Source organism: Acinetobacter sp. CE-15 (assembly GCF_051059255.1).
GTDB classification, from domain to species: domain Bacteria; phylum Pseudomonadota; class Gammaproteobacteria; order Pseudomonadales; family Moraxellaceae; genus Acinetobacter; species Acinetobacter guillouiae.
Map to the genome: position 1 here is coordinate 4382416 of NZ_CP192737.1, position 56854 is coordinate 4439269.

Sequence of the window (56854 nt, forward strand, 5' to 3'; positions counted from 1 at the left end):
AAAATTGACAACACCCACACCACTACTTAGATCACCCATTGCCCATTGCACACCGAGTTGATCAGTATCATTACCCTCAACCTCAATAATCGTCGCTTCAATCAATACTTGTTGACGACGGACATCGAGCTGTTGGATGGCAGCCTCTATTTCTCGCATCAGTTGTGGCTCAGCTTTAACCACCAACGCATTTTGAGCACCATCTGCAATAATGCTCACACCATTGGCATTAAAACTGGTGATATTATTTTGATTATTGTTATTTGAATTGCTGTTTAAATTAATTGCTGGTGTTGAAATACTGCTTCCAGTGCTTGAGCCGGTATTCGATGATGAATTGTTATTATTAAAACTGTTGCTATTGCTGTTGTTAGAACTACTATTAGAAGAATTATTTGAACTAGAATTGACTGCCTGACCAGTAACCAAACCTTGTAAAATTTCAGATAAATTCTTTGCACTGGCATATTTTAATTTAAAGACTTTAAGACCGCCTAAACGATCTGCAGAAGGCACATCCAACATTTCAATCATATTGCGGATACGTTTACGTGTACCTGTATCCCCTTTAATCAAAATACGGTTGGTCCGTGCATCAGCAATAATACGAACCCTTGCCCCAGCAAAGTCTTTCGATGCGCCTGTCGAACTCATGGCATCCAACTGCTTAATGATCTCTTCAGCTTGACTCTGTTGTAAAGGAACAGCTTCAATATCATTTTGCCCAGTACCATCCAAGTTGCGAATAATGGTTTCAAGTTGATAAATATTCGCTGCACGATCAGACACAATTAACGCATTGGTGCCTTGTATGGCCGCCAAATGCGCAAATTGTGGCATTAAAGGACGTAATGCGGGGATCAAATCATTGGGGTTGGTATTTTCCAACCAAATCACCCGTGTTACAACCTGATCACCACGTGCATTATTGCGTGGGTCATAAGGTACACCCGAGTTTTTTACATTACTGTCCGGTACCAAGCGAATGGTATTCCCCGATGGAATAGCCACCACACCATTGACATTCAGCACCCCTAAAAATAGGTCATAAACTTCATTTTTATTTAGAGGTTTATTTGAAATAACCGTGACATTGCCACGTACACGGGGATCGACCGCAAAATTTTTGCCCGTAATATCTGCAACTTCGTTGATAAAAGCCGTGAGATCAGCATCGCGTAAGTTAATTTTCCACGTCTGTGCATGTGCTGCTGTACTGACCGCAACCATCATTGGTGCCGCTGCAACTAAAGCCCAAAGTGGTCGATTGTGATTCAAAAAAGCCATAACTATTATCTATCCTAATTTTATTTGTAGTCCTAGCCACTTACAAACTTTGCTGAATGGTCATCACCTGATCACCACGCTTAATTTCAATTTTTACTTTGCCATCACGCTTTGCTTGTTCTAGCAGCTGAACATCACTCTGTCCTTGACCTACTGATTGTCCATTGAGTGAAAGAATACGATCTCCAGATCTTAATCCCAGTTTATTTCGGAGCGCTGCGGGGGTCTGATCTGTCACTTCATAGCCTTGACCGCCACTTGCGTTAACCCCCATGTTCTTTAGGTATTCGTCCCGATTTTCATTCATCTTCTCAATCGCCTGCCCTAAAGCATTTTGGCTTGAATTTTGTTGTGGCGATGGCGCAGGATTACTTACTGGCGGGCTGGTATTTTGATCTGTAGATTGCCCTGGCATAGGCTGATACAAACTATCCAGCCCGGTAAAACGTAACTCTTTACTGTTATTTCCATTTTGACTTAAAACAATATGATCCCAATATACTTCGGATAACTGATAACTGGTACCCTCAATTGGATCACCCACCGCATAACGATCTGCTGTTTCTTTGACTTTAATCACCGCTGAAGAGAAACGCGCAGGATAACTCACGACCACACCTTGCAAGACCATCGGAATACTATCATCTGCAGTCGCACTAGAACCCACTTCCTCAAACAATGAAAAGCTTGAAATATTGGGCACTTGGATTTGTTGTGAACCTAGACTCACTTGCTCTGGTTGCATGACTTGTGGCGGTGCAACCACCCACCAAAAAATCGAAGCCAGTTTCCAGCACAATGCTAAAATTAAAAGAAATAAAACAACAGGCGCAAGGTGCTCTGTTTTTTTCCAAGAAATATTTTCAAAGCGTTCTTTTATATTCATTAGAAACCACCTTGAATGAGTGGTTGTCTAGAACTAATCACAAAAGTATCTAAACCAGCCTTTCCATCATAGGAAGGCACATTGAGTAACATGCGTTGGGTTAATTGCACATCTAACATCATGGTTGGATCTAAGCTGATATTGGCCATTTTCTGGCTACGTTGATCTTGTATATCCAAAATCAGTTTACCCGCCTCATCTTTAAGTTGTGCATTTAAAGACGGGATATTCATTTGATCTTGACGCTGTCCAAAAATATAACGAAGCTCACCACCACCCCAATGCAATTGACCATCTACATCACTAAATCCAGTGTCTTTTTTAAAACGTAGGGTCATATCTGAAATTTGAATTGCATTCGCTGGCCACTGCCAATTTGCAATATTCTTTAAAGTTTCTGGTGCAATCTGACCTTGCATCTGATTAATAATTATTTTTTTACCAATACCATAGCCGACAACCCCATTGAGCTGAGTTTGCCCACTATGCACTTCAACATTTGCACCCACACGTAATAAAATCAGATCCCACGGGCGTGTTCTCCACGAAACGGAACCACGTAAATTACCCTTGCGCCAATCTGCTTGCCCTTGCCAAATATTTCCACTGACATTTTGTAAGGTTTGATTGTTCTTATAAAATTTAGAAATCAGCCATGTTGCAGGGACTTGCAAAAGTACAAAAATTAAAAAAGCGACAACTCCAGTAATCCACCACGTGATCTGTTTTGATTTTTTATTCATTCATCTTTACCATCATTCATTTATTCTTCCATGCAAGATGATGCCCTCTTGTTTATACATTATGCATAATTTTTGCATAACGCCAATTCACTCGTATAAAAAAACCAAGCAGATTTGCTTGGTTTTTTGATTTTAAGGTCTTTGAATGACACTTAGATGAAGATTAGATCAAGAAATCTTCTAATTTTGCACCTTTTTCGATTTCTGCAACCAACCAGCGTGGTTGTTTACCGCGTCCAGTCCAAGTTTCAGAAGTATCTTTTTTATTGCGGTAACGCGGCTCAACAGCTTTACGCGTTGTCTTTTTACGCTTTTGCGCGCCGTATTCAATAAACTGTTCTAAAGTTAAACCAGCAGATTGCGCAATTTCAATAATTTTATTATAGGCATCTTCAACTGCTTGGTCTTTTTTACTTTCAATTAAAGCTTCTGCTTCAGCTGTTAACTTTCTTAACTCTTCAACCGATAAATTACTAATATCAGGCATCATTAACTCTCCACGTAAATTTCTTAATACTTATTTAAAATAACTTCATAGCAATAGTATTTTCATTTATTCCAATAAGCAATACATATATTCCCCAATAAACACATAAAACAACAAAAAGATTATTATAATTACCTCAAAGCGCTTATTTTTAACATCAAAATAAAGCGAATGCAAAAGAATATGCTGTCTTATGTTTTAAATATAATGATGATAATTGAGAGATTTTTATGTATTTTTCAAATCATTATGCACTGTAGCTTCTAAATCAATTATAATTTTTCGCAACTGTTGAGGAATTAATGCTTTTTTCATCGCTACTTTATCGACAAAAACAATAACTGCTTCTCCGTCCGCCACAATCTGCTGTTGTTGCTGACTGAATAATACATAATGCATGCGTATAGCACTATTTCTCATTTCTTCTACCCGCGCACCAATATGTAGCACATCAGGATAAAATACAGGTTTTAAATATTTGCATTGACTTGAGGCAACCACAGTTAAAACATCTTGGTCAAATACATTTAAACGATCAAAATATTCAATACGTGCACTCTCAATATAACGATAATACATCACATTATTTACATGACCAAAAGCGTCCATATCGCCCCATGCAACCTTTTGCTCATAAACGATCGGGAATTGTGTCAATGAATTCATGCTGGGTTCTCAAATTTTAAATTGAATATAATTGCTATCTTTTTCAAAAATTGAATTCAATTGTTGAATTAATTCATCATTTCCATTTAAAGTGGACTTGATCCTTAAATAATTCATTAGAATATCATTTGGATATAATGACAGAAGTTGACCTGCTTCATATTCCCGCTGTGTTGCAATATATATATGCCATTTAGCAAAGCAAAAAACAGGAATGTTCATATATTTAGATTCAAGATTTATAATCTGTTGCTCTAAATACTCATAATCTGGATTCTGTCTAAGCAACTGTTGCTGGAACCATAAGTGGAACACATCTTGGTCAAATTTTTCATTAAGTATTTGAATCACCAGCTGCTGTTGTTGCTGAGCAAGTTCGGGTAAGCGGGTAATAATTTTTAGCCAAAGCACTTTTGTCTCATAAGGCATTTGATCGAGTTGCGGTTCTATCTCTAAAAATTTTTGCTGTAATAGTTCAGTATCTTCAAAACTTGCTTGGTCATAACAACCCAAAAGCTGTATTAACCACTGCTGTTTAGTCGCAGTTTCTAATTGTCCAAATTGAGTTGAGTGTAAATATTGCCACGGATATTGCAGGGCAAATTGTCCCCATAATTTTTGCACGGACAATTTATAACTTTCTGAAAGCTGATTCAGCCACGGCGAAAGTTCATGTCCATTTAAAAACTCTAAATGGGTCAGCGCTTGTTGACTGTCCTGTTGGGTCAAATAAATTTCGATACGTAAGATTTCCGCCAATTCAAATGCGGATGGAGAGCTGTGTTCTAAAGCCTTTAATGCTTCTGAATAATGCAGTTGTTTGAGTAATAATCGGGATTGCACAATCGGCTTTAATAAACCAGATTGATCAAAAATCGTTTGAATCACCTGCTCTTGTTCATCTTCACCATCTAATAACCACAACACACCAAACTGTTCAAATGGGTGCAACGTGCTAAAACTCAGTACTTGTTCTAATTTTCTTTTTTCTCTACGAATATAACGATTGAGGAAATACCATGCCACATGCATCAAAAAACTGATGCCAATACCAGCAAATGTTAAGAACCATAAATTGGTTTGAACTTGAATATTGTGCCAGAGCACATAGACATAACCTGACCCTGCGGTATAACTCAATACACTCAGTACAGCCAGAATAATCAGGCTAATAAAGGCATAGATCAGAAAAATATGTTTCATCGATCTACCCCAAAACAGCCAAGCTATTCAGCTTAGGAATCGGTGGCTGCGATGTTTGCTTCATTTTTAATATTTTTTGCTTAATCTTCTGACTAGCAGCATCGGGTAATATATCCAATTGTTGAATCATTTGATTCAGCATCTCTTGGTATTCAGCAGTTTGCCCTTTGACTAATAATTGTTGCGCCAGTAATAATCTTAATTGGACTTCTTTTAAAATAAATTTACGGTTTGCCAATGCAGGCGTGTTTGTTTCAACAATATCGACTTGAAACCATTTTTCCCAAAAGTATTGCGACTGATCTTGATCTGGTTTTAGTTGATTATTTTTCAATTCAGTGATGAGTGCTTGATCAACTTGTTTAAGTAAAGCCTCTAGTTGATCTCGCTGGGCATTTCGTTCAATCACAAAGTGTTGAATACTCTGTATATCTTGCGCAATGGTTTGATGTAAGCTTTGTTTTACTGCATCTGCCAACGCATAATGATCTAAAGATTGATTTAACTGAGTAAGATGCTCAAGTGCATACACAAACTGTTGTTGTTGCATAGCAAATTGCACCAACTCTAGTTGCTGTTTAACCACTACACTGGGATGAATACCAGCAATAGGCGTTTGAATCGAAGCGGTTTTCTTTGCCACCTCTTGAGTCGGTTCATCTGTTTGTCGTTTTACTGCCACCAATTGATCATTCAAACTGGCATTCTTTTGTTCACTTTTATGCAGCGTTTGTTGAATATCATTGAGCTGTTGTGAAACATGATAGAAGTTATAACTCAACTTAATAAGCCATCCTAAAGCGATCAACAATAAGACATAAATAAACTTCTTCATAACTTCCTTTGCAACTGCACTATGGTTTGTAGAATGGTTTCTGGCGCTAAATTTGAAATTTGAGTGCTATTCAAACAGGCCTGAGCTGCATTTTTACCATGTCTTAATAATTGATACAAACGCTCACCCAAAACTAAATAATGACAAGCACTCACGATCTCTTGATGATCTCGGGTCAAAGCCAGCCAATTGTGCCAACTGGCTTCACTGCTGATACAACTCCAATAGGGCTTTTCAAATTGCTCAATTTTGCTTACAAAATCTAAAAATTGTGCCTGAGTTTGTTGAGGAAATGCGCGGTCATATAAAATAAAGTTTAAAACATCAATATGACGCGCTTGGCATTGTTGCATCATAAATTGACGCCCACCTTCACCACGCCAAAACGCAATTCTCTTGAGCTCTTTTACCTGATTAAACAGCGCTAAGCTTAGCATGCCTTCGGATGTTTCCACCGCAGGAACATGGCTTTCCACCCCATAATCTAAGAGTCGTTGCGCAGTTTTTTTACCTACAGCAATCCACTGAATATGTTGGATCTGTGCAAGCGATAGACCCGATTGCTGAAGATATTGCATACCAATCTGCACAGCTGTAGGACTGACCACAACAATAATTTGAGTCGATAACAGCTGTAAATAAAGTTGTTGTAATGTGTTGTTATATGGACGTGGTGTTAATGCCAATAATGGCAGATCAACCACGTCAAAACCTGACTGGCGCAGACATTGGGTTAATGGCTGAGCCCGATCAATGGGACGCGTATTAATAAATAGCATTGAAGCCTAAAAACTAAGCTTGATAAAGTGCTTTGAGTATTTCTCCAGCACCTTGTTTAAGTAGGTTTTGTGCAAGTTGCACACCTAACTGCTCTGCTTGATCTGGCGTACCACTGACTTGGCTACATAATAGCGTTTGGCCGTCCGCACTCCCTACACGCCCTTCCAAAGACAATGTTTGATCCTTCAATGTGGCAAAACCTGCGATAGGCACTTGGCAGCCACCTTCTAGATAAGCATTAAAAGCACGTTCAGCACGGACACAGGCATTGGTTTCAACATGCATTAAAGGCATGATTAAATCCAAAATCTCTTGATCACCTGAGCGGCATTCTAAACCCAATGCGCCTTGACCTACCGCAGGTAAGCTTATTTCTGCTGGCAGTGTATGACGAATACGATCTGAGAGTTCTAAGCGTTTTAAGCCTGCACTGGCAAGGATAATGGCATCATATTGACCTGCATCTAGCTTGGATAAGCGTGTTCCAACATTGCCACGTAAATCAATCACATTTAAATCAGGGCGCTGTTTTAAAATCTGACATTTACGGCGTAAGCTCGATGTTCCAAGTGTTGCGCCTTGTGGTAAATCTTCAAACTTTGCGTAATGTTTAGAAACAAAAGCATCAAAAGGATCTTCACGCTCGCAAATGACCGCAAGCTCCAAACCTTCTGGTAATTGCATCGGCACATCTTTCATGGAATGAACGGCTAGATCTGCACGACCATCCATTAAAGCAGCCTCTAATTCTTTGACAAATAAGCCTTTACCACCAATTTTGGCCAAAGGTGTATCTAAAATTTTGTCACCTTGGGTTACAAAGGTAACCAATTCTACTTTTACATGCGCGTGTAATTGCTCTAAACGATCACGAATATGCTCAGCCTGCCACATTGCGAGCGGGCTCTGGCGAGTTGCTATTTTCAAGGTTTTCATCATTTCAGCTTTGCCAAACTTTTAAACACTCTAAACTTACTCTGCAATCGTAAAAATGCAAGTAAATTATCAAAATGATTTAAGCTTCCCATCAAACTATAAATTCTGCATCCGTTCGCGCAGTAACGGTAAGTGACGACGACTGACTGCCAAACGCTCGTCTAATTCGCGGCATCGTACCTGATACTGCCCAGAGGACACCATTTCCAACCCATCTAAATAATCTAGAGAAATTAAAGCATTACGATGAATACGAATAAATCGATCTGCGAACTCTGTTTCTAAATCTTTGAGCGTTTCATCAATAAGCACACTGCCATTTTTATGGCGTACAGTGACATATTTTTGATCTGCTAAAAAATAGTAAATATTTTCAACAGGAATTAGCTCCAAACCTCGATAGGTTTTTGCAGCAATTTGCTGTCTTTGCACTTTTTCTTCCATGAGTTCTTTTTTTTCTAGGTGAGTTAATTGAGCTTGAGTCAGTTTAGTGACACTCTCCAAAACCGTTTCCAAATCATCCTTGGCAATTGGTTTTAATAAATATCCTTTTGCTTGAGATTGAATGGCTTGCAAAGCATGTTCATCAAATGCCGTACAAAATACGATGGCTGGCGTCGGATTAAAATGTGCTAAATGCTGCGCACAGCTTAAACCATCCATTTCTGGCATTTGAATATCAAGCAACACCACATCTGGCTCGAACTGCTGAACCATTTCCAATGCCTGTTGACCATGTTGCGCTGTTGCAATAACCTGATGCCCAAGTTGCGACACCAATCGTGATAAGCGTTCCACTGCAAGCGGTTCATCATCACAAATCAGGATGTCCATTGCTCCTCCTTACCCAAATATATCGTCTTTATTTTAATGAATTTCCCAATCATCTATTTTTATACTGATATTGGATTACCATTGTAAATAATCCATTCCCTGCATAATTCCGAAAATAAACAGAATCGCCAAAATGTGCTTTTAGACGCTGTTTTACATTTTCTAAAGCAATTCCATGCCCTTCTCGTACTTTTATTCTATCTTGTAAAAATGGGTTGGTAATGACTATGTTGACTTGATTTTGCAATATTTCAACCAGTATGCCGATCTTGGCATCGATAATCTTTTGCTCAACCCCATGAAAAATACTGTTTTCAATTAAAGGTTGTAAGGTTAATAAGGGAATTTTGACCTGATCTAATAACAGCGGTTGTTGAATATTCCATTCCACATTTAAACGATCTCCCAAACGAATTTGCTCTATTGCAATATATTGTTGAGATAACTGTATTTCTTCTTTTAAGGTCACGAGCTTTAATTCTTGAAAACTGGCTCTAAACAATTTGGATAAATCTATCAGCATTTGTTCAGCTTTATCAGGATCAATCGCAATTAAACTCACCACGCTATTTAAACTATTAAATAAAAAATGTGGATGAATACGTGCTTGCATGGCCTGAATACGCGCATTCAATTCACTGTTTTGCTGCAATACGGCTTGTTCACGGATATACAAGTAGCGTAAACAAAATGCGCCCAGTAATACCCCATAGCTGACATGCAAAATAAGATTATGCGAAATGTCTTGCATGGAAATATTTTGTAAAGAAAAATGCGTCCCCCAATAATGAATAATATTTAAAACCAGTGTTGTACACAGCACAATCGCCTGTAAAAGGATAAAACTGAATATTGAAATAGATAAATAGGTATATTGCGATAGCCTCTTTTCAAATACATCCTGAAAAGCGGCAAAGGCCAATAATATCCAATTAATATATAAAATATATTCTAAAACATGCCAAAGATTTAAATTGCCCCATGATTGTGCTTCGGCCAATGCCAATAAAAAAGCCAATACATTACTAGAGATAAATAATTCGAATAAATACTTGCGATGCCCCATTTTGCTAAAAAAATAAGACTGATAAAAACCGCGCCCAGATTTTATTGATGAATGATTGCGCTTTACTTCGGCAAGTGAGGCTGAATTTGTTATACTGCGTTTAGTTCTACTGCTTTTTTTCCTACTGAGCCGATATGACCACATCTTCTAATTCCTCTAATCCGTCACAAGCCCAAACTTCAGGCATGTGGGGCGGTCGTTTCTCTGAAGCTACTGATGCCTTTGTTGCTGAATTTACTGCATCAGTTCAATTTGACCAACGCTTTTATAAACAAGATATTGCTGGCTCGATCGCACATGCGACTATGTTAGCAAAAGTTGGTGTCCTTACAGAACAAGAACGTGATGACATTATCAATGGTTTAAACACAATTAAAGCTGAAATTGAAGCAGGTCAATTTGAATGGCGCATTGATTTAGAAGATGTGCACATGAATATCGAATCTCGTTTAACTCAGCGTATCGGAATTGCAGGTAAAAAATTGCATACCGGTCGTAGCCGTAATGACCAAGTTGCCACAGACATCCGTTTATATGTGCGTGACGAAATTGATGCGATTTTGACTTTACTGGAAAAATTACAAAAAGGCATCTTGGGCTTAGCAGCGAACAATACTGACACCATCATGCCAGGCTTTACCCATTTACAGACTGCGCAACCTGTGACTTTTGGTCATCATTTGATGGCGTGGTTTGAAATGTTGGTGCGTGACTCTGAGCGTTTAATCGACTGCCGTAAACGTGTCAACCGTATGCCTTTAGGTTCAGCTGCGCTTGCTGGAACAACGTATCCTATTGATCGTGCTTATACTGCAGAATTGTTAAACTTTGAAGCCGTTGCTGAAAATTCTTTAGATGCGGTATCTGATCGTGACTTTGCAATTGAATTCAATGCTGCTGCATCTTTAATCATGATGCATTTATCACGTATGTCAGAAGAAATGATTCTTTGGACTTCTGCACAATTTAAGTTTGTGAATATTCCTGACCGTTTCTGTACTGGCTCATCGATCATGCCACAAAAGAAAAACCCAGATGTTCCTGAACTGATTCGTGGTAAAACTGGCCGTGTCTATGGCGACTTAATGAGTCTGCTAACCCTCATGAAGGGTCAACCTTTGGCTTATAACAAAGACAACCAAGAAGACAAAGAGCCTTTGTTTGATGCAATTGATACAGTGCGTGGTTCATTGATGGCTTTTGCAGATATGATTCCTGCACTTGTACCAAATATTGAAATCATGCGTGAAGCGGCTTTACGTGGTTTCTCTACTGCAACAGACTTGGCTGATTACCTTGTAAAAAATGGCGTTGCTTTCCGCGATGCACATGAAATCGTAGGTAAAGCCGTGGCTTTAGGTGTGCAAGAATCGAAAGATCTTTCTGAATTAAGCCTTGAGCAATTACAACAATTCTCAGATTTAATTCAAGCAGATGTGTTTGAAAAAGCATTAACCCTTGAAGCATCTGTCAATGCGCGTAATCATATTGGTGGTACTGCGCCTGCACAGGTTGCTGCTGCAATTGAACGCGCTTATATCCGTTTAGAAAAACTTTATGCATAAGGAGTTTTGATATGACTCGACAAGTATTTTGCCGTAAATATCAAAAAGAGTTAGAAGGTTTAGACTTTGCACCCTTTCCAGGTCCAAAGGGTCAAGTGTTATTTGACACAGTGTCTAAACAAGCTTGGCAAGAATGGTTAAAACACCAAACCACGTTAATCAATGAAAAACGTTTAAACGTGTTTGAACCAGATGCAAAAAAGTTTTTAGAAGAACAGCGTGAAAAATTTTTGGATAATGATCAATCATTGGAAATGGCGGAAGGCTTAAAGCCTGAGTAATGTCCACAGCCTCCTAAGGCAAAAATCCAAAAGTGATGTGCATCTTATGCACATCTAAAAAATCCCCGTCAGGGGATTTTTTTATTGCTTCATCGTACAAGATGACGCAATCACATGAGCTTATAAATTTAATCTTATATATATTTACTTTTCCCACGCATAAAAAAAGGAGTCTTGGAGACTCCTATAAAACTTAAAAAACACGGCAGTGGGTACATGCTGTGCAATCAATATACATTTATGGCATGACTTAATATTGACCAAAGATACCGAAAACGCTGACCAATCACGACAAATTATAGATTTTACACTACGCAACCAATTTATTTCACAGCAGTTTTAAACAGATCAGAACAAGCAACAACGTTCAAAAAGCCAAATTAAGTCAAATTAAGCCACAGAATCATTGAGCTTTTGGGTATTGTCCTCAACCAATAGCGGTTTTTTCTCTACCCATTTGGCTGGAAAATATTTTTCTATGCTGGATGATAACCAGTTTGCGATTGGCTGAGGCAATTTCACACCTAAAGGATTCTGCTCTTGCAGATCCGCAGAAGAAATCACCCGTGTTCCCATCAGATAGTCAAACCAAGGCTTAGTGACACACCAGTTGGCATCTTGGTTCGAGTTCATATGGTGATCATAATGCCAAGGAATTTTCTTCATCGCCCAATCTGGCTCTAAATGTGCACGGCGATGGATATAATAATAATTACACGCACTATAAAGCGATGCCGCAACCATTCCTTTCGAAATCGGGTAGAAAATCAAACTTGCCGCACCAGCAACCACCGCCAAAGAAACGATTTCATTTTTGGTTCGCCAATTTGAAATCCCTTCTACATAGCCATCATCATGAAAATCTTGTTTACGCACTTCACGATGGTGTTCCCAATGCGATTTCATACTGCGTGGCACTGGACTGAAACGTGGTTTCCCTGGGCGATGTTGACCATGTAAAATATAGTTATGCGCAACCCATTCAAAGCCATTTGCGACGACCAATCCGACTAAAAAACCTTTTAACATAATCAATCCCTCTTGCTTATTGTGAATATAAAACATGCTGGGAAATAGGTATTGACATCAAAAAGTATTTTCATTGACAAATTACGACAAATTAAAATAGTATAATGTTTAAACTACAGCTGACGTAGATCATACAATAACAAGATGTGTAAATGATGCAATTAAAGGACTATGCAGGCTCGATATATGGCGGGCTTGGGCAATTACTCTATACTTTTAGTGAAGCTAAAGGTCTAAAGATCTCATCCAAATTACAACAGATTCAAAATGTTGAACGCTTTGACTATACCGTTTGGCGTGAAATTTTGGATGACATTCAATCACAAGTACAAAGCCCAGCTTTGGGTCTAGACATCTCTAAATATGTACAACCCAAACATATTGGTATCATTGCCTATATTGCACAATCTTGTGACACGCTTGGAGAGGCACTCACCCGCTACCATGATTTTCATCGATTGATTTATGATGGAAGCCCGCTCAAGGTTGAATATTATGATGAACAGCACATCTCGGTACGCTGGGAAAATCTACCCACCCATTTAACCACTCAAATTACTGATGAAATTGCGATAGCCGTGGTGATTCAGTTTTTAAGACAATTTATATCTGATGATATAGCGCTGTATCAGGTTAATTTTATTCATCCTCAACCTAAAAACAGCATGCTGTATCAAGCATTCTTTAAATGTCCTGTGCTCTTTCAGCAAGAAAAAGTCGAACTGATCTTTCCCATCAGCGCACTTGCGATTTCCTTTAAACGCAGTGATCAAACCCTACAAAAACTACTGATGCAACAAGCCCAAGCCTTGCTTGAAAGCTTACCCAATGCCACCCAGTTAGATGAACGCTTACAACAAAGTATTTTATTGGGATTACAAAAAAACAATTATCAAATCGAAGCGATTGCCAAACAGTTGAATATGTCGATACGCCAGTTACAACGTCATCTACAAAGTCAGAACACCACCTACCAACAACGTGTTCAGGATGTCCGCCAATTATTGGCCTTTCAATATCTGCAAGATCCTCATTTAGGCTTGCATGAAATTGCCCTGCTTCTTAGCTACTCAGAACAAAGCGCTTTCCAACGTGCGTTTAAACAATGGACCGGCTTAACACCGCAACAATGGCGTATTCAGCATCGAGAATTTAAGTAATTGTGAATTAAATTTATCGATAAAAACAGCATGTTTTACCATTCTCACCACTCATTTGTTTAGCAACAAATATCTGTAAAATATAATTTTTTAAAATAAAATCAGAACATTAGCCGATATTGATATGAATATTTTTTATTTGTGATTTTATTTTCATATTTTTAGACTATTATCTTTATACAGAAAATAAAAGTTGTACCCACCCCACGGTTATCAACTATCTAAAAATAGTCATATAACCCCATTCCGTTCAAAAAAATAATTTAGGAATCAATATGAATAAATATCTCGCAGAATTTATCGGAACCTTTTGGCTGGTATTTGGAGGATGTGGTAGCGCAATATTTGCCGCTGCTTTTCCAGAACTGGGCATCGGTTTTGCTGGTGTCGCACTGGCATTCGGTTTAACCGTACTCACAGGCGCTTTTGCTTTAGGGCATATCTCAGGCGGGCATTTTAACCCTGCGGTCAGTGTGGGTTTATGGGTAGGTGGCCGTTTTAATGCCAAAGACTTAGCGCCTTATATTATCGCTCAAGTCATCGGTGGTATTTTGGCCGCATTTGTTTTGTATTTAATCGTACAGGGTCAGGCGGGATTCACAGGAACTGGCGGATTCGCCAGCAATGGCTTTGGTGATTTATCCCCTGGAAAATATTCTTTAGTCTCAGCATTGTTAATTGAAATCGTATTAACCGCCTTTTTCTTAATTGTTATTCTCGGTTCAACAGATAAACGTGCACCTGCTGGCTTTGCCCCGATTGCCATCGGTTTAGCACTTACTTTGATTCACTTAATTAGTATCCCCGTCACCAATACCTCAGTTAATCCAGCACGAAGTACCGCTGTGGCTTTATTCGCCGAAACAGCAGCATTGAGTCAATTATGGTTATTCTGGGTGGCGCCAATTGTCGGTGCAATCATTGGGGCACTGATTTATAAGGTTGTGGGTAACGAGCCTCAATCCTAAATAAATTTTCAATGTAAAAAAACCTGCCACAGCAGGTTTTTTTACATATACCAATGAATTAGAAAGTAACTGATTCAAAAAATGACTGAAAAATAAATATGCTCTTTAAAGAAATGGATTCTCTATTTCGCCTTCACTTTGACGCGCAAGCTGTTCTGGTAGGTCACTTTGCTTCTCTAAACTTGCCACTACATCATTGAGATAGCTTTGTAAAAGCTTAGCCGCTTTTAAGCCAGCTTGATCTTTGGTGATCTGTAAGTTGCCATAAATACTGACACAGTCAGTTTGATTTTCTAAGGTTAAATCATGAATTGAATGTGATTCAGTGCCATTCTCAAACGGTTTAAACATTTTTAATTTTCTCAATTTTTTTCGATCTTATTCACAGTATAAATAGATTCTCAAAAGATACTGCACCATCAACGCTAAATTATTTCAAAATTTGTAAAATATATTGCAACAACGCTTCAACCAATTGTTTCACCAAGGCATCTTTGGTTTCTGGGTCTACTTTTGGCAATTGCACATCCGATGTAGTTGTTGAACCACTTTTGGGTTGGAACTGCTTTTGCAGTGCGCTGATTTTATCCTGACTGACCTCTTCTGCACATTGGCTTTCCGCATCCCAATGTGAGTACTCTATTTCTTTATTGACCTTGACCTGCTTTGCATTCAAAGGCAATTTATAGGTATTGCGCTTTTGTTCTTCGGTCAGTTGTGGAAATAAATTCATTCCCAACTGTTCTTCTAAATAACATACGCTGACCACCTTAACCTGAAGTGAATCATTATTTGGTGCATAGTACGCACCAATGATTCCATGTTTAGGCAAGTAAATCGCTTTATAGATTGCGGTTGGAACAATCACACCCTTTCCAATGGTTTTTAATTTTTTGCCAGAAAACACTGGGCCAGTGACCACATACACATCTTTCTTTTGCTTGGTGACAATTGCACGAGTTGCTTCTTCTAACTCACGCCAAACTTGTTGGTTATTTTTAGCAGCTTGCGGCACCATATTGGCCAAAGAAAAGCTGTCGAACTGTGATTCCTTATTGGGCATATCGGCATTGGGTGACATATGACCACGGTCATAGCCTGAACCACGATAATCCGATAATAATGCACGATGTGTAGCGTTTACACGTGGCTCTTCGTGGAAATTATCTTCACGTTTAATCTTTTGACTTAAGCGCTGTGGCGATAAATATTCTGCTGTCCATAACGGTGTTTTAGAAACACCCGAATACATCACATTAAACCCATTAAAACATAAGGGATAACTGTTTTTCTTTAAACTTTCTTTGATTAAAACAGGTGGTTGCTCTCGATAGAACTGATTTAAACACGCAGAGTTATTGGTACTACTTTGGGTAAATGGCAGTAACTGAAAAATTTTCTCTTGGCCAAACGCAATCGCAAAACTTCCAGTAGCAACAACACCCAACACCATTTTAACTACTGAATTTTTCAACAAAGGCTTCCTAAACAAGGTTAAATAAACAATCCACTCAAAACCCTTACAGATTAAGTTTTTGAATTTAAATAGCTTAACAAGTCAATAAACTGAAAGATATTGTGTCGACCTTCAACCGAGTAAAGCTTCTACGATTTGTGCTTAACTAAACAACATTCCATGTAACAATTTATTGTTTATTTCACAAAAAATGCTAGAAAATCAAATATCTTACAGATGCTTTATCGCACTTGTGCTCATGATTATGTCATGTTGCGCAGTGTTGTTCGACAGCCTTGCGACACAGTTTGTCGTATAGGATCGTTTTATACTGATGTATCAAGATTCGCTAGGGAGAATTGAATGATAAAAGCATTCAAACTCAGCATTCTAAAGGGTTTGATACTGTCTCAGTGCAATATCAGCCCATCTACTTTTGCAGGACCAAGAATATAGAGAATAAGAATTCTTATTTTCAGGATTTAGAGAAAAAATCTCTGCCAAAAATAAAGTGAATCAATGTAATACACCAACCCATAAAACCCATGGGCAAAAAAAAGCCAGAATGACTTCTGGCTTTTGATTGATATGAATTTAGATTTCGATCTGGCTGCCCATTTCAACCACACGGTTTGGCGGGATTTGATAGAAATCACTCACTGGACTGGTATTACGTTGCATCGAAATAAACAGTTTTTCACGCCATGGCGCCATTCCATCACCCACGGTATGAATCAAACGATCACGTGAGATGAAGAAACTGATATGCATCATGTCAAATTCAACTTCGAGTTGCTTATAAGCCAATTCTAGTGCATTTGGAATATCAGGTTGATCCTTAAAGCCATAGTAAACAAAAACCCGTTGGAAGCGCTTATCTAACACTTCAACACGGATTCTTTCTTGGTCTGGCACATAAGGAACATCACGGGTAATCACCGTTACCATAATATTGCGTTCATGCAGGACTTTATTGTGCTTGATATTGTGCAACATCGCATGAGGCACAATATTTGGATTACCGGTTAAGAATACCGCTTGACCGGGTACAAACTGAGTTTCATCACTCAAACTGACACTTTTAATAAACAGATCCAACGGCAAGGCATCTTTTTCCAAACGGTTAAAGACAATTTCTCGCCCGGTTTTCCACGTCATCAGAATAGTAAATACGATTGCACCGATCAGGATCGGAACCCATCCGCCTGAAATGATTTTTAATGAGGTTGACCCAATAAAAATACTATCTATCACTAAAAATGGGATCGCGAATAATGCCACTTTCCACTTTGGCCAACGCCAAAAGCCATATGCCAGTATTGAAATCAAAATCGTATCGCATAGCATGGTCATAGTGACTGCTACACCATAAGCATTGGCAAGATTGGCACTGTTTTGGAAAATCACAATCAATAAAAGAATCGAGACGTAGAGTATCCAGTTGATAAAGGGCAAATAAATCTGACCTTGTTCCACATCCGAAGTGTGATGCACAGTTAATCTTGGCAAATAACGTAGCTGAATGGCTTGGTTTGCCATTGAAAACACACCTGTAATCACCGCTTGTGACGCAATCACCGCTGCCGCTGTGGCTAAGGCAATCATGGGATATAAACCCCACTCAGGTACAAGCAAATAGAATGGGTTTTCAATCGCACTTGGATTACGCAGTAATAATGCACCTTGTCCCGCATAATTTAATAACAGACAAGGCAGCACAATGATAAACCAGCCTAAACGAATCGGCAGTCGTCCAAAATGCCCCATATCTGCATAGAGTGCTTCACCCCCTGTAACCGTCAAAATCACCGCGCCCATGGTTAAAAAGGCCACAAAAGGTTGGTGAAAAATAAAGTTAAGCGCCCAATGTGGACTGAGCATGCTTAATACATAGGGGGTTTGGCTAATACTATGAATACCGATTAAACCGATAGAGGCAAACCACGTTAGAGTGATTGGACCAAAAAACTTACCCATGGTTCCCGTACCATGTCTTTGTACCAAAAACAGTGCGGTAAGAATGCCAATTGCCAAAGGCATCAGCCATTTATTAAACATGGGTGTGGCAATACTCAGCCCTTCAATGGCTGAAAGTACTGAAATTGCTGGGGTAATAATGCCATCACCAAAAAACAGCGATGCGCCAATAAACCCCAAGGCAATTAAATAGATTTTGCGATTATCTGCGATACGATTAGATCGTAAGTTCAGCGCCAGCAAGGACATGATACCACCCTCACCATTGTTATCTGCTCGCATGATAATGGTGACGTATTTAAAGCTGATGGTGAGCATCATGCACCAGAAAATCAGTGACAAGATCCCAAGCACGGTCGCTTCGGTGATGGCAATGTGTGCAGTCAGAAAACATTGGCGTAGGGCGTACAAGGGACTGGTTCCGATGTCTCCAAATACCACCCCTAATGCTGCGAGTGTGATCGCAGGTAACGCGGCTTTTTTTGCAGTACTTTGCATAGATTCGTCTTCAAAAATTTAGACACTATTTTTGCGCAATCATATCACTGTGAAATTTTTTTTGCTCTAAATCAATTGTTGCTTGGCAGAAATCTTTTTTTTGGTTATTATCCCACGCCTTGGTGAAGTGTCCGAGTGGCTTAAGGAGCACGCCTGGAAAGTGTGTATACGTTTATAGCGTATCGAGGGTTCGAATCCCTCTTTCACCGCCAGAATTGAAAAAACTGCATGCCGATGCAGTAAAGAAAGGCTTAGATCTTAAGGGTTTAGGCCTTTTTTGTTGTCTAATCTATTCTAGTCAGGATTATTGCAATCCAGTTATACTCCAAATTCTCAAGCAACATTGCAATGTTTACAGATACTCGAATTAGAAAAATAAAGCATTAGAAAAGAGAACTAAATATTCTGATCAAAAAGCATGTATTTAGAAGTTACTCCTTCGGGTGCTATGCATTGATGTATGAAATTCTAACTCAATGTGAAGGAAATCATTTTCAGTATAAGCACATACCCTGAAACCACACTTGCACAAGCTAGAAGAATAAGAGATTGAGCTCGATTAAAACTAAAAGATTGGATTAGCCCCAACGAAGCGAAGAAACAAAAAAATTACAAGCAGACGAAAATACCCTTTTTAAAACACTTGCTATGGAATGGATGTAAGATCGTAAAGCTGTCATAAAAGAAGCCTCTTACTTAAGAGATCTGTCTGTATTTGAAAAAGATCTCTTCCCTACTTTAGGCAATATGCCTATTGATCAGATTAAAGGAAAAGATGTTCTTGCTTGTGCTAAACAAATCGAAGCCCGTGGTGCTCAAGAGATGGCTAAACGCTCTATTCCTTATTCGCACTATGGGCTATAACGGTAAAATGACTGGACATGGTTTTCGTGGACTTGCATCAATGACATTACATGAACAAGGTTATATGCATGATGCAATTGAAATCCAGTTGGCGCATAAGGTTGGTAATGCTGTGTCTCAGGCATATAACCATGCACAGCATTTAGAATATCGAGTTAAGATGATGCAGGATTGGTCTGATTTTATTGATGGGTTGAGGGGATAGAGTATCAAACAATTGGTTTTTCTTTTGTTAGCATTTTATTTTGAAAAACTTCGCCATTATAATCCTGCTTCTTGTCAAACCAAACGCAGTATGAACTTTTATCATCATGTGCCTCCTCTACAGTCATAGCAGGACCACCTGATTTCAAATAAACAACATCTCCTTGTATAAATTTATCCATAAAACCTCCTAAATGAAAAAGCTAGTTAGATGTAACTATTAATAATTATCAATGGTTAAACTCAGTCTTTCAACAATGAACTCAGATTAACATTTAATTGTTGAATGCATTCTTTACTATTACATCCCCAAATTTTGGCTAAGTAAGGAATAATTTTCTCAGCATCCCAAGGATATAAAAAATCATTGTTCAAACTTGTAAAAGGTCCATCCGTTTCCAACAACACAAGTTCCTTCGGAATGTTCCTTATAATCTCTTGACCTTTTTTAGATTTAATCATTTGCAAACCAATACTAAATCGACATCCTAATTTAATCGCAACTTTTAGGTCTTTTAAATTACCGCTATACCAATGAAGGATTGGTTTACCACTATTTGGATACTTCATTAAAATATTTAAAATTTCTTTAGTTGCCCCCCTAGAGTGAATACTGATAATTTTATTGCCTTGAAAATTACATTCAGCCATAACCTTATCAAAAATCTGTATTTGCAATTCAAACGTATCGGTATATTTAGGACTACCGTCCAAACCAATTTCCCCAATAAAACGGGTGTTTTTTATGCTATCAAGAAATAAAGATAATTCGTCATATTTTAAATGAGCAATTTCAGGATGAAGCCCCAACGCAACTTCAATATTACTGAAATCTTTCATTTTCTTGGAAGTCTCAAGCCAAGCTTTAGGACTAGTTGTAACTAACAATGTAAATTCACATTGTTTATTAACCTTGTAAGCTAGTTCCAAAGCATTGGGGTACAAATCCAAATGGCAATGTAAATCCATATTAAGAAATTACTTTATGTTGCTGGAGAAGAGCATTTAGCTCAAGAATACCTGTATCTACAACCTTTGCATAATGAGGGTACTCCTCTGCTTCGGCAAAGGCTAAAGCACCTGCAAAATAGTTAACACCCTTCTTTTGATGCATTAAACATGCCATTGCAACAGCAGATATATCATTGGCATCTTTTTCAATGCCACCTTTTGCAATTTTTTGGACAAAATATTCTTTCGTCTTATCCGTAATTCCTCCAGCTTTGAATGCTGAACGTCTGACAAGACATGGTACACAGCGACCACAATGCTTGTAACCATAAGTCAAATAACGACTACAACTCGTAGTTGTTGATACATATCTTTTTAATAGTTTAGAATTTTTGCAATTTTTGACCATTTCCCCCTTTGTCATAAATTGATAAGGGTTAATTAACTGGATATCTAACCCGGCTTTCTTCCATATATTTTCTAGTGCTTTTAATATGATCGGATGCGTTGTTTTAGTACTTAAACTTCCAAAACGCCCTAAATTAAGAGGTACATTTAGGCTAATAAATCCATTCTCAGGCACTATAATTCTTTTACTAGCATTGGAATCTAATAGCTCTGATGCGACTAAAGCAAAGGAGTAAAATACTATTGATCTTGCTCTTGAAGAACGTTCGCCTCTTGATCTTAGTCGAGTCGCATGACTCCATTGGAAGTGTTGATCTGTGGATTTGAGTGCTTTCGCATATTGAATTTGTTTCTGTCTATCCCCCTTCACTACTTGTGAAATAAAAAGAGGTTTCTCTCCATTCTGACAGAGATCAATTCCGCCAATTAAACTATCCATTCCACCTGATAATAATGAAACACAGGTAGCACCTTCATAAGGTTTTAATTTAGAAGGGTGCGGTATATCCCATTTAAAGTCTTTATTAGATTGAGTGAAATTTAGAGACCAAAAATCACCTGTAAGCTTTCTTAAAAGCTTAATTAGATCCTCTTTTGTATCTTCCCATTTTTCTGGGTTACATAAAGAAACTTCTAATTCTATTTGTCGAGTCCATCCATCTGGGCTATGTGATCTATCACAGACCTGATCTGCTGCGTTAATAGCCAGACCAATTCTTAAAAAATCAAAAACTAAAGGGCTAGGAGTAACACCTTTTTTCTTAAAATTTTTTAACAGTTCTAATCCGATAGTTCCTATATTAGAATTCCCACTACTTTCAAAAAAAGAGAAGTAATAAACATTAGTTTCTATTTGTGCCTGAAGATCACATTTATCTTTACATACAACTTTCATTAAATTTCCCCTTCATACGCAGAAAAAGTGCGCTCCAAACTTTTTTCCAATACCTGTTGAAGATCTTTATTCGAAGGGTTTGCTAGATTGGCTCTTAAAATCTCTAGATTACTTTTTAAATCTGCTTCTAGATAGCTTTTCATTTCATCCATTCTTTGTACTATAACTTCAGGCTTAAATTCAGCACTTTCCATTACTTGACCAATATCATGACCTAAACGATTTAGACATTCACTTGCCAAAAAATGTTCAATTAAAAACCAGATTTCATCTTGTTGAATATTTTGTAGATCTACATCAGGATTAACTTCATAGAGATCACTCATTGCTTTAGAAAGAGAATCTCTACAAGAATCTTCATCAATGCTCCCCCCATCAGGAATCAATATATTGATGATTTGATTTTCCAACTCTCTAAAATTCGGAGTTGTTCCATTCAAACTTGATAACCAATTTTGAATACTTGGTATATTTTGGATATTCTGAATTAGACCAAATAAGTTAGAACCAACTGTAGTAGCCACTTTCATTCTAGATGAAAGCTTTTTTGCTCCTCCCATTCCCGTTTTAGAATAGTTCCCAGCAACTTTTCTAAAGTTCTGCTTACCTCCATTTTTTAGAAATTCTCTCATAGGAGCTCGGGATGGATAAAAGCGACCATGTGGTGCAATTCCAATTACCTGTGTATTTGATATATCTGATTCTACTTGCTCACCACCATCTGTACTTTGTATAACATCGCTGGTATTACTTATATCGCTACTACTAGGTTGAATATTACTTGTAATTTGATCTAACCATGGTGGATCAAAGGAAATTCCACCTTGCGGCCCCTTGCTGGAAGTTGAAGTACCCATCCTAATTTACCCCCTTATTTTCGTTCTATCTCAGTTTTAACTCTTTGATCTACATTTGGATTATCTTTCCATACTTGGAAAACTTCATGGCTCCATGATTCATTTCTAAAAGAAGGTATCAAATCCCTTGTAACAAATCGAGTTTGCATACTTTTCAGTAAGTCGACTAAATCACTCGAAAACTCAGGAAAATTTCGAGTAATATTTAAACAACACGTCAGACTTTCTTTTGAATATTGTTTTATACGTGCATTTTTAATTAAATGCTTCATAATCGCTTTTGCATCGTAAGGAGTTAGAGATTTAACCGAACGATCTAACATAGGCATATAACTTTTTGCATTAATAATTGCAATTAAAATACTTTGACTCTCTTTTGATAATTCTTGGCCTTGAGCAATATTAATAGAGCGATCTTGGCTTAGATATAGATACGGTCTTAAGTCAATATTGGATAATTCAGGCTTGATGGATAACCATCTTTTTGAGAAATCTGTCAAAAATTCAGAAGGAAATTCTACTGTCGTACCATCTTTAACCTGTTGTTCTATTGATATAATTTTTTCAGGCATACCATCACCTGACTCAATAATAATCTTAGTTAAATATTCAAACTCACTTGGCGTAGCACATCTTTCAAAAAGTTGAATTTTGACTAAAACTTCAAAGTCTATTATCAATCCTTGAGCTAATGCTATTTTCTCCCTAATAATCAAATTATTCATAAATCTTTTAATAAGGCGAGGATTTCCCAAAATTTCATCAGAACTCGTTAAAAAGTGAGAAATTTCTTCTGCTAGACTCAACCTAGACAATAATTCAGTCTTGTCTCGATATGCACTTTTAAGATTCTCATATGTTAAACCTCCTTCCCAAGGTTTTTTCAATTTATCAAGAATTGACTCTTTAGCACTATTAAATTCATCTACAGTTAATAATTCTTTTCTAGTAGATAAATCACCAAATAATAGTGCAAGATACGCTTTAACTTCATTAGTACCAAGTCTTGGAACCCTCAAAGGCACCTGAATAAGTTTATCAAAATAACTAGTCACTAAGCTGTTTGTTATTTGAAGCTCTCCAAAATGAACTCTTACAGCACTTCTAATCATTTCCTCATCGGCTGCAATAATAAACGAAGATCGTGGCATAAATAATAATAGACGCATTGCTTCCAAAGTAGAAATTGCCGTATGAGGTAAACACCTATCTAAATCATCAACAACAACAACCAATCTAATATCTAGATCAGCTAAAATTTCAGAGAAATTTTTTCTCAGGGCATCAATTTCTTTGGGTAAAGTTGATTCTTCTGATGAAGAAACCAATTCACCCAAATCCTTACTCAATGCTTCAATGTTACCTGAAGCTTCTTTAACTTCTTCACCAGATGGTAGCTGTCTAGTTTCAAAAATCCCCATACCCGCACCAATCAATGCTCCTGCAGGTCCACCCACAGTAGAACCAATTGCAACATTACGGCCTATTGGATATAAATACTGAACTGCTTTCAGCCATTTTATTCTTTTAACAAAGTTTAAAGCTTTATCAACAACCGTTTCTCTTTGTTTAGCTTCCTGTAAAAGTTTGTCAGCAACAACTTGAAGCAATGCCATTTTTGCTTCTTCGTAACCTTGATATAACCAAGCATTAAAATCAATGAAAATATATTTTTTATTCTTATCATCGATATCTTTTTCAGCTTCTACGAGTGAAGCTTTAATCATTTTAACCAATGATGATTTTCCAACTCCCCATCCACCTGAAACTCCTATAGATAGTGGTTCATCATTTGATTCCTTTATTAATTCTGCAGCAGTATTTGCTACTACAGCAAAGTTCAACATATCAACTTCAGTTTCAATATCAGCCCACATATTTTTCTCGAATAAATTATTTATAAAATATTAAGTTTTATTGATTCTCTGTTATTTTTCTATATTTTAAAAGATCAAAAATCATCTATATAAATTTTAACGACAAACTATGTCGCAAAAATTATTAATTATCGATCGAGAACCCATAATACCTCTCTAAAAGCCCCTTTATTACAAACCCCAAGGCTTGCCCCAATAAAGGAGGTACAGCATTCCCGACCTGTGTATATTGCGGTACTTCAAATTGTCTCATTTGACCACCTGTCGTAACCTTAGATCGAAAGACAAATTGATCCGGAAAAGATTGAATACGTGCCATTTCACGAACTGTTAAAGTCCTCAATTCGTCATGGTGATAGTGACAAGCATCATCAGGAATAGACAATGCTGCTGGTGCAGGTTGGTCTGCAAGTAAAGCTTTCTGAGTTTGCTTTTTCGTTTGATGATCGTTGAAATAAGATATAAGTTCATCAATCGAAGAAAATCTTGCATATTTATTAAGATCAATCACCTAATTATAGCTTCTTAGCAGTAGTAATAGAAACAAGGGGAATTTTCTCTTTTAATAAATCTAAAGCTTCTTTTTTGCAGAGTTATCTAACAATAATAGGATCATAGCACTTTGAATCAATATTGATCACTTCATCCCCCCAACCAAACCCAAACAAAACCCTCTTCAACACAAGCAATTGACTAAAAGTGCCTGCACTATTATCCTTTCTCTACTGGCCGACATTGCCAGTCGGTTTTAGCAGACCGTAGATCCAGCACGATATATAAAGTGATTTTTGTATGTCGTGGAACCCTCGTGTTCCCCCCTTTGCGGTAGAACGGGAGGGGGACGCCTTGTGCGTGCTGGTTCCTTGGATCCCGGTCTGCTAACCCCCTTTCGTTCTGCCTCCATTATTTAGCAGTAATTTGGTAGAGCTTCTTATAATTCCAAGGAGTCAACCATGACTATTTCTTTATTTTCAAAATTTCACTTTATTCCTATTTTATCTTATCAATCTAAGCTGAATTGTATTTCTACCTTACTTCGGCAAAGAGGACTTTTGCACGTCTGATTTTAATCATTGGTGTATAGATCTCGCTGGTACTTACAGTCATTGGCTTTTTTGTTGATGTTGCTGTTTTAGTTATTGGTTAAACTGTCTGGACGAAATAAACCGCCTCCGCAGTAAATCATTTCTACGCCCTTTGAAATCAGACATCGATGTTTAATTAATCCAATTAAAAATATATCTAACAACAAGAATCAGGATTTTATTTTTATGAATAGCCAAATCAAAATATTCTTACAATACAGTGCCGTTATTGCCTATTTTTCAATAACCTCACTTTGTCATGCGGATATGAATCAAGTGATAGCACTGATCAATAACCCATCCGCTGCTCCCGTGATTAGACGTTGTGAAGGCAATATCAATTGCAATGCGTTTGTTGCGATAAGCAAGCAATGGCAACTCATCCCTAAAAATGATCGATTACGTTATTTTATTTATAGCGGTGATCTAAACGCCCTTATTCGAGAAGGTAAAGAATTAAAGGAACAGAAGTTAATTGACATTGATAACTTCGCTTATCAGATCTTTGATTATCGTGCGGAGAATTTTAATGATCGATGGTTGTATATCAAAGGTTTAGCTGTCCTTAAGTATGTTCAACGTACTCAGTTTAACCAGCTGTGATTGATAAATCTGTCTATATTCCATGCTCAAATTACAAGGAAATCTAGTCATGAAAAAATTAATCATCACGCTCACGGTTGTATCAACTTTAACAGCATGTTTTCAGATACCTGAGTCGTATTCGCCTGATCTTACAAACGAAGAAGCTCACGCTCAATCTCAAGTTGGCTCTTATCAAGAAATGCAAGAGAAAGAAGCTGAGGTTGCTGCAATTGCTCATGATCGCTATGACCCTGACAGTATTTATAAGGGAGCTGAGAATGTTGTTATTCCACCACCTCAACTCAAGCGTAAATTGTTAACAAGTGAAGTACTAGAGGTTAAGTTCCGCCCTATCGACACTTCTCCAAACTTTAACGTCATCAGACAAACTGTTTATGATGTTACGCGTTTAAAAGTCATCTCTGAAATTGAAGATGTACTTGATAAAGTTGAAGTAGATAATCCGAACTGTAAGCTCATTGGTGTAGAGCCGTTTACCGTCAAATTTCCTAAAGAGACCTATTATGGGGATGTGTTTAATCTTGTTTTAAAAGGCTGCTCTGCTCAGGAAATCAAGGAGGTTTATCTTTATACCACACATGGAAAATTAACTTACCGTGCCATTGTTTAAGAATAATTTCTTTAAAACAATGACAGGTAAATAAACCCTTTTCTCTGTTTCAGCTCAATGCCTCATATTGAATCAGCGCAAATATTCATCACTAAGCTGAGTTGGAACAGAGCAATGAATGACCAACCGACCATCATTGCAGACGTGTATCAAACAAGGCAACTCTACTGTAATTACCGCCTTGTAATGAGCAAACACCATCAGCATAAATATCTCTAGCAATACTTTTCGTACATTTTTATTTGTACGTCATTCATTTTTCTAAATCCTTATAGAAATAGCTAAGATCATTTTGCATAGTAAATAGCATTTTATAAAATTTGCACGTTTTTGCATTAATATAAATATGCATATATAAAGTATATGTATATATCTTGTATTATTGAGTTAAATAAGGTATTGGTAAATAAAGAATTAGAACCTATTCGAGACAACGAATTAGTTCATAAAATATTAGATCAGACAATTGAATTTATCGAAATTTCAACATCAGGTGAAATAATAGTTCTGAATAAAATGTAATTTATGTAATCAATTTTGAGGATAAGATCATGAAAATTAAAAATATTATATTCATCATACTGGTTGCTTCAACAACCTCTGCACTGGCTAATCAATCTAATCAGAAAATAGATTTTGAGAGGATCACTACAAAGCAACTTACTGATCTTAATGAAAAATGTTTGAATAATGATTATAAAGGAGATGATTGTAAACAGTTAAAACAGTATCAAAAAGAACAAAGAGAGAAAGGCCAAAAGGCTGCTGAACAGCTTATTAAACATTCACATTAAGTTCCAAATTTAAGACTAGAGTCCACTATTATACCATGGGCTCTTTGTTACGTTATTTGGGTGGAGTCCAGCCATTATGTTCTGCTAAAATTTGCCACTCAGGTTTCTTTTTTCCAATCATATAATTACAATATTGAATTAAATTTTGAGCAATTTGATTATTCCAACGCTCCAAAGATAGAGGTGTAGATTTGCTACTATACGGATTTTTATGTCTTTCTTGCAGATCATAAGCAATATATCTGATCATTGTCGTTATAACCTTATCGTCAGAAACTATCTTAATTTTTCCAAGAGCAATCATATGTGACGAAATGGTTCTATATTCTGACATTGACACGATAGTTCGCTCATAAATGCTTAGTGACTTACTCATAATAAATTTGCACGCTTGAAATATAGAAAATAACCAATATCTATATATTACATTAATTAACCAAAGGAAAAGATGATATGTCTAATCTTAAAGAAGGCGATATTGTAGAATTAAAATCAGGTAGTCCTTATATGACTATTGTTGAACTACATAGTAATGGAAGTACTGCTGTTGTAAGTTGGTTTTGTTACGATGATCATGATATCAAAACAAAAGTTATTGAACTAATAGCTTTAACTAAAAACTCTAATTCTTAAAGTCTACTGTCATTCTGAAGTCACATAACTTCAAATTACGTTAAATAGAATATCCAAGACTTATGTTGACACGGTAGTCCTAGATTTAAGACTAGAGTCCACCATTATAGCGTGGACTCTTTTTTTGATGTGTTATACAGGCTGATCTTCTTCCGTAGCTTGAAGAATTTCTTGCATTTTTTCAGCCGCAGCATATGCAACTTTAATTTCTTCTCTCAAAAGATATGAGTTACTGTTCAATCACCAATACAAAATTTGGTAAAACTACTCCTTTGTTGGTCTTTAGCACACCTACACATAAATTTTCAGGCGCTGAGATAAAAGTGATACCCGAGAAATCACCAGTTGATTTACATCTTTTCTGATCTGCTTCACTGGACGCCTCAAGATTTAATTGATGCTGTATATCTAAGACAAGAACCTGTGCTAATGCGTCAAAAGCTTTATTTGCTTGCGTAAAAAAGACAGTATTATTATTTGCATCCCATTCAGTTAATGGTGCTTTTTTCTGGCTGATATAATTGTATAAACGCTTTGCAGACTTTTTATTGTCAGCAGCATTTTTAAATTCAGCTTTTAGTCCAAATACTGCCTTGACATCAGGTTTTTCTTTAAAAGAAAGCCGTGCAAATGGAACAATTTTAACATCAGAAGCCTGATTTGAAGTCAGTAGTTTAAGAGAAGTATCTGCTTGATTCTCCTGTAAAGCCGAGCTAATTTTTTTATTCACGATCTCATCAAATTTAATGGCCTGCTTTAAATTGCTGTTAGAGATAGCTGCGCCATTATTTCGTTTATCAATCGCTGTGGCAACGCCAACACCAATCAGTCCAAATGCATTTGCCCCAGGTTTGGAAAGTGCATTGCTTGCATCCCCGACAGTAATTTGACTTCCTTCAATAAAATGATCACCGCCACCAGATTCCGTCATCGCTGAAATTTGCTCAGATGATACTGAAATTGTCGTGTTGCTGCCTTTTGCAGGGTATTGAATGGATTTTGTTGTTGTACACCCAGTTGCAATCATCGCAATGACGATTAAGCTTAAGAAAGACTTATTCATATAAAAAACCGACCTGAAGAATGGTTGATATATTAAAAGCATGCACAATTTTCGATATTGTTAAGTAATAATAAATAATTATTATGATAAATGATACTGAGAATTATTCATTTCGCTCAGATAAAAAGCGAATAAACTTCCTTCTTTTGATCGAACGCCAAAAGAAACCATTTAATTTTTTACTTTTTCATAACACAAGTTGCAAAACTGTATTTTTTTATAAAAATTCCCCATACTTTATTAAGACTATTGGGACCAGCTCAATGTTTAGCTAATTTATCCGACATTAGATATCAATACAGTAATTTTGGATATCCTATATTTCTGATAAGATCAAAATTTAATAACCAGAAAATAATAATTATGGGCTATAGATCTGCAGGAATGATATTTCCATTTAAAGGTAAGTCTGAAGAATTAATAGACTTAATTAACAATTGGAGTGAAAAAGAATTTGAGATTTTAGAACCTAACTTGAAAGCAAATGAAACCATTGAGTTAGAGTTTATTCAAGATAGTTTAGTCATTCTTCATAACTCCAGTTTTTTCTACTCCGCTTTTGAGAATAAAGAGTTATGGCAAGAGAGACTCAAGAATGCTTCATTCAATGAATGGGTAATATTTTTTGAATGCGTAGATAGCTCCGATGCAGCCAGTTACTTAATATTTAAAAACAATATAGAAGTCAGAAGAGTTTCTGAAGTAGGGGATCAAGATTTTTATCAAGAAGGTCAACCCCAAGACTTTGAAAAAGAATGGCTTAATGCATCAATAGGCTATGAGCACAGCTATCAGGATGGTGATGAATGGAAAGAAGAGATTATAACCGATCCTAATTTTTCCATGGATGAGGTTGAAGAATGGGAGGATTATTTTAAATTTTATTATATTGATTCAATCGAAAACTCTACTAACCATTTATCTAGACTATTGTTAAGCGATTTATCAAATGAATATTTAGCCTTTGATTTTATCCATGAATTTTATGAGGTTGAAAATAGAATTAGATTAGGGCATGGAATAATTACTGACAATACTGATATGTCAAAGATACATAAAAAGAGCTTTTTGCAAAAAATCTTATTTTGGAAGTAACCATATTCTCAAAATAGTCGTTATACGAAATCAAAAAAGTCCATATCTGAGAAGCTAAAAATGGAATAGATCCTCAAATCATTACATCGATTGTCTTTGAAGAAAAACTTTTCATTTCACTTCAATCTATATCGTTGTTTAGGGCTTTTCGGCTTATCTGGAATGGTACGTTCAATAAGGTTTGCGTCTAACGCAGGATTAAGATAATTCTTTTGGAATGTTGCACGATGGGATAAATCTAATAACTGCATCAATTCAGTCAAGCTATATTCTTTTTCCTGCATAACTGAAATTAAACGCTGAACTTGGTCGCTTACTTGTACGTCAACTTGAGCGCTAACATGATCGCTATCTTGAGCGGTGTTATTTGAGTCCAATATCGCATCCAAAATCATCTGCAAAATAAACTCTATAAATGCTGCAGAATCAGTACGGTCTGTGCTGGCTTGTAAAGCCTCATAGTAGGCCTTTTGATTTTGATAAATCAGACTCTCAACAGGAATATTTGCAAAAATAGTATTCCATCGGCTAAGTATCAATGTTTGCCAAAGTCTCCCCATACGTCCATTCCCATCAGCAAATGGATGTATAAACTCAAACTCATAATGAAATACCGAACTCTGAATGAGTGGGTGTTCTTGGCTATCTTTAAGCCATTCCAGTAAATCAGCCATTAAACGAGGAACCTGATTCGCTGGCGGAGCCATATGCACCACTTGATCACCAGACATGACACCTACATTGGCATGACGGTATTGTCCAACGTCATCAATCAAGCCTGCCATTAAAATTTGGTGTGCTTGTAATAAATCTACTTCTTGGCTGGGTTGCCATTTTTGAAATGCGTCATAAGCTTTTATGGCATTACGTACTTCTTGAACTTCTTTAGGCGGTGCAATTACAGCTTTACCATTCAAAATCGCAGTAATCTGTTCTGTGCTGAGGGTATTTCCTTCAATTGCAAGCGAACCTTGAATTGTTCGGATACGATTGGCTTTTCTCAGTTTTAAGTTGTGTTGGACTTCCTCTAAAGCACTCAAACGCCCTATATTCTCACTGATCTGCGCAATCAGATGAATGATTTTTGATGTGATGGTATAAGGCGGTTGATATTTCATGCCATTCCTAAACAGAAGTAAATACAAAGCACAGTTGATTAAACGCTAAAAGTTTTGTCTTTTATAGGCTATTGAATGCTTTCAGAAATGGCACCCGCTATTTACCCATAATACTCTAGCCGAATAGCCGAAATAAAAAACAATCCTTTATCTCGTCTCAGTTGGCATTACAACATCCGCAGACTGACACACCTCTTGCCACTTAATTTTAAAATCATCAATGGCTTTTTGTCGGGTTAAAGGTATCTGATAAATCGGTACACCCTTTGCATCGTCAATCATACCTTTTAACAATACCTGTTCTTTTGCAGACAATGCTTCAGGATTAAAATCAACATCATCTAGCGACAAACCGTTTTGACGTAACTGCATTAACATTTCGGAGGTCTGTTCAAGTAACTGACATTCTTTAGGAGCTTCAGCATGTGCGACAGAAACCAATAATAATAAAATACTGAATCGTTTCATTCTCAATTGTTCTAGTTTTTACTCAACTTAGTTATACGATATTTGAGCTATTTTTTGAAGCAAATAGATACATATCCACTCAACTAAAAAGACAATTGACTATTTCAATTCAAACTTTCTTGAATTAGTATCAAGTGAAAAGAACTTCTAGCACGATTCAAAGGAGGTGAAATACAAAATAAAAATCATATAGATGTAACGTTCTCTTAAGATAATCATGATGCGGTACTTATTAGCGATTCAAACAAGTTAAAAGCATAAAACTGCTATTCGGGAGTGACAATGAATAACAGCGCCAATTATGTAAGACAAGTCAAAAATGCTAAACGTGGTGGATACACCCCAACTATTGCCAAAGATGTAAATAAGCATAAAATTCAGAAAGCTATCCAATTGATTGAGCAATGGAGAAAACTCGCAAACGAATTGAAACCCCAAATGCAAATAGATATGGCAATCACCCTAGAAGAATGCGCACAAGATCTGGATCATATTTTAAGGAGAAAATAAGTCTATATTTCAAAACTGATAAAGATTTATTGATTTAACCCTAAATACTCAAGGCTTACCCCTCCGTAAGCCTTTTTAGTCGGAAGATTAAAGCGATTATTAATCGTTTCTCTAGTTGTCATTACTCTAATTGCCGTTACTCTAGTTATCATTGCTATTTGATCTACCTACAAGTTAAAAGCGATAAAATCCTTTGCTCTCTAAAAAATCTAAGCATTCATAGCACACGACATTATCAGCTTCTGACCAATACCCGATCGCTAAGACTATAAATATTAAAGATTATTCAATTGTTTATTTTTTGGCTTGCAATCTTATAAATATTCTGTAAAATTCTCGCCACGTTGCCGGCATAGCTCAGTTGGTAGAGCAACTGACTTGTAATCAGTAGGTCCACAGTTCGAATCCGTGTGCCGGCACCATTTTTACTTAGCCTCGCTTTTTTAGTGAGGCTTTGTTGTTTTTGGCTTAGGCATTTTACTTATAATTTTTTGATCTGCTTGATCTCATCACAAATAATAAAAATTATGTTTTGACCGCGTTGAGCTGTATATATCGAACGATTCCCTCTTCAAATAGCCTTTGACAAAGTTTTGCGGTCATTTGTATTTTGAGCTGATCTAGCCCTCCACGCTCTGTTTTCGCTCTTGTCGCAATATATTGACTAAAGCCAGCCAATACTGCTGTAGAGAGATCTTCTAGCGCGATTTGCTCAAGACCATGCTGTTGCAGTGCATGATTGATTTGGGCCGTAGTCATCAGTGATTTTAAATCGACATCAGCGGCTTTAAGTAGCCATTTGTATTTCATTTTTTGTTTTGAATTTAAAACTGTGTCTGAAAGCATTAACGTATGAAAACCCAAACGGCCTTTTGAATTTAAAATTGGAACGACTGAATTTAAAAATAAATTTAAATCGCTGTGGTAAGCCGCATCAATACACAACACCACATCAAAAGGTTGCGTAAATAAAAGCGCATTTAAATTTAAAAAAGATTGGCAGTGAATCGCCTTAATTTGCGGGAGTTGTTTTTGAATTTTATCGACACACTGTTGTTGTAACTCAACCGCTTCTAAGTCTTGAATTTGGTAGTGTTCTAACCAGTATTTTAAACTGGCACCTTGACCACAGCCTAGGTCTAGTACCCGATCATGTTGATTAAGCTGTACCGCTTGTGCAAGTCGTTCAGCAAGTTGCTGACAGGCTTGAGGGTAAGAGGATGTAGCCTTATCCCAATACCCTAAGTTGGTCCAAGCACACTCAGCATTATCTCCTAACATTTTTGCATCGATTGCATATTTATGTTTTGGAAGTTTTTGCTGAATCGCTTGAAGCCATTTCATTTTAAATCATTCACTTATTCAGTTATGAATTCATTAAGTTTCATATGAATTCACAGGGCTTTAATAGCCAAGTTGCGGAGCCACCTCAACTTTAGGTTTTAATCCTACAAATGGCAATGGTGCACCAAAAATTTCTGCGATATGCATTGCAGAAGTTACCGCAGATTCAAGAATTGGCAGACCGTCACATGACCATGAACCGCAATAGAATACTTTACGGTTGGCGACTTTATGGCGCGCTTGCAACTCAATATTCAATGCTACTGTTTCAGAATCCACCACAGCACGCGTTAAAGTCACTGTAGAAATGACTTTTTTCGGATCGATGCTGGTCACGGGACGCCATGTTTGGAACACTGGAGATTTACCCACCAGACTTGGTTCAATCGAGTTCAGCCAAACTGTGAATTGTTGTTTGGTAAATTTACGATCCATCATATAGCTTAACACAGCCCAATCTTTACGATTTGGCGGCATCACAGATGCATCGGTATGCATAACCAATTCGCCTTGCTCAAACTTAAATTTTTGCAATAAAGCGATATCATCAGCAAATTGTTGTTTATTTAAAAAGTTTTCTAATTTATTGGTCGGTGTTGCAACCACCACACGGTCAAATTGAAATTGCTCACCTTGTGCATTTTCAACCAGAACAGCATTACCCTGTTCCTCAACTTTGGTGATTTCAGAACCGCTATGAATATCAATACCTTCAATCAATTTATCGACAAAAGCAGGCGTTCCACCATGTAAACGCAATAAAGCATCGCCATCAGTTAATTGTTTTAAGAAGATTAAGAGCGGTTTTGCAGGCCATTCACCAATGGTTTTAGGGTCACAGGTGCAAATGGTATAAAGCACTGGCATTACTGCACCGTGCCAAAATACCTCTTCAATGTCATTGTGATTGATAAAATCAGCAAGGGTAATGTCTTGATTTTTAGATTTAAAAAATTGAGAAATGGCGGTTTTAAGCTGCAACATCCCTTTGACTAAACGCCAACCATACTGCTTAATCCCTTTACGGTTATTGATAATGGGGAAATTACCAATACGGGTACGTGATGTGGTCAACCAAGTTTCTGTTTTATCTTCAAATAACCAACTGCATGCCATAAAGGTACGCACTGGAAAGGTTTTTATGCCGAGGTGTGTTGCAAGGCTCAGTGTATTTTTCCATAAATGCTGATTCATCACGCGCAAAGGTGCATCAATTAGACCACCTTCAAACTCAATGCTGTGACTATCCATACCACGACCAGGTAATGCTTCGAAGATGGTAATGTTATGACCTGCATCTTTAAGAATTCTTGCGGTGGCCAGGCCAGCCATACCACTACCAATCACTGCAATATCCAAAGTTATTATCCGTGCGTAACCATTTTTTTTATTATGAGCTATAGCCGATTAAATCGCGGTATTAAAAAGTTCCAGTTTTAACTTTTTTTGTTGGAAATTTTTTAGGAAAAATCTCCCTTCCTCGGTATTTATTTAATTTTAGTGGTTTTAGACCAAGCTCCTGTGCGACACCCTACTTATACTTGATTGATATTTATATATATAAAAAAATACTGTTAAAAACATACAGATAATTTAACTATTTATTAAAAAAACATTTACAAATGCCAATTTATTAATTATTATTTACAGCATAAAAACGATAAATAATTCACATTTACAATAAAAACAAATAATTATGACAACACACACAATAAAAGAAACTACAGCATAAAAAGGATCTCTATAGTGTGGAATAGAGATCCTTTTTTTTACTTTGAATTTGCTTTTTAAGCAGATCAATTGCACCACTTGTAAAATGACGGCATACAAAAAATACTGAAACAACGGATATAAATTAACCAAATGAAATATATTGTGCTTTACTTCACATTTTTAATTAATTATGATGCGCGAATAACAAAACAACCCAATCAAAACAAGACATAATCATCTAAAGAAAAAAACTACAGCGTAAGAGAGCTTCTGTTCAATAAGAGCAAAGCTCTTTTCTTTTTTTAAATTTCTGACCTTTTGGTGCTAAAAATTTTAAATATAAAAAAAGCGGATTTTACAATCCGCTTTTTGACTTCTCTCAATATTTCACATGCCTAAGTGTGTAGGCTAAGGTCTCCGTTATACACAAATACCTTTCATCAACATTAACTAAGCTTCTGCTACAATTTCACCAAATTTGCCATTGTTGAAATCGTTAAACGCTTGCACGATTTCTTCTTTGCTATTCATCACAAATGGACCATAGCCTTGGATTGGCTCATTCAGTGGTTTACCTGTAAGGACCAAAAACTTAGCATCTTGCACCGCTTCAAGTTGAATTGCTGCATCGCCATCTTTTTCAAACATGACAATCGAGCTATCAAGTACCTTTTGTGTACCATTGAGTAGCATTTCACCTTCGAGTACAACCACCAAAGTATTGTGGTCAACTGGCACATGAATAATTTGCTCATGACCTGCTTTAAGCTGACCATCCCAAACATTGACTGGGCTAAAGGTTGAAGCAGCGCCTTGTTGTTCAGCATATTTCCCTGCAACCACACGTAAGTGGCCTGCATCATCATCAAAATGAATCACAGGAATATCTTGCGCAGAAATTGCTTGATACTTAGGTTGGGTCATTTTATCTGCCGCAGGTAAATTCACCCATAGCTGAACCATTTCAAAGATTCCACCTTTTTCAGTGAATTCATGTGAATGGAATTCTTCATGAACCAAGCCTGCGCCCGCAGTCATCCATTGCACATCACCTGTTTTAATGGTTCCACCGCCACCATGGGAGTCTTTATGAGTAACTTCACCTTGATAGGCGAGTGTCACTGTTTCAAAGCCACGATGTGGATGTGAACCTACACCGTGCTGTTCATGGCTAGGTGCAAAGGTATAAGGCGCTGCATAATCCAATAATAAAAAAGGACTAATCGCTTGACCTAAACGATCATAAGAAAACAAGTTTTTTACAGGAAAGCCATCACCGACCCAATGCATATTTTGATTGCGGTATACACCAATAATTCTTTTCATCTCAATACTCCTATCTCTAGGCTTTAATATGAATCCATTTTAGGTTTTTTAAAGTGATCAATACAGCAATCTACCAATACGCTGAATCCCAAATATAGGATATTCAATAGCGACGGCACAGCGTAGTTTTTAATCAATCATCTTATTTATGAGATTATTAATCTCAGTTTATAGGCTTAATTATCATGATTAAGCCACGTAACATGAAATCCATGCAAAATAATTTGTTTTGTATTTAAGCACAATTTAAATTTTAGTGACTTCAAGGATATAAAAAATGGGAAAACCTTACGTTCGTTTAAACAAAGATGATGCTGCGGTATTGTTAGTCGATCATCAAACTGGATTACTTTCTTTAGTCCGCGACATTGACCCAGATAAGTTTAAAAACAATGTTCTGGCACTGGCTGCGGCGGCTCAATATTTTAACCTTCCCACCATTCTGACCACCAGTTTTGAAGATGGTCCCAATGGCCCACTGGTACCCGAGTTAAAAGCGCTTTTTCCAGATGCGCCTTATATCGCTCGCCCTGGTCAAATCAACGCTTGGGACAATGAAGACTTTGTCAAAGCGGTAAAAGCAACAGGGAAAAAACAACTGATTATTGCGGGTGTTGTCACCGAGGTTTGTGTTGCCTTTCCTGCACTTTCTGCCCTTGAAGAAGACTTTGAGGTCTTTGTGATCACTGATGCTTCAGGAACATTTAACCCGCTGACACGTGACTCAGCGTGGGACCGTATGAGCAATGCAGGTGCACAATTAATGACTTGGTTTGGTGCCTCATGTGAGCTACATCGCGATTGGCGTAATGATATTGAAGGTTTAGGTACGCTATTTGGTAACCATATCCCTGACTATCGTAATCTGATCAACAGCTACACACAAAACACTTCTCAAAAATAAGACAATCGTTGTCGCGAGGAATGTAAGTCTTTGCATTCCTCGCTTTTGTTTGTGCATTTTATTTGTACAAATTTTAAAATATTTTCCTATTAATGATACTATTTTATCATCAACACACCTGAGATGAAGCTGTGCACTCTTTTGATGACTACTATTATTTCTATCTGGTGGTAAAACATGGTGGATTTAGTGCTGCGAGTGAAGCCAGTAATATCACCAAGTCTAAACTGAGCCGACGTATTCTGGATTTAGAAGCCAAATTTAATGTGACTCTGATTCAACGCTCGACACGGCATTTTAAAGTCACACCACTAGGACAAGAATTCTTTGAGGAATGTGCAAAGATTATTGAACAGGCAGATAATGCTCAGAATGTCTTATTAAAACAAGAAATTGAATTACAGGGACTAATTAAAATTAGTTGCCCACCGGTGATGATGGAACATCAAATTCGACCGATTCTAAATCAGTTTTTAAAAAAATATCCCAAAGTTCGGGTTGAATTAGCACTCACCAGTCGACGTATCGATGTGCTGCATGATGATATTGATTTGGCCATTCGTACTAACTTTTCAAGCAATGAAGACTCCAGCATTATCGTTAGAGATGTGATTAAAACCACGCACTGTTTAGTGATTAGTCCTGAACTTTTAGGCGATCGTGAAATTCAACATGTCACAGAACTTTGTGAATTTCCAACCATTGTATTAGGTACAGATAAACAGCACTATCATTGGCATTTACATCATATTCAGCAACGAGAAGAAATCGATATTCCGTTACAGCCTCGGGTCAAAAGTAATGACTTAATGGGTGCGTATTATGCAGTACTCGATGGCTTAGGCATTGCTGATCTTCCCTATTTAACGGTAGAACGAGACATTACTTCAGGGCGTTTAATCCATCTGTTACCAGAGTGGTGTTCCAATATTGGTGTTGTACAGTTGGTTTATGCATCACGCAAAGGTCAACGCTTAGTCATGGAAAAATTGATTGAAGATTTAGTCGATGGTATTCGCGCCTACGCACCTAAACACGATGGTTATATTTTATAAAGCCAAGCGAACAATAAAAAAACCAGAAGTTTAACTTCTGGTTTTCAATTTTAATCCTATGCAATGATTAGATTTTACCGATCAGATCAATTGAAGGTGCAAGTGTTGCATCACCTTCTTTCCATTTTGCTGGACATACTTCGCCTGGGTGTGCATGTACATATTGTGCTGCTTTCACTTTACGCAGTAATTCTTGTGCATCACGTCCAATGCCACCGGCATTGATTTCAATAATTTGAATTTTACCTTCAGGATCAATTACGAAAGTGCCACGATCTGCAAGGCCTTCAGCTTCAATCAACACTTCAAAGTTTTTTGCCAAAGCCCATGTTGGATCACCCACCATTGGATATTGGATCTTTTTGATTTCATCTGAGTTGTCATGCCATGCTTTATGGGTAAAGTGTGTATCAGTAGAAACTGAGTAAATTTCTACACCCATTTTTTGGAATTCAGCATAGTTATCTGCTAGATCGCCTAACTCTGTTGGGCAGACAAAAGTAAAGTCAGCAGGATAGAAAAATACCACAGACCATTTACCCAAGAAGTCTTTTTCAGACACTTCGATAAATTCACCGTTTTTATATGCAGTTGCGTTAAATGCTTTAACTTCAGTATTGATCAAACTCATTTGGTCTTCCTTCAATAGGTTTCAGGGATTGCTTATCTGTGAAATCACTATACGAAAAATTATTAAATCGGTAAAACTGGAGTTTTTAATAAAAATAATCGGTTTTATAGATTTATTTTTCCAATCTGTTGGCTTGGTTTAATCGAAAATATTATTTCAAACTTTGCTTGACCTTTCACCGTTTACTCTATAGATTTTCTTTTTGAGTGGACTTTAAAAAATGACGTTCTCAATTCTTTTGGAGCAATTCCAAAACCTTCCTTTTGGTACAGACGCTTTTAAACAACTGAAAATAAACTGTGAATCTCAAATTGCTCATTCTGAGGCTGATTTTGAGAAAACGGCAATTTTTATGATTTATGGTTTTGCCAAAAACTATGTTTTACTCTATGAAGATCAAGCCATTACTGCTGAATTTGCGGCAAAAGCAAAAAACCAATTGCTAGGCTATATGCAGCAACTGGACACAGCAATTCAAACTCAAGATCGTGCGACCATTCTGAATCACTTAGATCAAGTCACAACGCACTATATGCAAAGCTCACGAATTTTTTAATCATAGCATCCATGATTTAACAAGCTTGGTTATTCAGCCTTGTTGTTGCTGATATACGCTTTCTAAACTGCACCAAGCCGCATGTGCCAATGCTGCTTGGTAAACTTTTGGCGTGGCTTTCACTTTACCTGACAACCATGCCCGACAATAACTTTCTGTCGATCCAACCATAAATGACAATAATAATTCATGGGGAATGTTCTTGATCACCCCATAATCGGGTTGCTGTTTCATCCAAGCCAATAAGTGCTGATTACGTAAATGATTCTGCTGTTTTAGCTGATCCCGTTGAGTACTTTTAGAAATACTAAAATTGGCAGTATATAAAAATCTGGCGAAATCAGGATAATCCATGACCCAGTCTATATAACTTGCTGTCATCACTTGGATACCCTGCTGTAGACTTTGTGCAGACAATAATGCTTGATCACGGCGTTCTGCTTGGTCTTCTATGGCTAAAATATACAGGGCTGCCACTAAACCTTCTTTATTTTTAAAATGGTGATAAATCGCTCCCACACTGGTTTGCGCACGTTCACGGATCATTTCTATTGTTGTTGTTTCAATCCCATATTCTAAAAAACAGGCTAATGCTTCCGTTAAAATCACACGTTTTAATTCTGCACGACGTCCACTATAACGACGTTCCAACAAACTTTGATTATTCATGTACAGCCTTTGATTTTATTTAAGCATTTTCTATATGACATTTTACGCGATTCAAATCGTCTGTCGAGCCAATAACAGAATTTAATTCTGTATTAGAATATTATTCTGTAAACTAAATAATATTCTGTAAACTAAATAAGGAATACAACAATGAGCCAAACCCTAAAACTGTGGAACAGATTTAAAAATAAGCCTGCTGGCAAATGGACATTTTCAAAATTATTATGCTTAAAAGCGCCTTATTTCAGCAGTATTTCACCTGTTTTTGAACGACTCGAAACGAATTATGCTGAAATTAAAATTAAAAAACACCGTGCTGTACTCAATCATATTGGTACAGTCCATGCAATTGCCATGTGTAATATGGCTGAACTGGCTGGCGGAACCATGACCGATGTAACTGTGCCTTTCTCGCATCGTTGGATTCCCAAAGGGATGATGGTTGAATATTTAAAGAAGGCTGAAACTGATTTAATTGCGATTGCCACGCCTGTTGAAAGCAATTTTCAGTGGAATCAAGGTAGTGATTATTTGGTCAATGTGGAGGTTAAAGACATGCACAATGATCTGGTGTTTAAAGCCGTGATTACCATGTGGGTTTCAGCGAAAAAGTGATTGTCTAAAACCAAATCATGAAGCTCATAAAAAACCCTTTGTTTTCACAAAGGGTTTTGATAAAGCTTGACCGTTTTTATCAATTAAAACGGTAAGTCATCATCCAAATCCGCAGGGGCAGCAGTAGGTGCTGATGGTGCAGCTGCAGGTTTAGGCGATTGAAAACCTTGGTTTACATTGTTTCCGCCATTGCCATAGCCACCTTGTGGATTGGCATTGCCGTAACCACCGCCTTGATTACCTTGATTCGCATAACCACCACCGCCTTGGTTGTTGTTAAAACCACCTTGCTGGTTGTTATTGAAACGTGGTTGGTTATAACCACCATTGTCAGCAGCAGCGCCTTCACCTTGTTGACGGTTGTTATCAAGCATCTGCATTTGTTCGCCACGAATTTCAGTGGTATAGCGCTCTTGACCATTTTGATCCGTCCACTGACGGGTACGTAAAGAACCTTCAATATAAACTTTTGAACCTTTACGTAAATACTGCTGTGCAATCTCACCTAAACGGTTGTGCAATACAATACGATGCCATTCCGTTTGTTCTTTTCTTTCACCGGAATTTTTGTCTGTCCAAGATTCACTTGTCGCAATTGAAAATTGAGTGAGAGAACCCCCATTTGGGAAAGTTTTAGTCTCAGGATCACGACCTAAAGTACCAACTAAAATAACTTTATTTACACCACGCATTAGATGTTATCTTCCTATTCGATTCTATGTTTTACTTTATAAGAGTTATGTTTAAATGGCTACCTCTTTCCCAAACAACTGCGTTAAATGTTGTCGCGCAGCATCATCAATTTGCTGTTTATCAACCTTTATATACGCAACTTGCTGGTCAGACATAACCACAACTTCCTCAATACCACGAATTGACAACAACTGAGAAGTCCAATTATCGGTTTGTTTATCCTCAGGCAATCGTAATACGATTGATGTTAAATATCGTGGTTGAGCTAGCCCAAAACTAATGAGCAACCAAAGTATAGCAATAGCTGATAAGACACTCCAACCCATTGTTGTATTATTGAGCAAAATTAATTGCCCACCAAGTGTCCCACCAAAAAAAGCCCCTAAAAATTGAGCACTTGCATTAACACCCATCGCTGTTGCTTTGGATTGAATCGGTGCTGCTTTAGACAACCATGAAGGGAGTAAAGCTTCCATGACATTAAAGGCAATAAAGAACAATCCAAGGCCTAACAACAAGATATATTTGGATTCATAACCAAAAATCAGAACGACTAATCCCGCGATAATTCCTGCAATTGCCGTTAGAAAAATGCTGCGCATTTTACGGTATTTTTCAGCCAGAATAATGCTCGGAAATGCAAAAAACAGACTGATGACCAACAAAGGCAAGTAAACAATGCCATGTTGCGCCAAAGGGATCCCAGCAAAATTGATCAATTGAGAAGGCACATAAACAAACATTGCGGTAAGCAATAAGTGCAGCGCAAAAACTGAAACATGCAGACGATTCAAATCGCCCATTTTTAAGACTTGTTTGAGCTGATGCAGATAACCTTGTTTAAAGTTTTTATGGTGACGTGTGGTTTTAGGCACCATAAACAACATGAGGATTGCCAATAATCCCATGATTGTTGTTACCCAGAATAGTCCTGAAATCCCCACTAAACTGGTGAGCCAAGGCCCTAAACTAAAAGCCACAACAAAAGACAATCCGATACTCATGCCCATCACAGCCATAGCTTTGGTTCGATTCTCTTCACGGGTGACATCAGCCAGCAAAGCCATAACAACCGCAGATACAGCGCCAGCGCCAGCAATCGCACGGCCAATAATGACCCCATAAATGGTTTCAGACATTGCCGCAACAGCACCACCCAAAGCAAACAGCAGTAAGCCAAAAACAATCAAAGGTTTCCGACTAAAACGATCTGCCCATAAGCTAAAAGGAATTTGCAGAAGTGCTTGGCTGAGGCCATATACACCGACCGCTAAACCGATCAAAGCAGGTGTGGCATACTGATAAGACTGACCAACCACTGCAAACACAGGGATAATCATGAACAACCCCAACATGCGTAAAGCAAAAATACTACTTAATGCAAAGGTCGAGCGGCGTTCTAAAGGATTCATCATATCTACTGGCTTATCAAAACTGGCGAGCTAATTATCAAACACATCATCGCATATTGTGGCAACTTTGTGGAAACATTGAGCATAAAAAAGAGCACTGTTAAAGTGCTCTTGTATTGTAATCTCTTTTCTTAAAAAAGGATTAACTCTGTTGTTCAATTCGCTTGTTATATTGAATCGATGCAATCACTGCCCAAACAATAAAGGCAACACCAATCAAACCTGTTACCACCTCAGGTACATGTAAACCTGTACCACTTGCAATCATGATAAATGCCAAAGCACCAATGGCATAATGCGCACCATGCTCAAGGTAGATATAGGCATCAAGTGTACCTTTATCGACCAAGTAGATTGTCATTGAACGAACAAACATCGCACCAATGGCCAAACCGAGCATAATAATGACAACATCAGAAGTAATCGCAAATGCACCGATCACGCCGTCAAAACTAAACGATGCATCTAAGACTTCTAGGTAAATAAAGCCACCAATACCCGCTTTGATCACACCTGTAGGTGCACCATTGGCATCATGACCCACAGCATTGCCGTCTTCATCCACTTCTGGCTCGCCACCCAGTAAATGACTGAGTACTTGTACACCGATATAAATCACGATGCCCCAGATACCTGCCATTGTGACCACAAGGCGTTTCGCTTCATCTACATTTGCAGCCATAATCAGCAATGCCACTAAAGCAAGGAATACCGACATTGCTGGTACATTGGCCAAGTTGGCTAAACGCTTTTCAATCCATTTAAACCAATGGGTATCTTTGCCTTCATCCAAGAAAAAGTTTAAAAATACCAACAACAAGAATGAACCACCAAAAGCGGCGATTTCAGCATGATGTGCCAATAATTTTTCTGAGTATTGAATTGGATCATTTAATGCCATTTTCACAACATCAAACATGCCCATATCCGCTGTGACTGCAACAATCACAACAGGAAATACCAATCGCATACCAAACACAGCAATCAAAATACCAACAGTTAAAAAGATCATTTTCCAGAAATGATCCCAATTACGCAGTACAGATGCATTTACAACAGCATTGTCAAAAGACAGAGACACTTCCATCACAGCAAGAATTGCCGTAATAGTCAGTGCAGAGAGCATGGCTTGCACACCTGCATTTGGACCATGGGTAAAGCCCCAATATGCAGAGATTGCCAAACACACGATCGTAAAAAATATTGAGAAACCAAAATGTTTCATCATGGGAATTCGACCTACGGAGAATAGTTTTTGAATCAGAAAACTGAAATAAAAATCGCGTTTTTAATGCGCACATTATGACGACTTTTTCACATTTATCCAAAGTTCTTTGTCATATTTTTATGCAAATACAGCCGAATTTTCTGCATTCAAATACCTAAAGTAATTTAGAGTTGTTATAGTCTTGCAAACTGAAATCATTTTATAACTTGAATCATTGCATAGGAAAATGACATGTCTTTTTCTCAAGACGTATGGCAACGTAATCTTGCTTTATATAACAAAACTTTAGCGCTTCCATTTAACCAAGAACTTGCGACAGGCTCATTAAACAAAGAAGCTTTTTGTCATTATGTGATTCAGGATGCGCATTATCTGGTGGCATATGGTCGTGCATTGGCTATCTGTGGCGCAAAAGCATTTGATGCTGACGATATCATCCAATTTACCCAAGGTGCGAAAGAAGCGATTGTGGTTGAACGTAGCCTACACGACGGATTTATGAAAGATTTTGGGATTAGCAAAGCTGACTTTGAGAATACCCCGCTTACCCTTGCCTGCCATCACTACACTGCTTTTTTAACTGCGACAGCTTGGTCTGAAAGCTATCCTGTGGTTTTGGCTTCGTTACTGCCTTGCTTCTGGATTTATGCAGAAGTTGGAAAAGATATTGTGAGTAAATCTATTGCCAATAATCCATATCAAGCATGGATCGATACCTATTCAGGTGAAGAGTTTAACGAAGCAGTTAAAAATGTTTTAGCAACGATTGACCGTATTGCAGAACATTGCGATGCAGATACCCTTGAGAAAATGCATAAGGCTTATACTAAAGGCGCTGAATTAGAGTGGTTGTTCTGGGATAGCGCTTATCATCAAAGACAGTGGTTAGGCTTAGATCAGTAATACAATTTTATTGAAAATTGCCGATGTAGATAATGATGAATAATTAATCTATTTTATATATCACATCTACAGCTATCCCTCATAAAACTGAGGGATAGCTTCAATAAAAAAGAGTGCCAAAGCACTCTTTACTCGCATCAGAATACATCAAAACGCTATTTCAAATTTATCTGATAAATTGCTGTACTGCCACTGACTTCATTGCCCACAATCAACATAGGCTTTGCATTTGGTGAATCTTTGGCAGAGACAAACGTCAGTCCTTCAGGACCTAAATCACTTTTCTCAATCAGAATCTGTTTACCATCCTTGTTTAAGATCGGCTGACCTTTGGCATCTTTATAAACCTGATCCTGTTTAAAGGTACGATTATTAAAATACTGTATAAATACAGGCTTTTGTGGATTGCTAATGTCGTATACCATTATCCCACTTTGGCGCTCTAAGCCGATAAAGGCAAAGGTTTTTTTACCAATCGTACCCAGCGCTAAACCTTCAGGCTCAGGCCCTTTATTGTCACTTCGGTCATCAAAAGCCGCCGCTTCATGATCACTATTAAAATAATTTGGAAATAGCTCAGCAACTTTACGCTCAAACTCACTGCCTGAATCCCAAACTAACTTACCTTGTGCATCCCATATACTGAAAGAACGTGCGCCATAGCTATAAAGTTTACTATAGGTCAATAATCCATTGGCATCCAATTTTGGTGAGCCATCCGTGTTGGTTTGATAACCCATATTCCAAGCAATGTTTAAACGTCCTAATTGTGTATCATCACGGCACATGCCCGGATCAGTCGCTGTTGCACCACAATAGGCAAAAACTGTGGCATCTAGTTTGGCCCCTTTTACACCCGCAACAAGATTGGTCAAATGAGCAGGATAATCGCCTTTATTATTGAAACCTTTGACGTTGAATAAATGCTTCATTCGAATTGCTTCTGCAAAACCTTGGCTTTGATCTCCAGCATAATATGCAGTTGAGTCCTTCAACCATTCACGTGAATCACCTTCATTGGCTGTGACTAAATAACTTGCCCCATTGGCTTGATAATGGGCAATTGAATCAGGTTGATACATCCCCACCAAACCCGGCCAAGCTTGAATATTAATTTTTCCATCTTTATCACTGACATCTAGCGCATTATTAGCAAGTCCATGATCTTTATAACCTAATGGAAAAATATCAGTCACTTTTTTAGCAACGATATCAATTTTGGCAATGGCATTATTTTCTTGTAAGGTCGCCCAAGCGGTTTTCCCATCATTGCTGATGGTAATGTACTCAGGTTCTAGATCCTGAGCCACTGTCGCTTTAGGACCGAAAATGCGTACACCCGCTTTAATCAAATCGGCTTTTTTATCATTAAATGCTTTAAAATCGGCAAGGCTGGCGGTTGGTCGTTGAATATTGCTGATATCAATAATGCTGATTGAACCTTCAGGATCAATACTATAGTCATCGTTGGGTTCAGCCTCATTTGCCACCAAAACAGTTTTACCATCGGGGCTAAATGTCAGCATATCAGGCAAAGCACCAACTTCGACTTTACTGATCAATTTCAAATCTTTGGCATTAAAAAAAGCCACAATACCCTTATCTGTTTTTTGTTTGGCTTGAACAGCAAGTGCCACAATGCCATTTTTAATCGCAACTGAATTTACTTCTGAATCAGCTAAAGCTTCACGGGCCGAAAGCTCACCAATATGCACAGGCGTTTCGGGTTTAGACACATCTAATACATCAACTAAACCCTTTTTGGCATTGACCACAAATACCCGTTTTGTTGTTGCATCATATGCGGGAATCTCTGCTGCACTTTCAGCAAAAATACCCGTTTCATAACGTCCCAATAAGCTTAAATTAATGCTTTCAGGTGTGGTTTCTTCAACCGTTGGCGCTGTTGTTTTATTATCATCATTACACGCCACTAAACCAACAGAAAGCATTGCTAAACACAATGCTGAAACTTTTATGTTCATAAACAGCCCATTTTTTGTTTAATTTGGCTTAATGTATTCATCATGGGTGTAAGTTTCATGACAAGCAGATTACAGTTTTATGGCAATTTCTTGAACATTCAATTGGGTATCGCGCCTGATTCAATATAAAGCAACGATTTCATACAGATTTAGTCAGATGATTGTTTTAAAATATTCACAAAATGGGATTATTTAAGTTCTATGACGACTACGCCATCGCACAGTAAACTCCAACCTAAATTCTATTTATTGGTTTTTTTAGTTTCGATCGGCTTTTTCATGCAAGGCTTAGATACCACGATTATCAATACCGCTTTGCCTGCTATGGCAGAAAGCCTGCAAGAAAATCCATTAAAAATGCATGGCATCGTGATTAGCTATGTCTTGGCAGTTGCTGCATGTATCCCTTTAAGTGGTTGGTTGGCAGATCGCTTTGGGGTACGAAATATCTTTTTTGCAGCGATCGTAATTTTTACCGCGGCCTCATTGGGCTGTGCACTGTCCAATGACTTCAATCTACTTATTGTATTTCGAGTTATTCAAGGTATCGGTGGCGCGTTACTGGTTCCAGTCGGGCGACTCGCCATGTTAAAAATCATCCCTCGTGAGCAGTTTCTTTCTGCAATGAGTTTGATGAGCTTAGCAGGCTTACTCGGTCCATTAATGGGCCCGATCTTAGGCGGTTGGTTGGTCGAATATGCCTCTTGGCACTGGATTTTTTTGATTAATTTACCCATCGGTATTTTAGGCACTTTTGTTACCTTTAAAGCCATGCCCAATGTGGTTGAAGCATCGGTAAAATCCTTTGATTTCAGTGGCTTTATCCTATTGGCAATTGCAATGGTGGGCATGGCTTTAGGGATTGAAAATATTGCCAGCAATGAAATCTCCAGAAGCCTGAGCTTAGGCTTACTTTTCGCTGGGATAATCTCAGCCTTGGTCTATGCCTATCATGCCCATACCCATAAAAATGCATTGTTTCGTAGTCGGCTGTTTAAAAATAAAATCTATACCATCGGTGTACTCGGTAATTTCTTTGCGCGCTTTGGTGGAAATGCTGTTCCCTTTATTTTGCCGCTGATGCTTCAAGTCGCCTTTAAAATGGAACCTTTTATGACTGGGGTAATGATGACCCCGATTGTACTCGGTTCATTATTTTCTAAACCCATCATTCGCCCGATTCTACAACGTACTGGTTATCGCCCATTTCTACTGGTTAATACCTTATTGATCGGTGCATGTATTGCCAGTTTTGCGTTACATACAGCGGATACCCCGACATGGTTAGGTGTGGTGCATTTCTTTATTTTTGGTGTACTCAACTCATTACAGTTTGTGACCATGAATACCCTTACGCTTAAAGATCTCCCGCAACAGGATGCCAGTAGTGGGAATAGCTTTTTATCGATGATTATGATGTTATCAATGAGTATTGGGATTGCTTTGGCAGGTACTCTACTCAATGCATTTACAGGCTATTTTAGTGAAGCGCATATTACACAAGCATTTCACTATACCCTGATTTGCTTAGGTGCGATTAACATCATTACGGCGTTGATATTCTTTCAAATTCCCAAAGATGCGCAAATTTAAGTGTTGCAATTTTTATCCAGCCATCGTTTTTTAGAACCAAAGCACGTTAAACTGATCCATCTGGATATTTAGAAAAACCATGTCAAAATACGCTGCGAAAAAACACAAACAGCAAAAAATCACTCGCAATAGCTCAGTTTTAGCGATCGCACTTTTCTGCTGCGTCATACTCGGCACTTTGTTTTTTGTTCATAATAATGCTGCCTTGGCTGAAGCCTATCCGATTAAAGGTTTCGATGTTTCACATCATCAAGGTGATATTGAATGGAAAAAAATCTCTCCGCAGCACTATCAGTTTGTCTATCTCAAAGCCACTGAAGGTGGCGATTATCAAGATGATAAATTTCAGCAGTATTGGTTAGAAGCACGTGAACGTGGTATGCGCGTGGGGGCTTATCACTTCTTTCGTTTATGTCGTGATGGTGACATTCAAGCACAAAATTTTATCAAAACAGTGCCAAATAAAAGCAATGCCTTGCCCCCTGTGATGGACTTGGAATATGACAGCAGTTGCATAAACATCTATACCAAAGAACAATTAATCAAACACATCAAAAGTATGCATGATCAATTGCAAAAGCATTATGGTAAACAACCGATTTTTTATACCTCTAAAATCTTTTACAACATGGTACTCACAGGTGAGTTTAAAGATACACCGATTTGGATTCGTGAATATAAAGATAAGCCAGATTTAAAAGACCAACGTGCATGGACATTTTGGCAACAGAGCAACCAAGGCAAAATTCAAGGCATCGAGAAAAATGTCGATTTAAATGTATTTTATGGTGATGCAGAACAATGGCAGCAGTTTTTACAGAAAAATAAGTTGAATTAAGCATAATCAAGATCATTCATGACATAAGCTGTCGCAGATTCTTTACAAAATTCAAATTCATCAATAGAAACAAATCAAGATCGGTTAGAATAATCACACAGCGTTTCAACACTGTGTAATTCATGAGAAAAATCATCCATATTGACATGGATGCATTCTATGCATCTGTAGAGCTACTCGACCGTCCTGAACTAAAACACTTACCTGTAGTGATTTCCTCACATCATCCTCGGGCTGTGATTGCTGCTGCATCCTATCCAGCGCGTCAGTTTGGATTACGCTCCGCCATGTCGATGTCACAGGCAAAAAAACTCTGCCCTCAAGTCTATGTGATTGAACCGAATTTTGAAAAATATCGCGATGTTTCTGTAAAAATTCATGAAATCTTTCAGAAATACACTGCGCTTATCGAACCTTTATCTTTAGATGAAGCTTATTTAGATGTCACTGAAAATTTACAAAATATTCCCAGTGCTACTGAAGTGGCGGAACGAATTCGAGCCGATATTTTTCAACAAACAGGGCTTACTGCTTCGGCAGGTGTGGCACCGAATAAATTTCTTGCCAAAATTGCCTCAGACTGGAATAAACCCAATGGCATTTGCATCATTAAACCGACCCAAGTTCAACATTTTATCCATGATTTACCCCTGAAAAAAATTCCCGGTGTCGGTAAAGTCACTCAGGAAAAACTGAAAAGCTTAAACTTAGAGACTTTGGGGGATTTGCAAAAAATTGAAGAAAATATACTAATCCATCATTTTGGCAAATATGGCAGACAGTTGTTTTTATATGCCCAAGGTGTTGATGATCGTCCAGTACAAGCTGAACGACAACGTCAGCAAATTTCCAAAGAAACCACATTTGATGATGATCTCAGCCTTGAACAGTGTTCAATCTATTGGGACAATTTAATTGAACGTGTTTGGCTCAGTTTAGAAAAAAAACACATGCAGGCTCGCGGTGTCACCGTTAAGTTAAAACTCAAGAATTTTCAGGTTTTACAGCACAGTAAAAGTTTTAAAACCGCACTTCAATCGCAACAAGAAATGGTTCAGGTCATTCAAATATTATTAAGCGAAATGCAAATTCCTGAGCATTTTCAATTCCGTTTAATCGGAGTGGGTTTATATCAACTGACAGATCAGCAAGATGAAGCACAATTGTCATTATGGTAAACATAAATGAAAAAGACATGTGCGACTTTAGCTTAAATCTTTTACTTTATATCAGAAATAAAATCGTGAATTAATCTAGCCACTTGATTGGCGTGTGCATTGGCCAAATCATGTTCCCCTTGTTCAATGATATGCAATCTAGAATGCTGGATTTTTTCATGCAAATATTTACCCACGCCCACAGGGCTAATGGGATCTGCATCGCCCCAAAGCAACAGGACTGGGCACGCTATTTTGTATAATAAATCATCTAAATGGGATTGATGATCGACAAACCAATCGGGCACCGCAAATGTTTGCTGGTAATCGCCTCGCCAATCGGCAACCTGAAAGGGGCTTAAATCAATTCCACCAGAGCTTGCAACCAAAACCAAAGCTTTGATCAATTCAGGTTTTTGTAATGCTGCTTGAACTGCAAAAACCCCTCCCATAGATTGAGCAATCACAATACAGGGCTGTTGAATTTGGTCGAGAATATAGCCCTGTAAATCGTCAAAACTATCAATATGCGGATGCTCTGGATGTCCAGCAAAACTTGGATAGGCCATCACTGTTTTTTGATGATCGGCTGAAAGCTGCTGCATAACAGGTTGCCAAAACGCTGTACTTCCCGATGCACCTGGTAAAAAAATTAAATGCATTCACCCATCACCTTGATATACAAAATTTAATCATCACTCTTTAGTTTAGCGCGTTGAAAAGCAGGACGCTGCTGAATTCGTTCAGCATATGCAGCCAGTCGAGGGGTTTTATTTTTGGTTCGTTGCTGCATGGCAATCACGGGAAAACTCATTTGAATGTCGGCAAACGAAAACTCACCTGCGGCATAGTCATGTTGACTAAAATAAGCTTCCAAAAAGGCTGCATGTTCTTTTAAACGAGGATTGCTAAAGCCGCCACGGACGCCTTCTGAAATTTTCTTTGCAATCGGGCGAATTAAAAAAGGAACATGTTTTGGCATATTGGTCATGACCAAGGTCATCAACAAATAAGGCATTAAAGAACCCTCGGCATAATGCATCCAGTAGTTATATTGCATTAAGTCTTTAGGATTCTGAGGCTTAAACTGATTTTTTGTATCATAAGTTGCTTGAAGATAATCCAAAATCACGGCAGATTCTGCAATGGTTAGATCACCATCGGTCAATACAGGTGACTTTCCAAGCGGATGAACTGCTTTTAACTCAGGGGGTGCAGCAAAAGTAGGTAAGCGTTTATAGTGCTTAATCTGATATTCAAGCCCCAGCTCTTCTAAAGCCCAAATAATACGGAGTGAACGAGATTGATCTAGGTGATGTAATGTAATCATTGTATTGCCTCAGTTTTTATCCTTCGACTATAAATTGATCTCAACTTTTCAACAATTCTATTACTGTATTTAAATCATTTTTTTATCAACTTTGTTTATACTCTAGATTCAATATTGATTATTCTGAGAATAAAAATGAAGTCACTTATCCCGTTAATTTTCTTCTTTATTTGTTCAAATCTATATGCATATCAACCCAAGCTTATGTTATTGGGATCTCTTGAGAATAAGGGTGAATCCTTTATTGATGTAAATGCACATCAAAAAATTCGTGATTCGTTTAAGCAAGCTGTCATCTATGAAAAATATGCCAACCCTATTAAAGATGAGCAAGGTGTAACATATCAATCGGTTATTAAACAGCTTATTGTGGATTGTAAAGAGAAAACCATCGCCATTCGGGGTGCTGACTACTTTGCAGGAAAAACATCAAACAGCAAATTAGTGAAAAAATTTGATGACATTACCTTGAGCCATGATGGTGAAACGGGGGCTGCTTTTTATTCCTTTGACGACTTAGAGTTTAAAGCCTTGAATCAAGATAAGTTCTATAACAAAATTTATGCAAACACCTGTAAATAATCAATAAAAGCAACTTTGTATAATCTTAATGACAGAAAAAAAAGATATTTTGTTTTTATACAAAATATCTTTTATGGATCAAATACAACGACCATCTTTTACATAGCCGTTTTTTAAATAATCGTGGTATTGATTTCCACACTACGCAATAAAGTCTTGGTCACTGGGGTTTTTTGGCAAATGTCTAACACTTTTTGATGCAACTCTTCAGACAATAGAGTGGCAAAAGACAAGCGACGCTCAACCCATTCTTTCCCCTCTTTATTGGCATTAAAATCAGCTTCAACTGTAAACTCACCCAAATCAAGCCCTTTGTGTTGAGCATACATACGCAATGTAATCATGGTACAAGAAATTAAACCTGAACAGATAAAATCATAAGGTGCTAAGCCCTTGTCTTGCCCACCAAATGATTCTGGTTTATCGGTAATCAGTTGATGTTTTCCACTCACCACCTCACCTGACCATGGTTCTGGATAGGTTTTTACCTTTGCATTTGCAATAATTGCCATTTTATTTTCCTTTAATCTTTAAATTTTTAGTGAATGCCAGTTTAAATAAAATTTGTAAACGCAACACTTGCGCTAAAGGATGATCAAGCACGCCTTTAACGCAAATTATTTAGTTTGAATCCATGTCTAAAGATCGACAATGCGCAATGCAGCACATCACTTCGATGCTCGCATCTTGTCTGGGAATGCTGGTGCTTCTAAACGTGGACCATCATAATCAGGGATCGTTCCAAAACGCGCATCCTGATTCGCCCATTGTTCTGTAGCCGCTTTTAGTTCTTCCTGTGTTCTGCCCACAAGATTCCACCACAGTAATATAGGCGACTCAAAAGGTTCACCACCTATCAACAGTAAACGCGAGCCTTTTGGTAATTCAACCTCAATCTGTGAAATTCCAGGTTCAATCACCACCATATTGTCACTATTTAAATCATGACCATTTACTGTTGCTTCACCTTCTAATGCCATAAATCCATATTCAAAATGAGGATTCAGTGGAATACGTGTCTTGGTTGATTCTTTTGCAAAAAAATCGATCCCGACTAATTCCGTATGCACTTTGACAGGAGATTTGGTATTCATGAATTCACCGACTAAAACTGTAAATTCAATATGGTCCTGCTCTACAATGGGTAATTCTGGATAATGATCAAACTGCGGTGCCATATTGATCTTATCATCAGGCAATGCAATCCAAAGCTGTGCAGCATGCATTCTCGTTTCAGTATCGGGAGCAACTTCTGTATGAGAAATTCCATAACCCGCCGTCATCAGATTCACTTGTTTAGGACGAATCAATTGTTTAGAGCCGATGCTGTCTGTATGCATCATCGTCCCTTCGATCATCCAAGTGAAGGTTTGTAATCCAATATGTGGGTGCGGTCCGACATCCAATCCATCTCCCTGAGGAAATACGACTGGGCCAGCGTGATCTAAAAAGCACCATGCGCCAATCATGCGTTTTTGACGACTGGGTAATGCACGTTTAATGACGGTGCCTTTGCCTATTTCTGCTGAACGGATTGGAAAATCTTGAATAAACTGATTCACATATTTTTCACAATCGTCAGAGTTAGAAATCTCGGTATAGTTGGTATTGGTCATTTTGTTATCCTAAATTTGTCCATCAGCTCAGGACGTTATTGCAACATCTACAATTTCATTTTATTTAGCTTATCGGTTTTATATACATCGACCTATAGCTATCTTAATACGCTGAATACCATGAATAGGACAATAATAGTTTGGTTTTTGTTATGCAGTTTCTGATTACAAGATCTGGGAGCAATACTTTATCGAGTTGCATATTCTCTTTGAAATGTTTATAGGCCCACCATCACCCTATGACATGTTCAAAGCCTTGATCGAATTAAGCAGAAGGTGGTGGCGTAAGATCTACAAATAAGCCTGTGAAACGGCGAACCAGAGGTAAAAAAATTAATACTGTGGGAAAGGCAATCATCCATGAAAATAGCCAGACGCTAAACCATTTTGCAAAAAATCCATCGAACCACCCCACATTTTTCCATAAATTAATCATGGAAATGGTCGCACTCATCAAAGCTGAGAGTATCAACGGCATAATCCACCCTGCATATTTTGCTGGTAATTTCGGAATTCCAGCAAAAATCATGGCAGGCTTATGTTGATCGCGTCTATTTTCGATCTTGATCTCTGGTTTTAAATCAGGCATTTTTCTTGACGTTCTGCTTTAGGTTTTTCATAAATTGTTTAACTGCGGGTTCAAAGTCTTGAAATAGCACATGATCACGGTGGGTAATCATCACCTCTAAAAAGAGTTTTAGCCCTACCGCAAACGCTTTAGTGGTTTCTTCATCAAAAAACTCAGCAGCTTTTAAGCGCTCTACGATTTGGAAAATATCATCGTGATTACCCACATTAAATTCGATATTTTCATCGTAGGTTGACGGATGACCTTGCGCATCTGCAAGATGTTGAACAGTTACATAATATTGATGTTGTTTCATAAGATTTCTCTAACTTGTTAAATATACCGCTGGGTTTAATGAAGGGTCTGTTGACAATTCGTCTACGTTTGCGACTACGTGTGTTTTTTAGACGATACTAGGCGCGAGATACGAAATTTAGTCATTCTAAATGAGTATTTCGAAACGACGTAGCGGCAAAAAACACGCTAGTCCCGAAGGGTTGTGGCTAAAATTATCTCAGCCTACGTTATGAAACTCGAAAATAGTCTCGCTATTCTCTTCGTTTCCTGCCTTGCCTGCTCAATTTTAACCTACAACGCAAGCCATTTATGAAATGTCAACAGACCCTCATGTGGTACTAAATTTAATATCCAAAACATCAATATCAAACGCTTGAAAAACCTGTTCCAGTGAAGCGATCAATGATGCTTTATTGATCTGGGTTAGGTCGGCACATTGGATATTGAGTGACTCCACTTCGGATAAATAAGGCAAAGCATATTTGGCTTCATCTCTGCCATGCAGATTTTGCGTAATCAAACCCACTTTCTCTAAATCACTCACCACTCGATATATGGTCGATAAGCTGATCTGCTTATTTTGTACATATAACTGCTGATAAATCTGCTTTGCTGTCAGTTGTGTTTTTTGGTCCAACAGCGCTTTGAATACAATCACTCTTGCTTGGGTCACTTTTAAATTTGCATGACGCAGCTTTTGTTGTACCTCAATACTCATGTCTCACCTAAACCTTCTATTGCCTTATTATTGCATTGTTATAAACGCCCAATTTCTACTGCGGCTTGATCAATTTTTTCAGCGACTTGTCTAACTTGCTCAGCATCAAAATCTTTACCCTTGAGCTTTAAGCGTAATGATGTTTTTAAGTTTTCCATCGCACGATGAATATCCAAATATTGGTCGTTTTCATGAATTTCGCGTCGAGTTTCCAAACGCTCTAATAAGTGTTGGATATGCGCATGCTGCTCTTTTAAATGTAATTTTCCAGCATCAGTAATCTGATATTGCTTACGATCACCTTCTGTATTTTCAGCATGCACAAAACCAATTTCTTCAAGATAGGTCAGGGTTGGATAGATTGTGCCTGAACTTGGAGTATAGCCCCCACCGACCAGATCACTGATGGCTTTGATAATTTCATAA

Annotated in this window: 61 protein-coding genes, 2 tRNA genes and 1 pseudogene (2 of these 64 running past the window's edge); 22 read left to right on the top strand and 42 right to left on the bottom strand. The window is 37.7% G+C overall.

The genetic code is table 11. The annotated features are described in order from the left end of the window. The 11 genes from gspD to ACQ7EO_RS20220 form a co-directional block, all read right to left on the bottom strand. Positions 1–1287, bottom strand: partial view of a type II secretion system secretin GspD gene (gspD, locus tag ACQ7EO_RS20170; RefSeq protein WP_434278544.1) — the 5' portion only. The gene continues 960 nt to the left of window position 1, outside the view; only the first 1287 of its 2247 coding nucleotides appear in the window; it begins with the start codon at positions 1285–1287; the stop codon falls past the left edge of the window. A 40-nt stretch (positions 1288–1327) separates the two neighbouring features. Then, a complete protein-coding gene (locus ACQ7EO_RS20175; RefSeq protein WP_434278546.1) occupies positions 1328–2173 on the bottom strand; it encodes a type II secretion system protein N in 846 nt (281 codons plus the stop codon). Then, positions 2173–2916, bottom strand: coding sequence for a type II secretion system protein N (gene gspN, locus ACQ7EO_RS20180; RefSeq protein WP_434278548.1), 744 nt, complete (start codon positions 2914–2916; stop codon positions 2173–2175). The genes ACQ7EO_RS20175 and gspN overlap by 1 nt, the downstream gene beginning before the upstream one ends. A 163-nt stretch (positions 2917–3079) precedes the next feature. Continuing rightward, positions 3080–3406: an H-NS family nucleoid-associated regulatory protein gene (locus tag ACQ7EO_RS20185; protein WP_004718506.1), complete on the bottom strand. Its 327-nt coding sequence runs from the start codon at positions 3404–3406 to the stop codon at positions 3080–3082. A gap of 225 nt (positions 3407–3631) precedes the next feature. Continuing rightward, complete coding sequence (locus ACQ7EO_RS20190) at positions 3632–4069, bottom strand: acyl-CoA thioesterase (RefSeq protein ID WP_419312246.1); 438 nt, start codon at positions 4067–4069, stop codon at positions 3632–3634. A 9-nt stretch (positions 4070–4078) separates the two neighbouring features. Beyond that, the gene (locus ACQ7EO_RS20195) at positions 4079–5272 is read right to left on the bottom strand and encodes a heme biosynthesis protein HemY (RefSeq protein WP_434278550.1); all 1194 of its coding nucleotides are present in this window, start codon (positions 5270–5272) and stop codon (positions 4079–4081) included. 4 nt (positions 5273–5276) lie between these two features. After that, positions 5277–6107 (bottom strand): hypothetical protein, encoded by an 831-nt coding sequence (locus ACQ7EO_RS20200; protein WP_034617644.1) that lies wholly within the window; start codon positions 6105–6107, stop codon positions 5277–5279. Then, positions 6104–6886, bottom strand: coding sequence for a uroporphyrinogen-III synthase (locus ACQ7EO_RS20205; protein ID WP_434278551.1), 783 nt, complete (start codon positions 6884–6886; stop codon positions 6104–6106). The genes ACQ7EO_RS20200 and ACQ7EO_RS20205 overlap by 4 nt, the downstream gene beginning before the upstream one ends. A gap of 13 nt (positions 6887–6899) precedes the next feature. After that, the gene (gene hemC, locus ACQ7EO_RS20210) at positions 6900–7823 is read right to left on the bottom strand and encodes a hydroxymethylbilane synthase (RefSeq protein ID WP_434279643.1); all 924 of its coding nucleotides are present in this window, start codon (positions 7821–7823) and stop codon (positions 6900–6902) included. Positions 7824–7919: 96 nt separating this feature from the next. After that, the gene (locus ACQ7EO_RS20215) at positions 7920–8657 is read right to left on the bottom strand and encodes a LytR/AlgR family response regulator transcription factor (RefSeq protein ID WP_004818489.1); all 738 of its coding nucleotides are present in this window, start codon (positions 8655–8657) and stop codon (positions 7920–7922) included. A 49-nt stretch (positions 8658–8706) separates the two neighbouring features. Next, entirely contained in the window at positions 8707–9867 is a 1161-nt protein-coding gene (locus ACQ7EO_RS20220; protein WP_016539114.1) for a sensor histidine kinase, read from the bottom strand. Between ACQ7EO_RS20220 and argH the strand changes: the two genes are divergently transcribed. Both argH and ACQ7EO_RS20230 read left to right on the top strand, forming a co-directional pair. Next, complete coding sequence (gene argH, locus ACQ7EO_RS20225) at positions 9858–11288, top strand: argininosuccinate lyase (RefSeq protein WP_004718519.1); 1431 nt, start codon at positions 9858–9860, stop codon at positions 11286–11288. The two genes, ACQ7EO_RS20220 and argH, sit on opposite strands and share 10 nt — an antisense overlap. A gap of 11 nt (positions 11289–11299) precedes the next feature. Next, a complete protein-coding gene (locus ACQ7EO_RS20230; protein ID WP_004818487.1) occupies positions 11300–11569 on the top strand; it encodes an oxidative damage protection protein in 270 nt (89 codons plus the stop codon). Between the two features lie 390 nt (positions 11570–11959). Here ACQ7EO_RS20230 and ACQ7EO_RS20235 read toward each other — a convergent pair whose 3' ends face one another. Then, entirely contained in the window at positions 11960–12598 is a 639-nt protein-coding gene (locus ACQ7EO_RS20235) for a sterol desaturase family protein (protein WP_034618016.1), read from the bottom strand. 152 nt (positions 12599–12750) lie between these two features. Here ACQ7EO_RS20235 and ACQ7EO_RS20240 point away from each other — a divergent pair, with 152 nt between their 5' ends. Beyond that, positions 12751–13758, top strand: coding sequence for an AraC family transcriptional regulator ligand-binding domain-containing protein (locus ACQ7EO_RS20240; protein ID WP_434278555.1), 1008 nt, complete (start codon positions 12751–12753; stop codon positions 13756–13758). A gap of 275 nt (positions 13759–14033) precedes the next feature. Then, positions 14034–14726: an aquaporin Z gene (gene aqpZ / locus ACQ7EO_RS20245; RefSeq protein WP_004718527.1), complete on the top strand. Its 693-nt coding sequence runs from the start codon at positions 14034–14036 to the stop codon at positions 14724–14726. A gap of 105 nt (positions 14727–14831) precedes the next feature. Here aqpZ and ACQ7EO_RS20250 read toward each other — a convergent pair whose 3' ends face one another. From ACQ7EO_RS20250 to ACQ7EO_RS20260, 3 genes are all read right to left on the bottom strand, one after another. Next, on the bottom strand, positions 14832–15077 hold the full coding sequence (locus ACQ7EO_RS20250; RefSeq protein ID WP_151802451.1) for a hypothetical protein: 246 nt from the start codon (positions 15075–15077) through the stop codon (positions 14832–14834). 79 nt (positions 15078–15156) lie between these two features. After that, the gene (locus tag ACQ7EO_RS20255; RefSeq protein ID WP_227504289.1) at positions 15157–16179 is read right to left on the bottom strand and encodes a DNA/RNA non-specific endonuclease; all 1023 of its coding nucleotides are present in this window, start codon (positions 16177–16179) and stop codon (positions 15157–15159) included. Positions 16180–16776: 597 nt separating this feature from the next. After that, positions 16777–18657, bottom strand: a complete 1881-nt coding sequence (locus tag ACQ7EO_RS20260; RefSeq protein ID WP_004718533.1) for a potassium transporter Kup — start codon at positions 18655–18657, stop codon at positions 16777–16779. A gap of 121 nt (positions 18658–18778) precedes the next feature. Here ACQ7EO_RS20260 and ACQ7EO_RS20265 point away from each other — a divergent pair. Beyond that, positions 18779–18869 (top strand) — tRNA-Ser (locus ACQ7EO_RS20265). 136 nt (positions 18870–19005) lie between these two features. Beyond that, positions 19006–19726, top strand: a pseudogene (locus ACQ7EO_RS20270) (tyrosine-type recombinase/integrase). Between the two features lie 4 nt (positions 19727–19730). Here ACQ7EO_RS20270 and ACQ7EO_RS20275 read toward each other — a convergent pair. The 6 genes from ACQ7EO_RS20275 to ACQ7EO_RS20300 all read right to left on the bottom strand — a co-directional run bounded on the left by ACQ7EO_RS20275 (position 19731) and on the right by ACQ7EO_RS20300 (position 25224). Next, entirely contained in the window at positions 19731–19907 is a 177-nt protein-coding gene (locus ACQ7EO_RS20275; protein WP_336938419.1) for a YodC family protein, read from the bottom strand. Between the two features lie 61 nt (positions 19908–19968). Then, positions 19969–20694 carry a Qat anti-phage system TatD family nuclease QatD gene (gene qatD, locus ACQ7EO_RS20280; RefSeq protein ID WP_434278558.1) on the bottom strand — a complete coding sequence of 242 codons (726 nt, stop codon included), beginning with the start codon at positions 20692–20694 and terminating at the stop codon, positions 19969–19971. A gap of 1 nt (position 20695) precedes the next feature. Then, positions 20696–21979 carry a Qat anti-phage system QueC-like protein QatC gene (qatC, locus tag ACQ7EO_RS20285; RefSeq protein ID WP_434278559.1) on the bottom strand — a complete coding sequence of 428 codons (1284 nt, stop codon included), beginning with the start codon at positions 21977–21979 and terminating at the stop codon, positions 20696–20698. Continuing rightward, a complete protein-coding gene (gene qatB / locus ACQ7EO_RS20290) occupies positions 21979–22836 on the bottom strand; it encodes a Qat anti-phage system associated protein QatB (protein WP_434278560.1) in 858 nt (285 codons plus the stop codon). The genes qatC and qatB overlap by 1 nt, the downstream gene beginning before the upstream one ends. A gap of 14 nt (positions 22837–22850) precedes the next feature. Beyond that, positions 22851–24713: a KAP family P-loop NTPase fold protein gene (locus ACQ7EO_RS20295; protein ID WP_434278562.1), complete on the bottom strand. Its 1863-nt coding sequence runs from the start codon at positions 24711–24713 to the stop codon at positions 22851–22853. 124 nt (positions 24714–24837) lie between these two features. Continuing rightward, the gene (locus ACQ7EO_RS20300) at positions 24838–25224 is read right to left on the bottom strand and encodes a DNA cytosine methyltransferase (RefSeq protein WP_434278563.1); all 387 of its coding nucleotides are present in this window, start codon (positions 25222–25224) and stop codon (positions 24838–24840) included. Positions 25225–25984: 760 nt separating this feature from the next. Here ACQ7EO_RS20300 and ACQ7EO_RS20305 point away from each other — a divergent pair. From ACQ7EO_RS20305 to ACQ7EO_RS20315, 3 genes are all read left to right on the top strand, one after another. Then, the gene (locus ACQ7EO_RS20305; RefSeq protein ID WP_434278565.1) at positions 25985–26401 is read left to right on the top strand and encodes a hypothetical protein; all 417 of its coding nucleotides are present in this window, start codon (positions 25985–25987) and stop codon (positions 26399–26401) included. Between the two features lie 49 nt (positions 26402–26450). Beyond that, a complete protein-coding gene (locus tag ACQ7EO_RS20310; protein WP_434278567.1) occupies positions 26451–27014 on the top strand; it encodes a hypothetical protein in 564 nt (187 codons plus the stop codon). Between the two features lie 551 nt (positions 27015–27565). After that, positions 27566–27808 carry a hypothetical protein gene (locus tag ACQ7EO_RS20315; RefSeq protein ID WP_419303674.1) on the top strand — a complete coding sequence of 81 codons (243 nt, stop codon included), beginning with the start codon at positions 27566–27568 and terminating at the stop codon, positions 27806–27808. 52 nt (positions 27809–27860) lie between these two features. On the opposite strand, the gene ACQ7EO_RS20320 is transcribed toward ACQ7EO_RS20315, so the two are convergent. Beyond that, on the bottom strand, positions 27861–28148 hold the full coding sequence (locus ACQ7EO_RS20320; protein WP_434278569.1) for a hypothetical protein: 288 nt from the start codon (positions 28146–28148) through the stop codon (positions 27861–27863). Between the two features lie 113 nt (positions 28149–28261). On the opposite strand from ACQ7EO_RS20320, the gene ACQ7EO_RS20325 reads away from it, so the two are divergent. Further along, positions 28262–28441 carry a DUF2158 domain-containing protein gene (locus ACQ7EO_RS20325; RefSeq protein WP_419303672.1) on the top strand — a complete coding sequence of 60 codons (180 nt, stop codon included), beginning with the start codon at positions 28262–28264 and terminating at the stop codon, positions 28439–28441. Positions 28442–28670: 229 nt separating this feature from the next. Here ACQ7EO_RS20325 and ACQ7EO_RS20330 read toward each other — a convergent pair whose 3' ends face one another. After that, positions 28671–29504, bottom strand: a complete 834-nt coding sequence (locus ACQ7EO_RS20330; RefSeq protein WP_434278571.1) for a hypothetical protein — start codon at positions 29502–29504, stop codon at positions 28671–28673. Positions 29505–29867: 363 nt separating this feature from the next. Here ACQ7EO_RS20330 and ACQ7EO_RS20335 point away from each other — a divergent pair, with 363 nt between their 5' ends. Beyond that, positions 29868–30599, top strand: a complete 732-nt coding sequence (locus tag ACQ7EO_RS20335; protein WP_434278573.1) for a hypothetical protein — start codon at positions 29868–29870, stop codon at positions 30597–30599. Between the two features lie 116 nt (positions 30600–30715). Here ACQ7EO_RS20335 and ACQ7EO_RS20340 read toward each other — a convergent pair whose 3' ends face one another. Continuing rightward, positions 30716–31717 (bottom strand): Fic family protein, encoded by a 1002-nt coding sequence (locus ACQ7EO_RS20340; RefSeq protein WP_434278574.1) that lies wholly within the window; start codon positions 31715–31717, stop codon positions 30716–30718. A gap of 147 nt (positions 31718–31864) precedes the next feature. Then, positions 31865–32185: a hypothetical protein gene (locus ACQ7EO_RS20345; protein ID WP_419335695.1), complete on the bottom strand. Its 321-nt coding sequence runs from the start codon at positions 32183–32185 to the stop codon at positions 31865–31867. A gap of 282 nt (positions 32186–32467) precedes the next feature. On the opposite strand from ACQ7EO_RS20345, the gene ACQ7EO_RS20350 reads away from it, so the two are divergent. Both ACQ7EO_RS20350 and ACQ7EO_RS20355 read left to right on the top strand, forming a co-directional pair. Further along, a complete protein-coding gene (locus tag ACQ7EO_RS20350; RefSeq protein ID WP_004718547.1) occupies positions 32468–32695 on the top strand; it encodes a hypothetical protein in 228 nt (75 codons plus the stop codon). 346 nt (positions 32696–33041) lie between these two features. Next, positions 33042–33117: transfer RNA gene (locus ACQ7EO_RS20355), tRNA-Thr, on the top strand. Positions 33118–33220: 103 nt separating this feature from the next. On the opposite strand, the gene ACQ7EO_RS20360 is transcribed toward ACQ7EO_RS20355, so the two are convergent. The 3 genes from ACQ7EO_RS20360 to ACQ7EO_RS20370 all read right to left on the bottom strand — a co-directional run bounded on the left by ACQ7EO_RS20360 (position 33221) and on the right by ACQ7EO_RS20370 (position 37078). Continuing rightward, positions 33221–34039: an SAM-dependent methyltransferase gene (locus tag ACQ7EO_RS20360; protein WP_434278577.1), complete on the bottom strand. Its 819-nt coding sequence runs from the start codon at positions 34037–34039 to the stop codon at positions 33221–33223. Between the two features lie 60 nt (positions 34040–34099). Next, positions 34100–35398, bottom strand: coding sequence for an FAD-dependent oxidoreductase (locus tag ACQ7EO_RS20365; RefSeq protein ID WP_034611315.1), 1299 nt, complete (start codon positions 35396–35398; stop codon positions 34100–34102). A gap of 804 nt (positions 35399–36202) precedes the next feature. Then, positions 36203–37078: a pirin family protein gene (locus ACQ7EO_RS20370; protein ID WP_004718553.1), complete on the bottom strand. Its 876-nt coding sequence runs from the start codon at positions 37076–37078 to the stop codon at positions 36203–36205. Positions 37079–37355: 277 nt separating this feature from the next. On the opposite strand from ACQ7EO_RS20370, the gene ycaC reads away from it, so the two are divergent. Together ycaC and ACQ7EO_RS20380 are read left to right on the top strand one after the other, a co-directional pair. After that, on the top strand, positions 37356–37982 hold the full coding sequence (ycaC, locus tag ACQ7EO_RS20375) for an isochorismate family cysteine hydrolase YcaC (protein ID WP_004818434.1): 627 nt from the start codon (positions 37356–37358) through the stop codon (positions 37980–37982). Positions 37983–38113: 131 nt separating this feature from the next. Continuing rightward, a complete protein-coding gene (locus tag ACQ7EO_RS20380) occupies positions 38114–39037 on the top strand; it encodes a LysR substrate-binding domain-containing protein (RefSeq protein ID WP_434278580.1) in 924 nt (307 codons plus the stop codon). A 67-nt stretch (positions 39038–39104) separates the two neighbouring features. Here the strand turns inward: ACQ7EO_RS20380 and ahpC are convergent, their stop codons facing one another. Continuing rightward, on the bottom strand, positions 39105–39668 hold the full coding sequence (gene ahpC / locus ACQ7EO_RS20385; RefSeq protein ID WP_004718560.1) for an alkyl hydroperoxide reductase subunit C: 564 nt from the start codon (positions 39666–39668) through the stop codon (positions 39105–39107). Positions 39669–39888: 220 nt separating this feature from the next. Between ahpC and ACQ7EO_RS20390 the strand changes: the two genes are divergently transcribed. Next, positions 39889–40224 carry a hypothetical protein gene (locus ACQ7EO_RS20390; RefSeq protein ID WP_105713880.1) on the top strand — a complete coding sequence of 112 codons (336 nt, stop codon included), beginning with the start codon at positions 39889–39891 and terminating at the stop codon, positions 40222–40224. A 33-nt stretch (positions 40225–40257) separates the two neighbouring features. On the opposite strand, the gene ACQ7EO_RS20395 is transcribed toward ACQ7EO_RS20390, so the two are convergent. After that, positions 40258–40893, bottom strand: a complete 636-nt coding sequence (locus ACQ7EO_RS20395; protein WP_034611308.1) for a TetR/AcrR family transcriptional regulator — start codon at positions 40891–40893, stop codon at positions 40258–40260. A gap of 150 nt (positions 40894–41043) precedes the next feature. Between ACQ7EO_RS20395 and ACQ7EO_RS20400 the strand changes: the two genes are divergently transcribed. Then, positions 41044–41508: a hotdog fold domain-containing protein gene (locus ACQ7EO_RS20400; protein WP_434278581.1), complete on the top strand. Its 465-nt coding sequence runs from the start codon at positions 41044–41046 to the stop codon at positions 41506–41508. An 83-nt stretch (positions 41509–41591) separates the two neighbouring features. On the opposite strand, the gene ssb is transcribed toward ACQ7EO_RS20400, so the two are convergent. The 3 genes from ssb to ACQ7EO_RS20415 all read right to left on the bottom strand — a co-directional run bounded on the left by ssb (position 41592) and on the right by ACQ7EO_RS20415 (position 44838). Further along, a complete protein-coding gene (gene ssb, locus ACQ7EO_RS20405; protein ID WP_004718569.1) occupies positions 41592–42200 on the bottom strand; it encodes a single-stranded DNA-binding protein in 609 nt (202 codons plus the stop codon). Between the two features lie 51 nt (positions 42201–42251). Continuing rightward, on the bottom strand, positions 42252–43616 hold the full coding sequence (locus tag ACQ7EO_RS20410; RefSeq protein ID WP_016539108.1) for an MFS transporter: 1365 nt from the start codon (positions 43614–43616) through the stop codon (positions 42252–42254). 139 nt (positions 43617–43755) lie between these two features. Continuing rightward, positions 43756–44838 (bottom strand): DUF475 domain-containing protein, encoded by a 1083-nt coding sequence (locus ACQ7EO_RS20415; RefSeq protein ID WP_171066888.1) that lies wholly within the window; start codon positions 44836–44838, stop codon positions 43756–43758. 234 nt (positions 44839–45072) lie between these two features. Here ACQ7EO_RS20415 and tenA point away from each other — a divergent pair, with 234 nt between their 5' ends. After that, positions 45073–45744: a thiaminase II gene (gene tenA, locus ACQ7EO_RS20420; RefSeq protein WP_434278582.1), complete on the top strand. Its 672-nt coding sequence runs from the start codon at positions 45073–45075 to the stop codon at positions 45742–45744. Positions 45745–45899: 155 nt separating this feature from the next. Here tenA and ACQ7EO_RS20425 read toward each other — a convergent pair whose 3' ends face one another. Then, the gene (locus ACQ7EO_RS20425; protein WP_434278583.1) at positions 45900–47729 is read right to left on the bottom strand and encodes a choice-of-anchor I family protein; all 1830 of its coding nucleotides are present in this window, start codon (positions 47727–47729) and stop codon (positions 45900–45902) included. A 201-nt stretch (positions 47730–47930) separates the two neighbouring features. On the opposite strand from ACQ7EO_RS20425, the gene mdtD reads away from it, so the two are divergent. From mdtD to dinB, 3 genes are all read left to right on the top strand, one after another. Next, positions 47931–49322: a multidrug transporter subunit MdtD gene (mdtD, locus tag ACQ7EO_RS20430; protein WP_434278584.1), complete on the top strand. Its 1392-nt coding sequence runs from the start codon at positions 47931–47933 to the stop codon at positions 49320–49322. A 79-nt stretch (positions 49323–49401) separates the two neighbouring features. Then, positions 49402–50160, top strand: a complete 759-nt coding sequence (locus ACQ7EO_RS20435; RefSeq protein ID WP_434278585.1) for a glycoside hydrolase family 25 protein — start codon at positions 49402–49404, stop codon at positions 50158–50160. Between the two features lie 122 nt (positions 50161–50282). Continuing rightward, a complete protein-coding gene (gene dinB / locus ACQ7EO_RS20440) occupies positions 50283–51338 on the top strand; it encodes a DNA polymerase IV (protein WP_434278586.1) in 1056 nt (351 codons plus the stop codon). 41 nt (positions 51339–51379) lie between these two features. On the opposite strand, the gene ACQ7EO_RS20445 is transcribed toward dinB, so the two are convergent. Together ACQ7EO_RS20445 and ACQ7EO_RS20450 are read right to left on the bottom strand one after the other, a co-directional pair. Continuing rightward, on the bottom strand, positions 51380–51979 hold the full coding sequence (locus ACQ7EO_RS20445) for an alpha/beta fold hydrolase (protein WP_434278587.1): 600 nt from the start codon (positions 51977–51979) through the stop codon (positions 51380–51382). Positions 51980–52005: 26 nt separating this feature from the next. Further along, a complete protein-coding gene (locus ACQ7EO_RS20450) occupies positions 52006–52647 on the bottom strand; it encodes a glutathione S-transferase family protein (protein ID WP_004718584.1) in 642 nt (213 codons plus the stop codon). A gap of 135 nt (positions 52648–52782) precedes the next feature. On the opposite strand from ACQ7EO_RS20450, the gene ACQ7EO_RS20455 reads away from it, so the two are divergent. Then, complete coding sequence (locus tag ACQ7EO_RS20455) at positions 52783–53229, top strand: surface-adhesin E family protein (RefSeq protein WP_434278588.1); 447 nt, start codon at positions 52783–52785, stop codon at positions 53227–53229. A 113-nt stretch (positions 53230–53342) separates the two neighbouring features. Here the strand turns inward: ACQ7EO_RS20455 and ACQ7EO_RS20460 are convergent, their stop codons facing one another. The 6 genes from ACQ7EO_RS20460 to ACQ7EO_RS20485 all read right to left on the bottom strand — a co-directional run. Further along, positions 53343–53741 (bottom strand): OsmC family protein, encoded by a 399-nt coding sequence (locus ACQ7EO_RS20460; RefSeq protein ID WP_434278589.1) that lies wholly within the window; start codon positions 53739–53741, stop codon positions 53343–53345. Positions 53742–53897: 156 nt separating this feature from the next. Next, entirely contained in the window at positions 53898–54845 is a 948-nt protein-coding gene (locus ACQ7EO_RS20465) for a pirin family protein (RefSeq protein WP_154129944.1), read from the bottom strand. A gap of 265 nt (positions 54846–55110) precedes the next feature. After that, positions 55111–55434, bottom strand: coding sequence for a DUF2798 domain-containing protein (locus ACQ7EO_RS20470; RefSeq protein ID WP_004718591.1), 324 nt, complete (start codon positions 55432–55434; stop codon positions 55111–55113). Then, entirely contained in the window at positions 55427–55729 is a 303-nt protein-coding gene (locus ACQ7EO_RS20475; protein ID WP_004818410.1) for a DUF3861 domain-containing protein, read from the bottom strand. Before ACQ7EO_RS20475 ends, ACQ7EO_RS20470 begins: the two co-directional genes overlap by 8 nt. A gap of 309 nt (positions 55730–56038) precedes the next feature. Beyond that, the gene (locus ACQ7EO_RS20480; protein WP_004718594.1) at positions 56039–56428 is read right to left on the bottom strand and encodes a Fur family transcriptional regulator; all 390 of its coding nucleotides are present in this window, start codon (positions 56426–56428) and stop codon (positions 56039–56041) included. 38 nt (positions 56429–56466) lie between these two features. Continuing rightward, positions 56467–56854: the 3' portion of a PadR family transcriptional regulator gene (locus ACQ7EO_RS20485; protein ID WP_244014666.1), read on the bottom strand. It continues 155 nt past the right edge of the window; the window shows 388 of its 543 coding nt (coding positions 156–543); the start codon falls outside the window, past its right edge; the stop codon is at positions 56467–56469.

Excerpts from the sequence above, each read along its gene's own strand:
- ACQ7EO_RS20330 (WP_434278571.1), bottom strand. The coding sequence starts at position 29,504 with ATGAATAAGTCTTTCTTAAGCTTAATCGTCATTGCGATGATTGCAACT.
- ACQ7EO_RS20350 (WP_004718547.1), top strand. The coding sequence starts at position 32,468 with ATGAATAACAGCGCCAATTATGTAAGACAAGTCAAAAATGCTAAACGT.
- ACQ7EO_RS20465 (WP_154129944.1), bottom strand. The coding sequence starts at position 54,845 with ATGACCAATACCAACTATACCGAGATTTCTAACTCTGACGATTGTGAA.
- gspN (WP_434278548.1), bottom strand. The coding sequence starts at position 2,916 with ATGAATAAAAAATCAAAACAGATCACGTGGTGGATTACTGGAGTTGTC.
- ACQ7EO_RS20335 (WP_434278573.1), top strand. The coding sequence starts at position 29,868 with ATGGGCTATAGATCTGCAGGAATGATATTTCCATTTAAAGGTAAGTCT.
- ACQ7EO_RS20410 (WP_016539108.1), bottom strand. The coding sequence starts at position 43,616 with ATGATGAATCCTTTAGAACGCCGCTCGACCTTTGCATTAAGTAGTATT.
- ACQ7EO_RS20295 (WP_434278562.1), bottom strand. The coding sequence starts at position 24,713 with ATGTGGGCTGATATTGAAACTGAAGTTGATATGTTGAACTTTGCTGTA.
- ACQ7EO_RS20325 (WP_419303672.1), top strand. The coding sequence starts at position 28,262 with ATGTCTAATCTTAAAGAAGGCGATATTGTAGAATTAAAATCAGGTAGT.
- qatD (WP_434278558.1), bottom strand. The coding sequence starts at position 20,694 with ATGGATTTACATTGCCATTTGGATTTGTACCCCAATGCTTTGGAACTA.
- ACQ7EO_RS20425 (WP_434278583.1), bottom strand. The coding sequence starts at position 47,729 with ATGAACATAAAAGTTTCAGCATTGTGTTTAGCAATGCTTTCTGTTGGT.
- ACQ7EO_RS20460 (WP_434278589.1), bottom strand. The coding sequence starts at position 53,741 with ATGGCAATTATTGCAAATGCAAAGGTAAAAACCTATCCAGAACCATGG.
- ACQ7EO_RS20255 (WP_227504289.1), bottom strand. The coding sequence starts at position 16,179 with ATGGTGTTGGGTGTTGTTGCTACTGGAAGTTTTGCGATTGCGTTTGGC.
- hemC (WP_434279643.1), bottom strand. The coding sequence starts at position 7,823 with ATGAAAACCTTGAAAATAGCAACTCGCCAGAGCCCGCTCGCAATGTGG.
- ACQ7EO_RS20360 (WP_434278577.1), bottom strand. The coding sequence starts at position 34,039 with ATGAAATGGCTTCAAGCGATTCAGCAAAAACTTCCAAAACATAAATAT.
- ACQ7EO_RS20195 (WP_434278550.1), bottom strand. The coding sequence starts at position 5,272 with ATGAAACATATTTTTCTGATCTATGCCTTTATTAGCCTGATTATTCTG.
- ACQ7EO_RS20205 (WP_434278551.1), bottom strand. The coding sequence starts at position 6,886 with ATGCTATTTATTAATACGCGTCCCATTGATCGGGCTCAGCCATTAACC.
- ACQ7EO_RS20200 (WP_034617644.1), bottom strand. The coding sequence starts at position 6,107 with ATGAAGAAGTTTATTTATGTCTTATTGTTGATCGCTTTAGGATGGCTT.
- ACQ7EO_RS20220 (WP_016539114.1), bottom strand. The coding sequence starts at position 9,867 with ATGTGGTCATATCGGCTCAGTAGGAAAAAAAGCAGTAGAACTAAACGC.
- ACQ7EO_RS20260 (WP_004718533.1), bottom strand. The coding sequence starts at position 18,657 with ATGCAAAGTACTGCAAAAAAAGCCGCGTTACCTGCGATCACACTCGCA.
- ACQ7EO_RS20340 (WP_434278574.1), bottom strand. The coding sequence starts at position 31,717 with ATGAAATATCAACCGCCTTATACCATCACATCAAAAATCATTCATCTG.
- ACQ7EO_RS20315 (WP_419303674.1), top strand. The coding sequence starts at position 27,566 with ATGAAAATTAAAAATATTATATTCATCATACTGGTTGCTTCAACAACC.
- ACQ7EO_RS20230 (WP_004818487.1), top strand. The coding sequence starts at position 11,300 with ATGACTCGACAAGTATTTTGCCGTAAATATCAAAAAGAGTTAGAAGGT.
- ACQ7EO_RS20275 (WP_336938419.1), bottom strand. The coding sequence starts at position 19,907 with ATGGATAAATTTATACAAGGAGATGTTGTTTATTTGAAATCAGGTGGT.
- ACQ7EO_RS20240 (WP_434278555.1), top strand. The coding sequence starts at position 12,751 with ATGATGCAATTAAAGGACTATGCAGGCTCGATATATGGCGGGCTTGGG.
- ACQ7EO_RS20450 (WP_004718584.1), bottom strand. The coding sequence starts at position 52,647 with ATGATTACATTACATCACCTAGATCAATCTCGTTCACTCCGTATTATT.
- ACQ7EO_RS20435 (WP_434278585.1), top strand. The coding sequence starts at position 49,402 with ATGTCAAAATACGCTGCGAAAAAACACAAACAGCAAAAAATCACTCGC.
- dinB (WP_434278586.1), top strand. The coding sequence starts at position 50,283 with ATGAGAAAAATCATCCATATTGACATGGATGCATTCTATGCATCTGTA.
- ACQ7EO_RS20190 (WP_419312246.1), bottom strand. The coding sequence starts at position 4,069 with ATGAATTCATTGACACAATTCCCGATCGTTTATGAGCAAAAGGTTGCA.
- ACQ7EO_RS20310 (WP_434278567.1), top strand. The coding sequence starts at position 26,451 with ATGAAAAAATTAATCATCACGCTCACGGTTGTATCAACTTTAACAGCA.
- ACQ7EO_RS20175 (WP_434278546.1), bottom strand. The coding sequence starts at position 2,173 with ATGAATATAAAAGAACGCTTTGAAAATATTTCTTGGAAAAAAACAGAG.
- ACQ7EO_RS20215 (WP_004818489.1), bottom strand. The coding sequence starts at position 8,657 with ATGGACATCCTGATTTGTGATGATGAACCGCTTGCAGTGGAACGCTTA.
- ACQ7EO_RS20400 (WP_434278581.1), top strand. The coding sequence starts at position 41,044 with ATGAGCCAAACCCTAAAACTGTGGAACAGATTTAAAAATAAGCCTGCT.
- ACQ7EO_RS20475 (WP_004818410.1), bottom strand. The coding sequence starts at position 55,729 with ATGAAACAACATCAATATTATGTAACTGTTCAACATCTTGCAGATGCG.
- ACQ7EO_RS20345 (WP_419335695.1), bottom strand. The coding sequence starts at position 32,185 with ATGAAACGATTCAGTATTTTATTATTATTGGTTTCTGTCGCACATGCT.
- aqpZ (WP_004718527.1), top strand. The coding sequence starts at position 14,034 with ATGAATAAATATCTCGCAGAATTTATCGGAACCTTTTGGCTGGTATTT.
- ahpC (WP_004718560.1), bottom strand. The coding sequence starts at position 39,668 with ATGAGTTTGATCAATACTGAAGTTAAAGCATTTAACGCAACTGCATAT.
- ACQ7EO_RS20415 (WP_171066888.1), bottom strand. The coding sequence starts at position 44,838 with ATGAAACATTTTGGTTTCTCAATATTTTTTACGATCGTGTGTTTGGCA.
- ACQ7EO_RS20395 (WP_034611308.1), bottom strand. The coding sequence starts at position 40,893 with ATGAATAATCAAAGTTTGTTGGAACGTCGTTATAGTGGACGTCGTGCA.
- ACQ7EO_RS20480 (WP_004718594.1), bottom strand. The coding sequence starts at position 56,428 with ATGAGTATTGAGGTACAACAAAAGCTGCGTCATGCAAATTTAAAAGTG.
- ACQ7EO_RS20185 (WP_004718506.1), bottom strand. The coding sequence starts at position 3,406 with ATGATGCCTGATATTAGTAATTTATCGGTTGAAGAGTTAAGAAAGTTA.
- ACQ7EO_RS20250 (WP_151802451.1), bottom strand. The coding sequence starts at position 15,077 with ATGTTTAAACCGTTTGAGAATGGCACTGAATCACATTCAATTCATGAT.
- argH (WP_004718519.1), top strand. The coding sequence starts at position 9,858 with ATGACCACATCTTCTAATTCCTCTAATCCGTCACAAGCCCAAACTTCA.
- ACQ7EO_RS20305 (WP_434278565.1), top strand. The coding sequence starts at position 25,985 with ATGAATAGCCAAATCAAAATATTCTTACAATACAGTGCCGTTATTGCC.
- qatB (WP_434278560.1), bottom strand. The coding sequence starts at position 22,836 with ATGGGTACTTCAACTTCCAGCAAGGGGCCGCAAGGTGGAATTTCCTTT.
- tenA (WP_434278582.1), top strand. The coding sequence starts at position 45,073 with ATGTCTTTTTCTCAAGACGTATGGCAACGTAATCTTGCTTTATATAAC.
- ACQ7EO_RS20370 (WP_004718553.1), bottom strand. The coding sequence starts at position 37,078 with ATGAAAAGAATTATTGGTGTATACCGCAATCAAAATATGCATTGGGTC.
- ACQ7EO_RS20235 (WP_034618016.1), bottom strand. The coding sequence starts at position 12,598 with ATGTTAAAAGGTTTTTTAGTCGGATTGGTCGTCGCAAATGGCTTTGAA.
- ACQ7EO_RS20390 (WP_105713880.1), top strand. The coding sequence starts at position 39,889 with ATGACGTTCTCAATTCTTTTGGAGCAATTCCAAAACCTTCCTTTTGGT.
- ycaC (WP_004818434.1), top strand. The coding sequence starts at position 37,356 with ATGGGAAAACCTTACGTTCGTTTAAACAAAGATGATGCTGCGGTATTG.
- ACQ7EO_RS20445 (WP_434278587.1), bottom strand. The coding sequence starts at position 51,979 with ATGCATTTAATTTTTTTACCAGGTGCATCGGGAAGTACAGCGTTTTGG.
- ssb (WP_004718569.1), bottom strand. The coding sequence starts at position 42,200 with ATGCGTGGTGTAAATAAAGTTATTTTAGTTGGTACTTTAGGTCGTGAT.
- ACQ7EO_RS20470 (WP_004718591.1), bottom strand. The coding sequence starts at position 55,434 with ATGCCTGATTTAAAACCAGAGATCAAGATCGAAAATAGACGCGATCAA.
- qatC (WP_434278559.1), bottom strand. The coding sequence starts at position 21,979 with ATGAAAGTTGTATGTAAAGATAAATGTGATCTTCAGGCACAAATAGAA.
- mdtD (WP_434278584.1), top strand. The coding sequence starts at position 47,931 with ATGACGACTACGCCATCGCACAGTAAACTCCAACCTAAATTCTATTTA.
- ACQ7EO_RS20455 (WP_434278588.1), top strand. The coding sequence starts at position 52,783 with ATGAAGTCACTTATCCCGTTAATTTTCTTCTTTATTTGTTCAAATCTA.